The 55,530-nt window shown below is 70.3% G+C and carries 52 protein-coding genes, 1 tRNA gene, 1 other RNA gene, 4 pseudogenes and 1 riboswitch (1 of these 59 only partly in view); of the genes and pseudogenes, 33 read left to right on the top strand and 25 right to left on the bottom strand.

What is annotated here, in order from left to right; genetic code table 11:
- On the top strand, positions 1–845 hold the end of the coding sequence (locus AB0D57_RS27890; RefSeq protein ID WP_362078610.1) for a hypothetical protein. Its footprint begins 1,285 nt before the window's first position; only the last 845 of its 2,130 coding nucleotides appear in the window; its start codon lies beyond the left edge, outside the window; it ends in the stop codon at positions 843–845.
- Between the two features lie 30 nt (positions 846–875).
- Here AB0D57_RS27890 and AB0D57_RS27885 read toward each other — a convergent pair whose 3' ends face one another.
- Together AB0D57_RS27885 and AB0D57_RS27880 are read right to left on the bottom strand one after the other, a co-directional pair.
- Positions 876–1,913 (bottom strand): MBL fold metallo-hydrolase, encoded by a 1,038-nt coding sequence (locus AB0D57_RS27885; protein WP_362078607.1) that lies wholly within the window; start codon positions 1,911–1,913, stop codon positions 876–878.
- A gap of 99 nt (positions 1,914–2,012) precedes the next feature.
- Positions 2,013–2,366, bottom strand: a complete 354-nt coding sequence (locus AB0D57_RS27880; RefSeq protein WP_362078604.1) for a hypothetical protein — start codon at positions 2,364–2,366, stop codon at positions 2,013–2,015.
- A gap of 166 nt (positions 2,367–2,532) precedes the next feature.
- Between AB0D57_RS27880 and AB0D57_RS27875 the strand changes: the two genes are divergently transcribed.
- Both AB0D57_RS27875 and AB0D57_RS27870 read left to right on the top strand, forming a co-directional pair.
- A complete protein-coding gene (locus tag AB0D57_RS27875) occupies positions 2,533–3,990 on the top strand; it encodes an aldehyde dehydrogenase (protein WP_362078601.1) in 1,458 nt (485 codons plus the stop codon).
- 2 nt (positions 3,991–3,992) lie between these two features.
- The gene (locus tag AB0D57_RS27870; protein ID WP_362078598.1) at positions 3,993–4,226 is read left to right on the top strand and encodes a ferredoxin; all 234 of its coding nucleotides are present in this window, start codon (positions 3,993–3,995) and stop codon (positions 4,224–4,226) included.
- Between the two features lie 138 nt (positions 4,227–4,364).
- A riboswitch (TPP riboswitch) is annotated at positions 4,365–4,488 on the top strand.
- An 87-nt stretch (positions 4,489–4,575) separates the two neighbouring features.
- Here AB0D57_RS27870 and AB0D57_RS27865 read toward each other — a convergent pair.
- Positions 4,576–5,244 carry a TetR family transcriptional regulator gene (locus tag AB0D57_RS27865; protein WP_362078595.1) on the bottom strand — a complete coding sequence of 223 codons (669 nt, stop codon included), beginning with the start codon at positions 5,242–5,244 and terminating at the stop codon, positions 4,576–4,578.
- A 208-nt stretch (positions 5,245–5,452) separates the two neighbouring features.
- On the opposite strand from AB0D57_RS27865, the gene AB0D57_RS27860 reads away from it, so the two are divergent.
- From AB0D57_RS27860 to AB0D57_RS27850, 3 genes are read left to right on the top strand one after another with little or no spacing between them, the layout of a single operon-like run.
- The gene (locus AB0D57_RS27860) at positions 5,453–6,919 is read left to right on the top strand and encodes a glycosyltransferase family 4 protein (protein ID WP_362078592.1); all 1,467 of its coding nucleotides are present in this window, start codon (positions 5,453–5,455) and stop codon (positions 6,917–6,919) included.
- A complete protein-coding gene (locus tag AB0D57_RS27855) occupies positions 6,913–7,659 on the top strand; it encodes a methyltransferase domain-containing protein (RefSeq protein WP_362078589.1) in 747 nt (248 codons plus the stop codon). Before AB0D57_RS27860 ends, AB0D57_RS27855 begins: the two co-directional genes overlap by 7 nt.
- Positions 7,656–8,732 carry a prenyltransferase/squalene oxidase repeat-containing protein gene (locus tag AB0D57_RS27850; RefSeq protein WP_362078586.1) on the top strand — a complete coding sequence of 359 codons (1,077 nt, stop codon included), beginning with the start codon at positions 7,656–7,658 and terminating at the stop codon, positions 8,730–8,732. The genes AB0D57_RS27855 and AB0D57_RS27850 overlap by 4 nt, the downstream gene beginning before the upstream one ends.
- A gap of 212 nt (positions 8,733–8,944) precedes the next feature.
- On the opposite strand, the gene AB0D57_RS27845 is transcribed toward AB0D57_RS27850, so the two are convergent.
- Complete coding sequence (locus AB0D57_RS27845; RefSeq protein WP_362078583.1) at positions 8,945–9,238, bottom strand: hypothetical protein; 294 nt, start codon at positions 9,236–9,238, stop codon at positions 8,945–8,947.
- Between the two features lie 171 nt (positions 9,239–9,409).
- Between AB0D57_RS27845 and AB0D57_RS27840 the strand changes: the two genes are divergently transcribed.
- Positions 9,410–9,994 (top strand): hypothetical protein, encoded by a 585-nt coding sequence (locus AB0D57_RS27840; protein WP_362078580.1) that lies wholly within the window; start codon positions 9,410–9,412, stop codon positions 9,992–9,994.
- 101 nt (positions 9,995–10,095) lie between these two features.
- On the opposite strand, the gene AB0D57_RS27835 is transcribed toward AB0D57_RS27840, so the two are convergent.
- The 3 genes from AB0D57_RS27835 to AB0D57_RS27825 form a co-directional block, all read right to left on the bottom strand.
- A complete protein-coding gene (locus tag AB0D57_RS27835; protein WP_362078577.1) occupies positions 10,096–11,106 on the bottom strand; it encodes an LLM class F420-dependent oxidoreductase in 1,011 nt (336 codons plus the stop codon).
- A 98-nt stretch (positions 11,107–11,204) separates the two neighbouring features.
- Positions 11,205–12,029 (bottom strand): hypothetical protein, encoded by an 825-nt coding sequence (locus AB0D57_RS27830; RefSeq protein ID WP_362078574.1) that lies wholly within the window; start codon positions 12,027–12,029, stop codon positions 11,205–11,207.
- 176 nt (positions 12,030–12,205) lie between these two features.
- Positions 12,206–13,186 (bottom strand): N-acetylmuramoyl-L-alanine amidase, encoded by a 981-nt coding sequence (locus AB0D57_RS27825; RefSeq protein WP_362078571.1) that lies wholly within the window; start codon positions 13,184–13,186, stop codon positions 12,206–12,208.
- Positions 13,187–13,379: 193 nt separating this feature from the next.
- On the opposite strand from AB0D57_RS27825, the gene AB0D57_RS27820 reads away from it, so the two are divergent.
- Positions 13,380–13,440, top strand: a tRNA-Ser gene (locus tag AB0D57_RS27820).
- A 138-nt stretch (positions 13,441–13,578) separates the two neighbouring features.
- On the opposite strand, the gene AB0D57_RS27815 is transcribed toward AB0D57_RS27820, so the two are convergent.
- Both AB0D57_RS27815 and AB0D57_RS27810 read right to left on the bottom strand, forming a co-directional pair.
- A complete protein-coding gene (locus AB0D57_RS27815; protein ID WP_362078568.1) occupies positions 13,579–13,749 on the bottom strand; it encodes a hypothetical protein in 171 nt (56 codons plus the stop codon).
- A 119-nt stretch (positions 13,750–13,868) separates the two neighbouring features.
- On the bottom strand, positions 13,869–14,030 hold the full coding sequence (locus AB0D57_RS27810) for a hypothetical protein (protein ID WP_362078565.1): 162 nt from the start codon (positions 14,028–14,030) through the stop codon (positions 13,869–13,871).
- Positions 14,031–14,150: 120 nt separating this feature from the next.
- Between AB0D57_RS27810 and AB0D57_RS27805 the strand changes: the two genes are divergently transcribed.
- Both AB0D57_RS27805 and AB0D57_RS27800 read left to right on the top strand, forming a co-directional pair.
- Entirely contained in the window at positions 14,151–14,384 is a 234-nt protein-coding gene (locus AB0D57_RS27805; RefSeq protein ID WP_362078562.1) for a hypothetical protein, read from the top strand.
- Between the two features lie 356 nt (positions 14,385–14,740).
- On the top strand, positions 14,741–15,388 hold the full coding sequence (locus AB0D57_RS27800; protein ID WP_362078559.1) for a methyltransferase domain-containing protein: 648 nt from the start codon (positions 14,741–14,743) through the stop codon (positions 15,386–15,388).
- 138 nt (positions 15,389–15,526) lie between these two features.
- On the opposite strand, the gene AB0D57_RS27795 is transcribed toward AB0D57_RS27800, so the two are convergent.
- Complete coding sequence (locus AB0D57_RS27795) at positions 15,527–16,876, bottom strand: mucin-1 (RefSeq protein ID WP_362078556.1); 1,350 nt, start codon at positions 16,874–16,876, stop codon at positions 15,527–15,529.
- 180 nt (positions 16,877–17,056) lie between these two features.
- On the opposite strand from AB0D57_RS27795, the gene AB0D57_RS27790 reads away from it, so the two are divergent.
- The 4 genes from AB0D57_RS27790 (at position 17,057) to AB0D57_RS27775 (ending at position 21,427) form a co-directional block, all read left to right on the top strand.
- The gene (locus AB0D57_RS27790; RefSeq protein ID WP_362078553.1) at positions 17,057–18,076 is read left to right on the top strand and encodes a LacI family DNA-binding transcriptional regulator; all 1,020 of its coding nucleotides are present in this window, start codon (positions 17,057–17,059) and stop codon (positions 18,074–18,076) included.
- 94 nt (positions 18,077–18,170) lie between these two features.
- A complete protein-coding gene (locus AB0D57_RS27785; RefSeq protein WP_362078550.1) occupies positions 18,171–19,514 on the top strand; it encodes a sugar ABC transporter substrate-binding protein in 1,344 nt (447 codons plus the stop codon).
- A gap of 65 nt (positions 19,515–19,579) precedes the next feature.
- Positions 19,580–20,575 (top strand): sugar ABC transporter permease, encoded by a 996-nt coding sequence (locus AB0D57_RS27780; RefSeq protein ID WP_362078547.1) that lies wholly within the window; start codon positions 19,580–19,582, stop codon positions 20,573–20,575.
- 15 nt (positions 20,576–20,590) lie between these two features.
- A complete protein-coding gene (locus AB0D57_RS27775; RefSeq protein WP_362078544.1) occupies positions 20,591–21,427 on the top strand; it encodes a carbohydrate ABC transporter permease in 837 nt (278 codons plus the stop codon).
- 16 nt (positions 21,428–21,443) lie between these two features.
- On the opposite strand, the gene AB0D57_RS27770 is transcribed toward AB0D57_RS27775, so the two are convergent.
- Together AB0D57_RS27770 and AB0D57_RS27765 are read right to left on the bottom strand one after the other, a co-directional pair.
- A complete protein-coding gene (locus tag AB0D57_RS27770) occupies positions 21,444–22,094 on the bottom strand; it encodes a class I SAM-dependent methyltransferase (RefSeq protein ID WP_362078541.1) in 651 nt (216 codons plus the stop codon).
- A 113-nt stretch (positions 22,095–22,207) separates the two neighbouring features.
- Positions 22,208–23,950: an MFS transporter gene (locus tag AB0D57_RS27765; RefSeq protein ID WP_362078538.1), complete on the bottom strand. Its 1,743-nt coding sequence runs from the start codon at positions 23,948–23,950 to the stop codon at positions 22,208–22,210.
- Between the two features lie 201 nt (positions 23,951–24,151).
- Between AB0D57_RS27765 and AB0D57_RS27760 the strand changes: the two genes are divergently transcribed.
- Together AB0D57_RS27760 and AB0D57_RS27755 are read left to right on the top strand one after the other, a co-directional pair.
- On the top strand, positions 24,152–25,339 hold the full coding sequence (locus AB0D57_RS27760; protein WP_362078535.1) for a lipid-transfer protein: 1,188 nt from the start codon (positions 24,152–24,154) through the stop codon (positions 25,337–25,339).
- A gap of 64 nt (positions 25,340–25,403) precedes the next feature.
- A complete protein-coding gene (locus tag AB0D57_RS27755) occupies positions 25,404–26,840 on the top strand; it encodes an MFS transporter (RefSeq protein ID WP_362078532.1) in 1,437 nt (478 codons plus the stop codon).
- Between the two features lie 38 nt (positions 26,841–26,878).
- Here AB0D57_RS27755 and AB0D57_RS27750 read toward each other — a convergent pair whose 3' ends face one another.
- The 4 genes from AB0D57_RS27750 to AB0D57_RS27735 form a co-directional block, all read right to left on the bottom strand.
- The gene (locus AB0D57_RS27750; protein WP_362078635.1) at positions 26,879–27,511 is read right to left on the bottom strand and encodes a response regulator transcription factor; all 633 of its coding nucleotides are present in this window, start codon (positions 27,509–27,511) and stop codon (positions 26,879–26,881) included.
- Between the two features lie 211 nt (positions 27,512–27,722).
- The gene (locus tag AB0D57_RS27745; protein ID WP_362078527.1) at positions 27,723–29,015 is read right to left on the bottom strand and encodes a sensor histidine kinase; all 1,293 of its coding nucleotides are present in this window, start codon (positions 29,013–29,015) and stop codon (positions 27,723–27,725) included.
- Positions 29,016–29,042: 27 nt separating this feature from the next.
- Positions 29,043–29,762 carry an ABC transporter permease gene (locus tag AB0D57_RS27740; RefSeq protein ID WP_362078524.1) on the bottom strand — a complete coding sequence of 240 codons (720 nt, stop codon included), beginning with the start codon at positions 29,760–29,762 and terminating at the stop codon, positions 29,043–29,045.
- Positions 29,762–30,781, bottom strand: coding sequence for an ABC transporter ATP-binding protein (locus AB0D57_RS27735; protein WP_362078521.1), 1,020 nt, complete (start codon positions 30,779–30,781; stop codon positions 29,762–29,764). Before AB0D57_RS27735 ends, AB0D57_RS27740 begins: the two co-directional genes overlap by 1 nt.
- A 281-nt stretch (positions 30,782–31,062) precedes the next feature.
- Between AB0D57_RS27735 and AB0D57_RS27730 the strand changes: the two genes are divergently transcribed.
- The 3 genes from AB0D57_RS27730 to AB0D57_RS27720 all read left to right on the top strand — a co-directional run bounded on the left by AB0D57_RS27730 (position 31,063) and on the right by AB0D57_RS27720 (position 34,110).
- Positions 31,063–31,926 (top strand): MaoC/PaaZ C-terminal domain-containing protein, encoded by an 864-nt coding sequence (locus tag AB0D57_RS27730; RefSeq protein WP_362078518.1) that lies wholly within the window; start codon positions 31,063–31,065, stop codon positions 31,924–31,926.
- 106 nt (positions 31,927–32,032) lie between these two features.
- On the top strand, positions 32,033–33,109 hold the full coding sequence (locus AB0D57_RS27725) for a Zn-dependent alcohol dehydrogenase (RefSeq protein WP_362078515.1): 1,077 nt from the start codon (positions 32,033–32,035) through the stop codon (positions 33,107–33,109).
- A gap of 32 nt (positions 33,110–33,141) precedes the next feature.
- Positions 33,142–34,110, top strand: coding sequence for a 3-oxoacyl-ACP reductase (locus tag AB0D57_RS27720; RefSeq protein ID WP_362078512.1), 969 nt, complete (start codon positions 33,142–33,144; stop codon positions 34,108–34,110).
- Positions 34,111–34,188: 78 nt separating this feature from the next.
- On the opposite strand, the gene AB0D57_RS27715 is transcribed toward AB0D57_RS27720, so the two are convergent.
- Both AB0D57_RS27715 and AB0D57_RS27710 read right to left on the bottom strand, forming a co-directional pair.
- On the bottom strand, positions 34,189–34,377 hold the full coding sequence (locus AB0D57_RS27715) for a hypothetical protein (protein ID WP_362078509.1): 189 nt from the start codon (positions 34,375–34,377) through the stop codon (positions 34,189–34,191).
- Positions 34,378–34,654: 277 nt separating this feature from the next.
- Positions 34,655–35,854: pseudogene (locus AB0D57_RS27710) on the bottom strand (hypothetical protein); the annotation flags it as partial.
- Between the two features lie 276 nt (positions 35,855–36,130).
- On the opposite strand from AB0D57_RS27710, the gene AB0D57_RS27705 reads away from it, so the two are divergent.
- From AB0D57_RS27705 to AB0D57_RS27695, 3 genes are read left to right on the top strand one after another with little or no spacing between them, the layout of a single operon-like run.
- A complete protein-coding gene (locus tag AB0D57_RS27705) occupies positions 36,131–36,982 on the top strand; it encodes a Nif3-like dinuclear metal center hexameric protein (protein WP_362078506.1) in 852 nt (283 codons plus the stop codon).
- Positions 36,979–37,722, top strand: a complete 744-nt coding sequence (locus AB0D57_RS27700) for a C4-type zinc ribbon domain-containing protein (RefSeq protein WP_362078631.1) — start codon at positions 36,979–36,981, stop codon at positions 37,720–37,722. The genes AB0D57_RS27705 and AB0D57_RS27700 overlap by 4 nt, the downstream gene beginning before the upstream one ends.
- Before the next feature lie 12 nt (positions 37,723–37,734).
- On the top strand, positions 37,735–39,063 hold the full coding sequence (locus tag AB0D57_RS27695) for a bifunctional RNase H/acid phosphatase (protein WP_362078503.1): 1,329 nt from the start codon (positions 37,735–37,737) through the stop codon (positions 39,061–39,063).
- Positions 39,064–39,113: 50 nt separating this feature from the next.
- Here the strand turns inward: AB0D57_RS27695 and eda are convergent, their stop codons facing one another.
- On the bottom strand, positions 39,114–39,770 hold the full coding sequence (gene eda / locus AB0D57_RS27690) for a bifunctional 4-hydroxy-2-oxoglutarate aldolase/2-dehydro-3-deoxy-phosphogluconate aldolase (RefSeq protein ID WP_362078500.1): 657 nt from the start codon (positions 39,768–39,770) through the stop codon (positions 39,114–39,116).
- Positions 39,771–39,846: 76 nt separating this feature from the next.
- The gene (yaaA, locus tag AB0D57_RS27685; RefSeq protein ID WP_362078497.1) at positions 39,847–40,647 is read right to left on the bottom strand and encodes a peroxide stress protein YaaA; all 801 of its coding nucleotides are present in this window, start codon (positions 40,645–40,647) and stop codon (positions 39,847–39,849) included.
- A 326-nt stretch (positions 40,648–40,973) separates the two neighbouring features.
- On the opposite strand from yaaA, the gene AB0D57_RS27680 reads away from it, so the two are divergent.
- From AB0D57_RS27680 to AB0D57_RS27640, 9 genes and pseudogenes are all read left to right on the top strand, one after another.
- Positions 40,974–42,410, top strand: a complete 1,437-nt coding sequence (locus tag AB0D57_RS27680) for an RNB domain-containing ribonuclease (protein ID WP_362078494.1) — start codon at positions 40,974–40,976, stop codon at positions 42,408–42,410.
- A 129-nt stretch (positions 42,411–42,539) separates the two neighbouring features.
- On the top strand, positions 42,540–43,118 hold the full coding sequence (locus AB0D57_RS27675; protein ID WP_362078491.1) for a Uma2 family endonuclease: 579 nt from the start codon (positions 42,540–42,542) through the stop codon (positions 43,116–43,118).
- 21 nt (positions 43,119–43,139) lie between these two features.
- A pseudogene (locus AB0D57_RS27670) lies at positions 43,140–44,053 on the top strand (AraC family transcriptional regulator).
- Between the two features lie 19 nt (positions 44,054–44,072).
- Positions 44,073–44,900 (top strand): annotated as a pseudogene (locus tag AB0D57_RS27665) (EamA family transporter); the annotation flags it as partial.
- A gap of 64 nt (positions 44,901–44,964) precedes the next feature.
- Positions 44,965–45,374: RNase P RNA component class A (gene rnpB, locus AB0D57_RS27660), an RNA gene on the top strand.
- 957 nt (positions 45,375–46,331) lie between these two features.
- Complete coding sequence (locus AB0D57_RS27655) at positions 46,332–46,601, top strand: hypothetical protein (RefSeq protein ID WP_362078628.1); 270 nt, start codon at positions 46,332–46,334, stop codon at positions 46,599–46,601.
- Positions 46,594–47,217 carry a DUF6879 family protein gene (locus tag AB0D57_RS27650; protein WP_362078488.1) on the top strand — a complete coding sequence of 208 codons (624 nt, stop codon included), beginning with the start codon at positions 46,594–46,596 and terminating at the stop codon, positions 47,215–47,217. Before AB0D57_RS27655 ends, AB0D57_RS27650 begins: the two co-directional genes overlap by 8 nt.
- Before the next feature lie 181 nt (positions 47,218–47,398).
- Positions 47,399–48,469, top strand: a complete 1,071-nt coding sequence (locus tag AB0D57_RS27645) for an NB-ARC domain-containing protein (RefSeq protein WP_362078485.1) — start codon at positions 47,399–47,401, stop codon at positions 48,467–48,469.
- Positions 48,470–48,595: 126 nt separating this feature from the next.
- Complete coding sequence (locus AB0D57_RS27640) at positions 48,596–49,639, top strand: tetratricopeptide repeat protein (RefSeq protein ID WP_362078482.1); 1,044 nt, start codon at positions 48,596–48,598, stop codon at positions 49,637–49,639.
- A 142-nt stretch (positions 49,640–49,781) separates the two neighbouring features.
- Here AB0D57_RS27640 and AB0D57_RS27635 read toward each other — a convergent pair whose 3' ends face one another.
- Entirely contained in the window at positions 49,782–50,279 is a 498-nt protein-coding gene (locus tag AB0D57_RS27635; RefSeq protein WP_362078479.1) for an NUDIX domain-containing protein, read from the bottom strand.
- Between the two features lie 178 nt (positions 50,280–50,457).
- Positions 50,458–51,003, bottom strand: a complete 546-nt coding sequence (locus tag AB0D57_RS27630) for an ATP-binding protein (protein WP_362078476.1) — start codon at positions 51,001–51,003, stop codon at positions 50,458–50,460.
- A gap of 141 nt (positions 51,004–51,144) precedes the next feature.
- Here AB0D57_RS27630 and AB0D57_RS27625 point away from each other — a divergent pair, with 141 nt between their 5' ends.
- Both AB0D57_RS27625 and AB0D57_RS27620 read left to right on the top strand, forming a co-directional pair.
- Positions 51,145–51,999: a helix-turn-helix transcriptional regulator gene (locus AB0D57_RS27625; protein ID WP_362078473.1), complete on the top strand. Its 855-nt coding sequence runs from the start codon at positions 51,145–51,147 to the stop codon at positions 51,997–51,999.
- Positions 51,996–52,193: a DUF397 domain-containing protein gene (locus AB0D57_RS27620; protein ID WP_362078470.1), complete on the top strand. Its 198-nt coding sequence runs from the start codon at positions 51,996–51,998 to the stop codon at positions 52,191–52,193. The genes AB0D57_RS27625 and AB0D57_RS27620 overlap by 4 nt, the downstream gene beginning before the upstream one ends.
- Before the next feature lie 330 nt (positions 52,194–52,523).
- Here AB0D57_RS27620 and AB0D57_RS27615 read toward each other — a convergent pair.
- The 3 genes and pseudogenes from AB0D57_RS27615 to AB0D57_RS27605 form a co-directional block, all read right to left on the bottom strand.
- Positions 52,524–52,886 (bottom strand): annotated as a pseudogene (locus AB0D57_RS27615) (ATP-binding protein); the annotation flags it as partial.
- 200 nt (positions 52,887–53,086) lie between these two features.
- Complete coding sequence (locus AB0D57_RS27610; protein WP_362078467.1) at positions 53,087–53,809, bottom strand: alpha/beta hydrolase; 723 nt, start codon at positions 53,807–53,809, stop codon at positions 53,087–53,089.
- Positions 53,810–54,264: 455 nt separating this feature from the next.
- Positions 54,265–54,726: a hypothetical protein gene (locus AB0D57_RS27605; protein WP_362078464.1), complete on the bottom strand. Its 462-nt coding sequence runs from the start codon at positions 54,724–54,726 to the stop codon at positions 54,265–54,267.
- Between the last annotated feature and the right edge of the window lie 804 nt (positions 54,727–55,530).

Here is a 55,530-nt window from a genome sequence, read left to right as displayed (position 1 = left end):
TCCTGTGGCGGCACTGCGGCTCTCTGCGCGACGCCCAGCACTGCCTCGACCTCGTGCTCGCCACCGACCCCGCGCCCGGGCCCGACCACACTCGCGCGCTGTGGGCGCGCGGCGCGGTGGCGCTGCTCCAGGGCGACCTGGAGGTCGCGGCGGACTGGGCGACGCGGTGCGCGGACGCGGCCGAGGCGCAGGGCGATCCGGTGGCGCTGGTGGCCGCCGCGTACCTCGCGGGCGGTCAACTGGCCCTGAGCGGACGGTTGACCGAGGCGATCGAGGTGCTGTCCGCCACTCCCCGACTCCCCATCCGGGACGACGGGTTCGGGGCCGCCCAGCTCCAGGTTCGGGTGGCGCTCTCCTTCGCGCACATGCTCCGGGGCGACCACGCCCGGGCGCGCACGGTGGCCGACGAGGTGCGCGAGGCCAGCGTGGCGTGCGGGGAGTCGTGGGCGGGCGCCTTCGCCGACGCCATCGTGGCCCAGACGGACCTGGCCCGCGGCGACGTCCGCGCGGCGGTCGGCAACGCCCGCACCGCGCTGGCCGGGCATGCGCTCCTGTACAACACCGTGGGCGCGGCGATGGCGCTGGACATCCTCGCCGCCGCGGTCGTCGCGGACGGTGACGGCCACCGCGCGGCCCGACTCCTCGGCGTCGGCGAGCGCGTCTGGGAACTCACCGGGCGCGCCCGGATGAACTCGCCCGACCTGCTGGCCACCCGCCGCTCCCACGAGCACCGCATCCGCGCCGAGATCGGCGACGCCGCGTACGAGAAGGCGTACGAGGAGGGCCGCGACATGCCGTACGAGGAGGGGCTGGACTATGCGATCGGTGAGGGGGGCGGCCGATGACCGGGCGCGGCCCGCGCCGTCTCCGACGTCTTACAGCGCCACGTACGTCACAGGATCGCTCCCCGTCACCGCCTCCGCCCGGCCCAGCTTCACCAGTCGGCGCACATGGGCCTCGGCCTCCGACAGCGCGATGTTCCTTGAGGGGAAGGGGATCTGGTCCCAGGGGCGGTTCCACTCCATGCGCTCGGCGAGCTGCCAGGCGGTGAGGGGGGTCGAGAGGAGGGTGAGGAGGTCGGTGAGGCGGTCCTCGTGGTGCGCGAGTAACTCCCGTACGCGCCCAGGGGCGTCGGTGAAGGCGTGCTGGTGGGCGGGGAGCACCTCGGCCGGGTCGAGGCGGCCGACGCGTTCGAGGGAGTCGAGGTAGTCACCCAGGGGATCGGCGACGGTGGCGTCGTCCGGATCCTCGTACAGGCCGATGTGCGGAGTGATCCTCGGCAGCAGGTGGTCGCCGGAGAACAGACGGCCGTGGCCCGGGAGTCCGGCCGGGTGGGTCTCCTCCAGGTGGAGGCAGACATGGCCGGGGGTATGTCCGGGGGTCCAGATCGCGCGCAGGCGGCGGCCGGGCAGTTCGAGGAGTTCGCCGGGGACGATCTCGCGGTCGGGGAGGGCGGGGGAGAAGCCGGGCAGGGTGCCGGGGCGCCGCGCCGACCGTGCCTCGCGCAGCAGCGTCATGTGCTCCTCGGGAGCGCCGGAGGCCACCAGCTTGTCCGCCATGTACGCGAACCAGCGGTCCGGCCGGCTTTCCCGCGCCCGCCGTACGATCGCGGTGTCCGCCTCGTGCATCGCGATCCACGCACCGGACGCGTCCCGCACCTTCCCCGACAGACCGTGGTGGTCGGGGTGGTGGTGGGTGATGACCACGCCGTGCACCTCGGCGACGGAGACACCGCAGGCGGTGAGCCCGTCGGCGAGGACGTCCCAGGAGGCCGGGTCGTCCCAGCCCGTGTCGATCAGCACCGGCCCCCGGTCGGTGTCGACGACGTGGACCAGCGTGGTTCCGAGCGGGTTGTCGGGGATGGGGACCCTGATCGACCGTACGCCCCCGCCGTGGTCGGTCATCTGTGCCATGGGCTCCCCTGTCGCCGATTCCCGTCACTGTAACTGGAACTGGTTCCAATGGGAGCCCAAGTCACCTAATGGGTACCGGCCGTGGTGGGTGGGCGGGATCTACCAGCAGTCGGGATCGAATACCGACTTCACGCCCGTGCAGGCGTAGACCACGGGCATCTCGGCCGGTTCGGCGTACTTGAGATACTTGAGGCGGTCGCGCTCCCAGCCCGCCCGGATCTCCTCGATGCTCAGGTCCGAGGTGTCGGGCAGTTCCTTGCCCTGCGCGGCGAGCAGCTTGGTCCAGTTGCGGATCATCTCGTCCCGGGTGGCGGGCGTCGCCGTCTGGACGGCCACCCCGGAACGGTCGGCCTCTCCCTGCGCCGAGACCGCCCACCCCGCACCGCAGACGGTGAGTGCCACGGCCGCCACGGCTACCGGCCAACGGCGGCCCCGCTCACTGCTGTTCGCCATCCCCTTGGCCTCCCCTCGGCTTGATCATCGTAGGGCCGGGAAAGCCCGGAAGGTGTGGCGAAGTGGCGTGAGGGCCGTGGACTACTCGAAGCGGAACTGGTATCTGTCTCCGTGTCAGCTATATCTGATGCATCGTCAGAGAACGTCCCCGGGGAGGCAGTCGGCCATGACCGAGCTCGTGGAACACGGACAGCTGTTCATCGGCGGGGAGTTGACGGACCCCCTGGGCAAGGACGTCATCGAGGTGATCTCGCCGCACACCGAGGAGGTCATCGGACGCGTCCCGCACGCCTCGAACGAGGACGTCGACCGGGCGGTCGCGGCGGCACGCAAGGCCTTCGACGAAGGGCCCTGGCCACGGCTGACCCTCGACGAGCGGATCGAGGTCGTCACCCGGATCAAGGACGCGATCGCGGTGCGTCACGAGGAGATCGCCCGCGTCATCTCCTCCGAGAACGGCTCCCCGTACTCCTGGAGCGTCCTCGCCCAGGCCCTCGGCGCGATGATGGTGTGGGACGCGGCGATCACGGTCGCGCGCGGCTTCACGTACGAGGAGACGCGCGACGGAGTCCTCGGGAAGATCCTCGTCCGGCGCGAGCCGGTGGGCGTGGTCGCGGCCGTGGTGCCGTGGAACGTGCCGCAGTTCGTGGCGGCCGCCAAGCTCGCGCCCGCGCTGCTGACCGGCTGCACCGTCGTGCTGAAGCCGTCGCCGGAGTCACCCCTGGACGCGTACCTGCTGGGGGAGATCGCTCGCGACGCGGGGCTGCCGGAAGGCGTCCTGTCCATCCTCCCGGCGGACCGCGAGGTGAGTGAGTACCTGGTCGGACACCCCGGCGTCGACAAGGTCTCCTTCACGGGCTCGGTCGCGGCGGGCCGACGCGTGATGGAGGTGGCGTCGCGCAACCTCACCCGCGTGACGCTGGAGCTGGGCGGAAAGTCGGCGGCGGTGGTGCTGCCGGACGCGGACATCGCGACGTCCGTCCCCGGGATCGTCTCGGCGGCCTGGATGAACAACGGCCAGGCGTGCGTCGCGCAGACCCGCATCCTGCTGCCACGCTCGCGCTACGACGAGTTCGCGGACGCCTTCGCCGCCGCGGCGAGCGCCCTGGTGGTCGGTGACCCGCTGGACCCGGCGACCCAGGTGGGCCCGCTGGTCGCCAAGCGGCAGCAGCAGCGCAACCTCGACTACATCCGCATCGGCCAGGAGGAGGGTGCCAAGATCCTCACGGGCGGCGGCCGTCCGCACGGGCTGGACCGCGGCTGGTACGTCGAGCCGACCCTCTTCGGCGACGTCGACAACTCGATGCGGATCGCGCGGGAGGAGATCTTCGGCCCGGTGATCTGCCTCCTTCCCTACGGCGACGAGGCCGAGGCCGTGAAGATCGCCAACGACTCCGACTACGGGCTGAGCGGCAGCGTCTGGACGGCCGACGTCGCACACGGCATCGAGGTCGCCCGGCAGGTCCGTACCGGCACGTACTCCGTCAACACCTTCAGCCTCGACATGCTCGGCCCCTTCGGCGGCTACAAGAACTCGGGCCTGGGGCGGGAGTTCGGGCCCGAGGGCTACGGCGAGTTCCTGGAGCACAAGATGATCCACCTGCCCGCCGGCTGGGAGGCGTGAGGATGGGTGACCGCTGGGGTGTCGAGGTCGACCGCTCCGTGTGCATCGGCTCCGCCCAGTGCGTCCACCTGGCCCCGGACGCGTTCCGCCTCGACTCCGCCATGCAGTCCCACCCGGCCGAACCGGAGACCGACGCCAACGAGAAGATCCTCGCGGCGGCGGAGGGCTGTCCCGTGGAAGCCGTCATGATCACGCTGCTGGGCAGTGGGGAGCCGGTGTTTCCGCCGGAAGAATGAGAAATTCCCTCATTGATGTAAAAAAGTTCCGCTTTGGGGTGTTCTCTCCGGTCGTGGGAGTTCTATTCTGGTAGTGGCCTACGAGGCGAGTGAGGGAGTTCGACCGGAGTAGCCGACTCGGGCGAGACGCAGCAGCATCGCATCCGCTGGGGCCGACGTCGACGGTAGGGCTGAGAGGCCGGAAGGCAGCGGTCAGGCCGGACGGCGACCCCCATCACCTGATCCGGGTAATACCGGCGAAGGGAACCCGTCTCGTAGGTTTTTGTGTGCCCGCGCTCGGCCTGGGGGTGTCCCTGTCGGGTCTGGGGGGTGATCCATCGGGCCTGGGGGGTGATCCAAATGGCACCCCCTAGCTGTGATCGTCCGGCTCCGTCACCTCGATCAGTCGGCACACCGTCTCGATGTCGATCTTGACCTGGGCGATGGAGGCGCGGCCGGAGAGCCAGGTGATCAGGGCCGAGTGCCAGGTGTGCTCGATGACGCGGACCGCGGAGAGCTGCGCGGGGGTCGGGTCGTCCAGGCCCATCGCGTCCAGGATGATCGCCGTGGTCTGCCGGGACACCTGGTCGACCTCGGGGCTCACGCTGCGGTCCGCGAAGGTGAGCGCGCGGACCATCGCGTCGGCCAGATGCGGCTCTCGCTGCAGGGCACGGAACGCCCGCATCAGCGTCTCGGCGACCCGCTCCGCCGCCGTGTCACCGGCCGGCGGCTTCTTCTGCAGGGTGCCGTGCATGCGCTCCAACTGGTCCTGCATGGTGGCGACCAGCAGATGGACCTTCGACGGGAAGTAGCGGTAGAGCGTGCCGAGGGCGACCTGTGACGACTCCGCGACCTCACGCATCTGCACCGCGTCGAAACCGCCCCGGCTGGCCAACCGCGCGCTCGCGTGCAGGATCCGCCGGCGGCGTGCCTCCTGCCGCTCGGTGAGCGCGGGCGCGGCGGGGGGTGCGGCCGGGCGGGTGGCGGGGTGCGCGGGGGGTCGCGCGGACTTGGCTTCCACCTTGGCTTCCGCAGGCATGGTTCCCGTTCCGTGGGTGCAGCTGGAGGAGCGACCGGACAGCACGGTGGAACACCTCCGTCGTGGCGCGGATCACCTGATCCACTGCTCACAGGCGGCCTACCTGCCGGTAGATTCAGTGCTCCTCGAACGATCAAGTCTGAAACTTGTTCTAGATTAGCGTCCCAGCGTAACCTCGCGGGAAAGTGCAGGGAGAAGGGGGCCGTAAGTGACCGCTGAGGCCATGGAGGCGGGCCCCGGGGAGGGTGTGGCCGCTGATGGCGGACGACCGCTGCGGATAGCGCTCCTCACCTACAAGGGGAACCCGTTCTGCGGCGGCCAGGGCGTGTATGTACGGCACCTCTCGCGCGAGCTGGCCCGCCTCGGCCACCGCGTCGAGGTCATCGGCTCCCAGCCGTATCCCGTGCTGGACGAAGGCCTCCCCGAGCTGAGCCTCACCGAGCTGTCCAGCCTCGACCTCTACCGTCAGCCGGACCCCTTTCGCACCCCGGGGCGCGACGAGTTCCGCGACTGGATCGACGCGGTCGAGGTCGGCACGATGTGGACCGGGGGCTTCCCCGAACCACTGACCTTCTCGCTGCGCGCGCGGCGCCATCTGCGCGACCGCCGCGGGGACTTCGACGTCGTGCACGACAACCAGACGCTCGGGTACGGACTGCTGGGAGACGTGGGCGCCCCCCTCGTCACCACCATCCACCACCCCATCACCGTCGACCGCCAGTTGGAGCTGGACGCCGCCGAGGGACGACGGCGCCGGATGTCCGTGCGCCGCTGGTACGCCTTCACGCGCATGCAGAAGCGGGTCGCGCGCCGTCTGCCGTCCGTGCTCACCGTCTCCGGCACATCACGCCAGGAGATCGTCGATCACCTGGGCGTACACGACGACCGTATCCACGTCGTGCACATCGGCGCGGACACCGACCTCTTCTCGCCCGACCCCGCCGTGCCGCAGGTGCCGGGCCGGATCGTCACCACCTCCAGCGCGGATGTGCCGCTCAAGGGGCTCGTCTTCCTCGTCGAGGCGCTTGCGAAGCTGCGCACCGAGCACCCGCGCGCGCACCTCGTCGTCGTCGGCAAGCGCGCCGAGGACGGGCCCGTCGCCCAGGCCATAGAGCGGTACGGCCTCGAAGGCGCCGTCGAGTTCGTCAAGGGCATCTCGGACGCGGAGCTCGTCGACCTCGTGCGCTCGGCCGAAGTCGCCTGTGTGCCCTCCCTGTACGAGGGGTTCTCCCTGCCCGCCGCCGAGGCGATGGCCACGGGTACGCCGCTGGTGGCCACCACCGGCGGGGCGATCCCGGAGGTCGCCGGACCCGACGGCGAGACCTGCCTCGCGGTGCCGCCCGGCGACGCGGGTGCGCTGGCCGCCGGACTCAGCCGCCTCCTCGGTGACCCGGAACTCCGGGCGAGACTCGGCTCCGCCGGGCGCGCGCGGGTACTGGAGCGCTTCACCTGGGCCCGAGCAGCCGAAGGCACGGTGGCCCACTACCGCGAGGCGATCGCCGACGCCGCGGGCCAGGATCCCCGCGGCTTCGCGGCTCGCACCAGCAGCACCGCCGGCGTCACCCGCACCAACAGCGCCACCGGTACCGACGCCGTCCCCACGGCAGCCGTCGGTACCTCAGCCGTGGCCGAAGAAGTAGTTGTAGCCAACCGCGAAAGCAGGGCCACGTGCTGACCGTCGACTTCTCCCGGTTCCCGCTCGCCCCGGGCGACCGTGTTCTGGACCTCGGATGCGGTGCCGGCCGGCACGCGTTCGAGTGCTACCGGCGCGGCGCCCAGGTGGTCGCGCTGGACCAGAACGGCGAGGAGATCCGCGAGGTCGCCAAGTGGTTCGCGGCGATGAAGGAGGCGGGGGAGGCCCCGGCCGGCGCCACGGCGACGGCGATGGAGGGCGACGCCCTCGCGCTGCCCTTCCCCGACGCGTCCTTCGACGTCGTGATCATCTCCGAGGTGATGGAGCACATCCCGGACGACAAGGGCGTGCTCGCCGAGATGGTCCGGGTGCTCAAGCCGGGCGGCCGCATAGCGATCACCGTGCCGCGTTACGGACCGGAGAAGGTCTGCTGGACGCTGTCCGACGCGTACCACGAGGTCGAGGGCGGCCACATCCGCATATACAAGGCGGACGAACTGCTGGGCAAGATGAAGGAGGCCGGGCTCAAGCCGTACGGCACCCATCACGCCCACGCCCTGCACAGCCCCTACTGGTGGCTGAAGTGCGCGTTCGGCGTCGACAACGACAAGGCGCTGCCCGTGCGGGCGTACCACAAGCTCCTGGTCTGGGACATCATGAAGAAACCCCTGGCCACCCGGGTCGCCGAGAACGCGCTGAACCCGCTGATCGGCAAGAGCTTCGTGGCGTACGCGACCAAGCCCCACCTGCCCACGGACGCTGCCACGGTGGACGCTTCGTGACCACATCTCGTTCGCCCCGGACGGAACATCTCGTCCTGCCCGGGGTCCTGACCGCCGAGGAGGCGGCCGCCACGGTGGGCGGAATCCTCGCGGTACAGCGGCCCGACGGCGCCATACCGTGGTTCCGCGGTCACCACCTCGACCCGTGGGACCACACCGAGGCGGCCATGGCCCTGGACGCGGCGGGGGAGCACGAGGCGGCCGAGCGGGCGTACGAATGGCTCGCACGCCACCAGAACCAGGACGGTTCCTGGTACGCGGCCTACGCCGACGGGGACGCGCACGACGTCACCGACCGGGGCCGGGAGACCAACTTCTGCGCGTACATCGCCGTCGGAGTCTGGCACCACTACCTGGCCACCGGCGACGACACCTTCCTGGACCGGATGTGGCCCTCGGTCTACGCGGCCGTGGAGTTCGTGCTGCGGCTGCAGCAGCCGGGCGGGCAGATCGGCTGGAAGCGTGAGGACGACGGGACGGCGACCGACGAGGCGCTGCTGACCGGGAGTTCGTCCATCCACCACGCGCTGCGTTGTGCGCTGGCCATCGCCGAGCAGCGGGAAGAGCCGCAGCCCGACTGGGAGTTGGCGGTCGGCGCGCTGCGGCACGCGATCCGCAAGCACCCCGAGCGGTTCCTCGACAAGGACCGCTACTCGATGGACTGGTACTACCCGGTGCTCGGCGGCGCGTTGACGGGCGCCGAGGCCAAGTCCCGGATAGCGGAAGGCTGGGACCGCTTCGTGGTACCCGGACTCGGCGTTCGCTGCGTCGTCCCCAACCCGTGGGTGACCGGCGGCGAGTCGGCCGAACTCGCCCTGGCGCTCTGGATCGTGGGCGAATCCGACCGGGCCCTGGAGATCCTCCAGTCCATCCAGCACCTGCGCGATCCGGAGACCGGCCTGTACTGGACGGGTTATGTCTTCGACGACCGGACGATCTGGCCCGAGGAACTCACCAGCTGGACGGCCGGCTCCGTCCTCCTCGCCGTGGCCGCACTTGGCGGCGACGAGCCGACCTGCGCGGTCTTCGGCGGCGAACGCCTGCCGCTGGGGCTCGACGCGGAGTGCTGTTAGGACCGCTGGGACCCGCTAGGACCTGTCCGGCCGATCAAGTCGCAGGAGAGCGGCGGTGTCTGCGAAGTGCCGGTGAGCGGGGTGTGGTGCGTGTAGCTGCAAGGCGGAGGAGGGAGTCGACGCGGAGCGTCGGCGAGTGACGACAACGCGGCAGATGCGCGTGCCACACCCCGCGTCTGCGGCATGATCGGCCGGACAGGTCCTAGCACCGCTCAATGCCGGTGCATGCGGTTGGCGATGGCGTGGCCGACGAAGAGGTAGACGACGGCGGCGAGACCGTAGCCCGCGATCACGCGCGCCCAGGCCCGGTCGAAGGTGAACAGGTCACGGGACCAGCCGGCCAGCCAGCTCGCCGCGTCGTGGATGAACTGGACCAGATCGTTGGTCCGGTTCGCGTCCAGCAGGTACATGAGGATCCACAGGCCCAGGATGAAGGCCATGACGTCGGCGACGATCGCGATGAGCGTCCCCGCCTGGTTGGAACCGTTGCGATTTCGAGTGGACATGCCCTGCGGGTAGCCCGAGCGACCCGGCTGAAACCCGAAGGGGTTCGCCGCGGCCTGGGCGAAACCCGAATGGTTCGCTCAAGTGGCGCAGGGTGCGGAGCCGGGTGAGGCTGCCGGAAGTGCCGTGACTCCCGGAAACCGGGAGAACCGTTCCCTTCCCCGGAGGACCCCGTGCCCGTACCGATACGGCGCCTCACCGTGGCGCTCACCCTCTGCTGCGCCCTGCTGGCCGGTGCCACCGCGTGTGGCAGTGGCGGCGCCGAACAAGTGACCGCCGCCAGCGCCAGCGCCACCACTTCCGCCGCCGCGGCGGCCGTCACCCCGACCAGCACCAGCAGCGCAGAGAAGCAGAAGCTCGCCAAGACCCGCTTCGTGGCGAACGCCGGCCTCGGGGCCGGAGCCACCTATCAGTGGATCGTGAAGCCCTGGAAGGCCGGAAAGTTCAAGAAGGGCGCGAAGGGCCGCAAACTCGCCCTGATCAAGGCGGGTATCGCGGGCGCGTTCGCCTACAACCGGCTCCAGGCCGCGGTCAAGAACGCCAAGGGCGACCCCACGCTCTCGAAGGCGGTCGCCCCGCTCACCGCGGGCATCGAGGCACTCAAGGGAATGCCGGCCAAGCTCCGCAAGGGCGAGTCGACCGACGCGGTCGTGAACTCCTTCGACGACATCATCAATCAGGTGAAGGCAGCCGGAAAGAGCGCGGGTGCCGAGGTCCAGAACAAGGTGCCGTCGACTTCTCAGCTCAGCGGCGGATGACAGCGGACAACGCTGGTTGACCGAGCGTACGGCGGTCCGGTCGCGGGCCGCCGTACGCGCCTGGTTCAGGCCGCCGTTCACGCCTGGGTTTCCGAGCGTCGTCAGGTGTTGAGATCCGCCAGCACCCGCAGCGTGTGCGGGTCCGGCGCGAGCACCAGCAGGTCCGTCACCGGACCCTTGCGCCACAACTCCAGTCGCTCCGCGATGCGTTCGCGCGGTCCGACGAGCGAGATCTCGTCCGCGAAGGCATCGGGAACGGCGAGTACGGCTTCCTCCCGCCGCCCTTCGAGAAAGAGCCGCTGAACCCTCCGCGCCTCCTCCTCGAAGCCCATCCGCGCCATCAGATCGGCATGGAAGTTGCGCGCCGCGTGCCCCATCCCGCCGATGTAGAAGCCGAGCATGGCTTTGACCGGCAGCAGTCCTTCGGCGAGGTCGTCGCAGACGTGGGCGCGGGCCATGGGAGCGACGAGGAAGCCGCTGGGCAGATCCTTGAGCGAGGCCTCGTACGCCTGAGGGCGGGTCGGCGACCAGTACAGCGGCAGCCAGCCGTCCGCGATCCGGGTCGTCTGCGCGATGTTCTTCGGCCCCTCGGCGCCGAGCAGGAGCGGCAGTTCGGCGCGCAGGGGGTGTGTGATCGACTTGAGGGCCTTGCCGAGGCCGGTGCCGTCGTCGCCCCGGTACGGAAGAGGGTGGAAGCGCCCGTCCAGCTCAACGTGGGCCTCGCGCCGGAGGACTTGGCGTACGACATCCACGTACTCCCGGGTCGCGGTCAGCGGCGACTTCGGGAACGGCCGCCCGTACCAGCCCTCCACGACCTGCGGCCCCGACAGCCCGAGGCCGAGCATCATGCGCCCGCCCGAGAGATGGTCGAGCGTGAGCGCGTGCATCGCGGTGGTGGTGGGGGAGCGGGCCGCCATCTGGGCGACGGCCGTGCCCAGTTGGATACGGGTCGTCCGCGCGGCGATCCAGGTGAGCGGGGTGAAGGCGTCGGAGCCCCAGGACTCGGCGGTCCACACGGAGTGGTAGCCGAGCCGTTCCGCCTCCTGGGCGAGGGGGACATGGTCGGCGGACGGGCCGCGTCCCCAGTATCCGAGCGCGAGACCGAGCCGCATGTCACCCTCCTGACGTTGTGTCAGATTCCGGGGTGACTGTACGGGAACGGCCCCCACTCGGAAAGAGTGGGGGCCGTGAGAGGTCCGGGGGCGGCGGGTCAGCCGCGCTGGATCCCCGACGTGTCCTGCAGCACGCCGCGACGGCCGTCCTGCGTCTGCGCCACCAGGACCGCGCCGCGCTGCTCGACGGCCAGGTACCAGGTGCCCGGCGCGAGCTCGGCGATCGGCGTCGGCGAACCGTCCTCCGCGAACAGCGGACGCGGCACCGGCACGGCGAACCAGAACGGCGAGAAGTCCCCGGCGGGCTGCTGCGCCTGCGGGGCGGCAGCCTGCGGCTGGCTGGGCTGACCGAACGGCCCCGGCTGCGCACCGTAGGGCTGACCGGGCTGGCCCGGCTGCGGGGCGCCGGGGTAGCCGTACCCGCCGGGGGGCTGGGCGCCGTAGGGCTGGGGGGTGACGGGCTTGGGGGCCGGGAGGAGGGCACCCTTGAGGGCCGGGACGAGGGGGGTGGCGATGGCGGCGCCGGCCAGGATCAGGGTGGCTACCAGGCCGAGGATGGCGCCGGTACCGGCGTCGGGGCCGGCGGCTCCATCTCCCACATTGTTGTAGCCGCCCGCCGGGTCGACGATGTTCCCGAGCGCGCTCCACGCGGCGAACACCGTGAATGCGACGCCGAACTGGCCGAGGTCAAGGCCGACGACCTTGGGAACCTGCGGCAGACCGTGGGCGACGACGATGAGTGCGGCGCCGATGATGCCCGCCAGGAAGACGCTCATCAGGAGCGGCGCGCTTCCCCAGGCGTTCGGGAGGTCGACGCCTTCGGCACCGTCGACGGAGTAGATGCCGAGGAACGACGCGATGAACAGCAATACCGCTGCTCCGATCACCACGCCGTCGCCTCGAGTGAGGGAGCGGATATTCACTTCAGGTCCTTCGTCAGTCGTCTCGTCATCGGTGGAGGCGTTGCTGTCACCACGTTGCCATCAGGCCGTATGCCGCCATCAGGTCGCGGTGTGAAGCGCGGGGGTGACCCCTCATCGTAGGGACGACACTATCGCCCGTCCCGACAGGGTGTCCGCCGGGTGCAAGCCGTTGATCGTCACCCGTGCAGGAAACTCACGATTCCCTCAGAGATCCCACGCGCCGCCTTCTGTCGCCACGCGCTGTTGGTCAGCAACGCGGCGTCCTTGGTATCGCGCATGTTGCCGCACTCGATGAACACCTTGGGAACCGTTGACAGATTGAGACCGCCGAGATCCTTTCGGACCACGAGTCCGGTGCCTTCGCCGATGTAGTTGGAGGGCGCGCTGCCGGTCTCGCGGACGAAGTTGCCCGCGATGCGCTCACCCAACTCCTGGGACGGGGCGACGATCGCGCGGGTGTCCGCACCGCCCGCGTTGACGGACCCGGGCAGGATCACATGGAAGCCACGGTTGCCGACCGCCGAGCCGTCCGCGTGGATCGAGATCGCGGCGTCGGCGCGGGCCGTGTTGCCGATCCGGGCCCGCTCGTCGACGCACGGGCCCCAGGCGCGGTCACCGTCCTGGGTCAATTTCACCGTGGCGCCCTGCTGTTCGAGGATCGTCCGCAGCCGACGCGAGACGTCGAGCGTGAACCGGGCCTCCGCGTAACCCGCGTTGGTCGCCGTCCCCGTCGTGTCGCACTCCTTGCTGTTCGTGCCGATGTCCACCTTGCGGTTGATGTCGGCCGTGTGCTGGAAGTTGCCGGGGTTGTGCCCGGGGTCGATGACGACGACCTTGCCTTTGAGGGGGCCGGAGGCGGCGGGCTGGGACGAGGTGCCGGAGGAGGCGGAAGGGCTGGGGCTCGGCTTCTCGCCCGTACTCGACCCGCCGGCTGTCGGTGTCCGCGCTCCGGGGGGCGAGGGCGAGGACGCGGGCCCGGTGGCGGAAGGCGCCGCCGCCTTGTCGGACGTACCGCCGTCCCCCGAGTCCCCCACCGCCTGCCACACCAGCCATCCCACCAGCGCCCCCGGCACCAGCGCGGCGACCGCCACGGTCATCGGCCCGCGCCGGGAGCGGCGCGGGCGGGGAGGTTCGAAGTCAGGGCCTACGTATGACACGGCTGCCACCCTACTGGGCGTCCCCTGTGACCATGAGGTCCATGGCGGGCGAGTGAACGGCAGGCTGGAGGTCGTGAGGTCGGCGCTCGCCGCCGGGTCCGTGAGGCAGGTGTGAGGCGCCGGCCGATCCGGCGCCGCGTAAATCACGTGCTTGGCCAGGGCGGCCGCACTACGGTGGTCATCGTTCAGGTGCGCCGGTTGCGGCTACTTCTCCTGTCAAGAGAGCGACGCGGGTTCGAATCCCGCCGCCGGCCCCGGCCGGTGTCGTCCAGCGGCCCAGGACGCTACGTCGCCGCCGCCGATTTTGATCTCTGAACGCCGAGACGCGAGCCGCCCACCACGGGGGATCCAGGTGGGCGGCTCGGTCATGTCCGGTGAAATAGGGCAAAGCGTCAGAAGCTGCCGATGATCAACCAGGCGGCGATCCCGAGCACCGTCAGATATCCACCGATGGACAGCGTCTTCCCGAGCCCCTCACGGCCGGCGTTCTCGATCCACTGACCGATGATGCCGACCAGCGGCGCGCCGAAGACGATCAGGAGTATGCCGATCAAGAAGTCCATGGTCCGCCGCCCCTGGTTGAGATCGCTCCCCAGCGATCGAGGGGCCTGATCGTAGATCTCGGGCTCATCCCGGGGAAGCCCCTCGGCCTGCCTGTACGAGCCGAGCGGCGACCACTCCGTCACCGCAGGTCCGACACCATGGCGCACGGCCTCCTACGGCGCCGCCGACCGCGACTGCTCGAAGGGGTGATCACGTCGGCGTAGGCCGCGCGCAGGGCGGCGCCGGCGGCGTGGTCGACCGTAGCCGCCGCCGTCACGTAGCTCTGGACTGGCGGTGTCACAAGATCGGCTCCTGAGTGGTCTCAGCAGGTAAATCGGGACGCCGGCTGGTGAGTGCCGGCCTGTCCCGCTCAAAACGACGCCTGCGTCCGTCGCAGACGGAGCGGAGGGAGAAGGACTTCGTGAAGTTCCGTAGGAAAATCGCCGCGGTTACTGCCACTACCGTCATCGCAGGAGCCCTTGCCATCGGCGCCGCTGGGACCGCTTCTGCGGCTTCGGGGACGCTTGCCAAGTACAAGACGTTGCAGGAATGCCAGGAGATGAGGGCCCAGGCGGCGGCCGCATACCAGACCCTCGACTGGTGGTGCGAGGCAGTGGTGCCTGCCGCGTGGGCCCTGAAGTGGGAGACCAAGTAAGTTTGTACAGGCTAGCCCTGTTCCGGGCTCCTGGTTACTTTTTGCGTACTTTCTCTGGTTGTCGATGTTGCGCGCCATACCGGTAGTAGCAGGAAAGTGACCTTGCCCGCGGATGCTCCGGAATTCGTTCGATCAGGCAGCGCTTGAGTGGCGAAGTCGGCGTTCAGTTCCACAAGCAGGCGAACCGGCTCCTCGTGGATCTACGTCTGGAGATCCACGAGGGTGTGCCGTGTTCGGCGGAGGACCGGGAAACGGATGCAGGCCTCTCTGAACCAGCGATAGCCCGGGCGAGCGGGCGGGAGGGAAGATCGTGATTCTCCCGGCTCGCCTCGGGGCCAGGAACTACTGTCGCGAGCATGGTCGAACACGATGCCCTCGGCGCCACCCGCGAGGCTTACGACGCTGCTGCCCCCACCTATGTGCAGTTGTTCCGCGACACGCTGCGTGACAGGCCGCTGGACCGTGCGATCTTGGGTGCCTTCGCCGAGGTCGTCCGTGCGAGTGGGGACGGCCGGGTCGCGGACCTGGGGTGCGGTCCTGGCCATATCACTGCTTATCTTGATGAGTTGGGGCTGGCGGCGTTTGGTGTCGATGCCTCTCCTGCGATGATCGAGTTGGCTCGAGAGGCCTATCCGGGCCTGCGGTTCGACGTGGGCTCGATGGCCGCGTTGAACATCGCTGACGGCGAGCTGGGCGGCGTACTCTCCCGTTGGTCCATCATTCACACTCCGCCGCAGGAACTCCCCGTCATCCTGGCGGAGTTCCATCGTGTGCTGGCACCTGGCGGCCACCTTCTGGTCGGCTTTTCGGCAAGCGATGATCCGACTCATCCGACGCAGGTCTTCGATCACACAGTCGCGCCGGCCTATCGGTGGTGGCCTGATCACCTCGCCGCGATGCTGCGTAAGTCCGGGTTGGCCGAGGTGGCCCGGATGGTTCGCGAGCCTCAGCCCACCGACCGAAGGCAGTTCCAGGAGATTCAACTGCTCGCCCGCAAAGCGTAGGCAGGGGCTGCCCGATCGAATGGATCGCAGAGCCGCGAACAGCTCGTTCCATCGCTCGTCCGGCATCTGCCGGGGACGGCGAATCACCCGCAGCCACCCACCCCCCGACGCAGCAGGCGAATCGCCTGGATGCTCGGGTCAGTGCGAGGTGGGGCCGGGCCAGACGGCCGAGGCGTCGTCGCGGTGGGGGTCGGGCAGCCGAACGGGGCGGACGGGGACGGTACGTTCGCGGCCTTCGGTGACGGCCGTCCACCGGGCGGGATGGCCGGAGTAGCACAGGGTGGTCAGGGCGAAGACGCCGTCGGCGTAGACCTCGACGTACTCGCCGATGGTGAGGATGCGCAGGGCGGCGGCGGGTTCGGTCAGGGTGGTCTCGCCGAGCCGGGTCCCGTCGGGGCCGGTGACCCAGAGGTTCTTGCCGTCGCAGCCCACGGCGAGGGCGGGGCGGTCGCCGCCCGGGCCGTCGGTGCGCAGGGTGATCTCGACGGGTCCGGATATGTCGAGGTCGCCGACCGCGTGCAGGGTGGGGTGGTCCGTCTCCTCGCCGAGCCAGCGGTCCAGGCCGGGCCACCATTCGAGGCGGGGGGCCGAATCGGCGGGCGTGACAAGGGACTTGGGCTGGGCGAGCATGCCGCGGCAGCGGTCGCCGGTGTCGGTGAGGTCGACCTGGCGGGGGGTGGTGTGCAGGACGACGCGGGAGCCGTCGGGTGCGGCGATGACGCGCGGGGCGTAGGAGCCGGTCGGGCCGAGGGGGCCGCGCCGGGTCCAGGGGCCCCGCAGGCTCGGGGCGGTCCATGACTCGAAGCCGCGGGTGGCGCCGATGGAGCCGAGCAGCAGCCAGGTCCCGTCGTCGAGGCGTTCGAGGACCGGGCACTCCAACTCGTCGACGTCGCCGGGTGAGATGAGCGGCGGGTGGACCGTCCAGTGCTCCAGGTCGTCGGAGGTGGCCAGCGCCACGCAGCCGCTGACCTCCACCGGGAGGGAGGCGTCGCTGGCGCAGACGACCATGACCCAGCCGTCCGACTCGTCGTCCGGTACGACGAAGGGATCGCGCCAGCCCATGTGCTCGCCGGTGCGGTACCAGCGCGGGTCGGCTTCGACGACCGGCCCGGTGCCGTGGCGTCGCCAGCCCGTGCCGTCGGTGCGCTCCGAGTGGGCGAGGCCGACGGATTGGAGCGGCCAGCCGCCCGGTGTGAGGCCGGACACACCGGTGTAGAACATCGCCATTCCGTCGCCGTGCCGGAGGGGGTGCATGGTCCACACCGCCTGCTGGTCGAAGCGGCCGGGCAGGCCGTTGCCGAAGGCGGTGCCCTGGGGCTGCCAGTGGACCAGGTCGGTGGAGGTGGCCCGGCCGTAGGAGGTCTCCATCCGCAGATGGTCGAACTCCGGTGTCCAGGGGCCCTGCAGGTGCAGCACCGCGTAAGTGTCGTCCTCGTCACGCAGGAGGGCGAAGTCGTTCACGCAGAGGCCGGGCGGGGCGTATCGCATGCACAGTTCCTGTCGGCTCACAGCGCCCAAACGCGTGCGCTGATCATTGATTACAGCAAGCTCTGTTGAGAATCGGCCCAAGTAAATATGAACGCAAACGCTTGCGCAACAGCGGGCGCCGGTTTACGGTCACGTCACCCACAGATCACACCGATGTGAAACCGACGGGAGAAATGTGCTGTGACGGTCAGCATCACCGATGTCGCCCGCGCCGCCGGAGTCTCGGCATCCACCGTGTCCCGCGCACTGCGTGGCCGGCCGGGCGTGTCCGACGAGGTGCGCACACAGATCACGGCCGTCGCCGCCGAGCTGGGCTACACCGCGTCACGTTCGGCCTCCAGCCTGGCCAGCGGCCGCACCTTCACCATCGGGGTCGTCGTCCCGTACGTCGGCCGCTGGTTCTTCGGCACGGTGCTGGACGCCGCCGAGAAGGAGTTCAGCGCCGCCGGGTACGACGTCCTGCTGTACAACCTGGGATCGCCGGAGACACGCAAGCGCTTCTTCACCAAACTGCCCGTCCGCAAGCGGGTGGACGCCGTGCTGTCGCTGCTGATCCCCGACGGAGAGGAGTCCGCCGCGCTGCGCTCGCTGGGGGTTCCGCTGGCCAGCACCGTCGGCGGTGCCCGGCCCGGTTTCACCGTGGTCGGCATCGACGACCGGGTCGGCGCGGAAAGTGCCGTACGGCACCTGGTCAACCTCGGCCACCGACGGATCGGGATGATCAGCGGGACCAGCGGGCCACTGCACTGGACCACTCCGCTCGAGCGGCGTCAGGCGTACCTGGACGTCCTGGCCGAGGCCGGGATAGAGCACGACTCGGCCCTGGAGGCGGACGGCGACTACACCGTCGAGGGCGGTGAGCGGGCCATGACCGAGCTGCTGGCCGCCGCGCGCCCGCCGACCGCGGTGTTCGCGCAGTCCGACGAGATGGCGATGGGCGCGCTGCGCGCCCTGCGCCGCCACCGGCTGAGGGTGCCCGACGACGTGTCCGTCATCGGTTTCGACGACCACGAACTCGCCGATGTGGTCGGGCTGACCACCGTCGCCCAGCCGGTCGCCGGTCAGGGCGCCGAGGCCGCCCGGCTGCTGCTGCGGCAGCTGGACGAGCCGGACGCCGAACCGCGCGGACATGTGCGGATGCCCATCCGCGTCGTCCTGCGTGAGACCACCGCCCCGCCGCGCCCGCGCGGCCCGCAGTAACCCCAACCCCTTGAACCCCACACCCCCACGCCGTCCCAGTACGTCCGCACTTCACACCCTCGTCACAGCAATGAACGCACGGAGGCACAGACCGATGAGCTCGAGAAACAGCAGGTTCCGCCGCACCTCTTGTACGGGCCTCGCCCTCGCTCTGCCCCTGGCGGCGTTGGCCGCCTGTGGCGGGGGCGGCAGCACGAACTCCTCCGCGGAGGCCGGCAGCGGCAAGGGCACCATCAGTGTCTGGGCGCACCAGGGTCAGAAGAGCGAGGCCGCCGCGCTGCAGGCCGCGGTGAAGTCGTTCAACTCCTCTCAGAGCAAGGTCAAGGCCGAGCTGAAGCTGATTCCCGAGAGCGACTACACCAAGACCATCACCACCACGGACGCCTCCCAGCTGCCGGACGTGATGGAGTTCGACGGCCCGACGATGGCGAACTTCGTCTACAACAAGAAGCTCGCCGCGATCGACTCCTACGTCTCCGTCAAGACCCTCGCCAACGCCACCGCCGCAAGCAAGGCACAGGGCGAGATCGGCGGCAAGCACTACGGCCTGGGCATGTTCGACTCCGGGCTCGGCATGTACGGCAACAAGAAGCTGCTGGACGAGGCCGGGGTGAAGTACCCGAAGAGCCTGTCCGACGGCTGGACGGCGGACCAGTTCACCGCCGCGCTCAAGGCGCTCAAGGCCAAGGACTCCGACGGCAAGACCCTCGACCTCCAGGAAAGCGTCGGCTACGCCAAGGAATGGGGCACCTACGGCTTCGCCCCGATCGTCTGGTCGGCCGGCGGCTCGCTCATCAAGGGCGGCAAGGCGGAGGGTGCCCTCGACACCCCCGCTGTGGTCTCCGCCATGAAGACCTTCCAGTCCTGGAAGACGTACGTCGACCCCAACACCGACGGCAACGCCTTCGCCAAGGGCCGCGTCGCCCTGAGCTGGGTCGGCCACTGGATGTACCCCACCTACAGCGAGGCCCTCGGCGACGACCTCGTCGTGCTGCCGCTGCCCGACTTCGGCAACGGCCCCAAGACCGGTCAGGGCTCATGGGCCTGGGGCATCGGCGCCGACACGAAGAACGCCAAGGCGGCGGGCGCGTTCATGGACTACCTCCTCGACGACACCAACGTCACCGCCATGACGACGGCCAACGGCGCCGTGCCCGCCACCGAGACCGCCCTGGCCAAGAGCCCCCTGTACAAGCAGGGCGGCCCGCTCCAGCTCTTCGCCGACCAGCTGGCCCAGCCCTGCGGCGACAGCGACATCGCCAAGTCCTGCGTCGCCGTCACCCGCCCGGTGACCGCCGGATACCCCGTCATCACCTCGAAGTTCAGCGAAGCCCTCAGCGGCATCTATGGCGGCGCCGACCCGAAGAGCGCCCTGGAGAAGGCCGCCCGCGCCATCGACCAGGACTTCTCCGACAACGCCGGCTACGAGATCCCGTAGGACCCATCGGCAGGGGCGGGCTCGCGCGAGCGGCGCCCGCCCCCGGCCGGGAACAGGACCCACCCGTGAAATCCGTCGAAACCGCGCACGCCGCGCCCCCCGACCCGGAACAGGCCCCGCCCGTGACACATATGAAGCCCGCGAGGCCGGCGCGAACGGTGCGAAAGAACCGCGACTGGGTGCACGGACTGCTGATGTCCACCCCGGCCGTCGTTGGACTCATCGCCTTCGTCGGCATCCCGTTCGGCTATGCAGTCGTCCTCTCCTTCTACAACGTGCGTCTCGGCTCCCCGCTGGAGCCGTCCTTCTTCGGCCTGGAGCAGTACCGGCGCCTGTTCACCGACCCGGACCTGTCCGGCCCGTTCCTGCGGGCCCTGCTCAACAACCTGACCTTCGCCGTGGTCGTCGTACCCCTGCAGACCGGCCTCGCGCTCGGGCTGGCGATCCTGCTCAACCGCAAGCTCAAGGCCATCGGCCTGTTCCGGTCCTTCTTCTTCATGCCGGTCGTCTTCCCCATGGCGCTGGTCGCCGTGATCTGGCGGCTCATCCTCAGCCGCAGCGACCAGGGCATGCTCAACTCGGCCCTGAACGCGGTGAGCTTCGGCAACTGGGGCGCCTTCGACTGGCTCGGCGACGGTGTCACCGCCATGGCCTCGATCATCGTGCTGTCCGTCTGGCAGGGCGTCGGCTTCCAGATGGTCATCCTGCTGGCCGGCCTCCAGGGGATCTCCGGTGAGCTCTACGAAGCCGCCGAACTCGACCGCGCCTCCCGCTGGCAGCAGTTCCGCCACGTCACCCTGCCCGGCATCCGCGACACCCTCGTCTTCGTCGTGATGCTCACCTCGGTGCTCTCCTTCCGGGTCTTCGACCAGGTCTACGTCCTCATCCGCGGCGGTGGACTCGACGAGGACGCCACCCGCACCGTGATGTACCAGGCCGTCACCACCGCCTTCGACCAGAACAACATCGGCCAGGCATCCGCGATCACCGTCGTCTTCTTCCTGATCGTCGTCGCCCTGACCCTCATCCAGCGCCGCGTCGTCCGGCCCGAGAACACCTGAAACGGGGCCTGACACATGACCCGCACCCCGCTGCGCCGCTTCCTCGACTACGCCGTACTCAGCGTCCTGGCATTCATCTTCGTGCTGCCCGTCCTCTATCTGCTCATGGGCAGCCTCAAGCCCTCCGACGAAGTCCTCAACGGCCTCTCCGGCTTCCTCCCCACCCACCTGTCCTTCGACAACTACTCCGCCGTCCTGGACAGTCTCAACTCCGACAGCACCGGCTACTTCTGGCGCTTCATGGGCGTCTCGATTCTGCTGGCCGTCGTGGTCGTCACGGGTGGCCTGTTCGTCAACTCCATGGCGGCGTACGGCCTGTCACGGCTGAAGTGGCGCGGCAGGGAGGCGGTCTTCACCCTCGTCCTGCTCCTGATGCTGGTCCCGTTCGAGTCCGTGGCCGTCCCGCTCTTCTACATGTTCAACGGCCAGCGCAACACGCTCTTCATCCAGGCGATCCCCTTCATCGCCAACGCCTTCTCGGTCTACCAGTTCCACACGTTCTTCCGCTCGATCCCGCCCAGCATCGAGGAAGCCGCCCGGATCGACGGCGCCGGACCGTGGCGCACCTTCTTCGCCATCATCGTCCCGATGAGCAAGCCCGCGTTCGCCTCCGTCGCGATCCTCACCTTCCTCACCCAGTGGGGCTCGTTCCTGTGGCCGGTGCTGATGGTCTCCGACCCGGCGGTACGTCCGCTGCCGCTGGAAATGAGCGTCTTCCAGGGCCAACTGCCCCCCGACTGGGGTCAGATCCTCGCCTTCGGTGTACTCCTCGTCCTGCCCGTCCTCGTGGTCTTCGCGTTCTTCCAGCGCTGGTTCGTCCAGGGAGTAGCCAGCTCCGCCGTCAAGGGCTGAGCAGCCGCTCGGTCCCTCAGCCCCCCGGCCCCGTCCGCCGCAGCACCCGCAGCGAGTCCGTCGCCGAGATCTCCGTGAACGCGCCGGAGGCCAGCGCGCGGAGGTAGACGCGGTACGGGGCCTGGCCGGTGAATTCGTCGGCGGGGTTCGGGAAGACGTCGTGGATCACGAGGAGGCCGCCTTCGGCGACGTGGGGCGCCCAGCCCTCGTAGTCGCCGTTCGCGTGCTCGTCGGTGTGGCCGCCGTCGATGAAGACGAAACCGAGGGGGCTCTGCCAGAAGGCGGCGATCTGCGGGGAGCGGCCGACGACCGCGACCACGTGGTCCTCCAGGCCTGCCCGGTGGAGGGTGCGGCGGAAGGTGGGGAGGGTGTCCATGCGGCCGAGTTCGGGGTCGACGGTGGACGGGTCGTGGTAGTCCCAGCCGGGCTGCTGCTCCTCGCTGCCCCGGTGGTGGTCGACCGTGATCGCGGTCACCCCGGCCGCGCGCGCCGCGTCCGCGAGCAGGATCGTGGAGCGGCCGCAGTACGTGCCGACCTCCAGGAGGGGCAGTCCGAGTCGGCCCGCGTCGACCGCCGCCTCGTACAGCGCGAGTCCCTCGCCGAGCGGCATGAACCCCTTGGCGGCCTCGAAGGCGGCGAGGATCTCCGGCTTGGGTGTCGCGGGCATGGGTCCTCCAGGTCGTGCGGGTGACAGTTCGTACAGGCGAGGGGGGCGCCCCATGATGCACGACACCCCCGGCGCGGGGGCGACGGGGGTGTGCTGCGCGAGAGAGGGGGCTGTTACGCCCGTACGGTCTCGCTCGGCAGCGGCAGGTCCACGTCCACCGGACGGTCGTCGCCGGTGTGTGTCGCCGAGGAGGCGAGCGGGTCGTGGCCGGTGGCCTTGGCGGCGAGGACGTACGCGCCCTCGGCGGGGACGGCGAGCGCGTAGCTGCCGTCCGTCGCGGAGAGGGTGGCGCCGGCCTGGCGGCCGCGTCGGTCGATCAGGGTGACCTTGGCGCGGGCGACCGGGTCGCCGTCGGCGTCCAGGACCCGGCCGCGGAAACCTCCGCCGAGGATCTCGTGGGCGCGCTCCAGGGCGGCGTCCTCCTCGCTGCTGGCGCGCAGCTGCGGCTTGGCCGCCCGGCGGCGGCCCGGCAGGAGCAGGGCGAAGAGCAGGCCGACCAGGACCGCGCCGGCGGCGATCAGGAAGGAGACCCGGAAGCCGTGCATGGTCGGGATCGCGACGCCGCCGACGTCATTGGCCGTGTTGGCGAGCACCATGCCGATGACCGCGCTCGACACCGACGTACCGATGGAACGCATCAGGCTGTTGAGGCCGTTGGCCGCGCCCGTCTCCGACGCGGGGACGGAGCCGACGATCAGGGCGGGGAGCGAGGAGTACGCGAGGCCGATACCCGCGCCCAGGACGACCGCGATCACGATGGTCTGCCAGGCGGCGTTCATCAGGCCGAGGCCGGCGCCGTAGCCGATCGCGATGATCAGCATGCCGATGATCAGCGTGACCTTGGGGCCGTACTTGGCGGAGATGCGGGCGTAGATCGGGGCGGTGAACATCATCGTCAGGCCGAGCGGCGCCACGCACAGGCCCGCGACCACCATCGACTGGCCGAGGCCGTAGCCGGTGGCCGTCGGCAGCTGGAGCAGCTGGGGCAGGACGAGCGAGACGGCGTAGAAGGCGACACCGACCATGATCGAGGCGAGGTTGGTGAAGAGCACCGAGCGGCGGGCCGTGGTGCGCAGGTCCACCAGCGGGGCCTTGACGCGCAGCTCCATCACGCCCCACAGGACGAGGACGGCGAGCGCCGCTCCGAACAGGCCGAGCGTGGTGCCCGAGGTCCAGCCCCAGTCGCTGCCCTTGGTGATCGGCAGCAAAAAGAGGACGAGGCCCGCGGAGAGGCCTATCGCGCCCAGGACGTCGAAGGTGCCCTCGGCGCGCATCGGGGATTCCGGTACGGCGACCAGGGTCAGGACGATCGAGGCGACGCCGAGTCCGGCGGCGAGGAAGAACAGGGCGTGCCAGTCGGCGTGCTGCGCGACCAGGGCCGCGACGGGCAGCGCAAGTCCGCCGCCGACGCCGATCGAGGAGCTCATCAGGGCCATCGCCGAGGGGAGCTTCTCGCGGGGCAGCATGTCGCGCATCAGGCCGATGCCGAGCGGGATGGCGCCCATGGCGAAGCCCTGCAGGGCACGGCCGCCGATCATCACGAGCAGTTCACTCGTGAATCCGGCGATCAGCGAGCCGACGACCATGACGGACAGGCTCAGCAGCAGCATGCGCCGCTTGCCGTAGAGGTCGCCGAGGCGGCCCATGATCGGTGTCGCCACGGCTCCCGCGAGCAGTGTCGAGGTCATCACCCAGGTGGCGTTGCTGGGCGCGGTGCCCAGCAGCTCCGGCAGGTCCTTGATGACAGGGACGAGCAGGGTCTGCATCACCGCGACAACGATGCCCGCGAAGGCCAGCACCGGCACGATCGCGCCGCTGGGCCTCCGGATGGGCTGGTCGTTCGTCGTGTGCGTCATTGAGTAAGGCCTCCAGGCCGGACGAAGAAGAGGGAGAAGGGTGATCCGTGCGGGATACGTGTAATCAGAACCCGGTGCGCCTGGGCAACTATTCCGATGCTTCGGCGAACTAACAAAAACTTGACCCTCCCATGGGTATCTGACCTACCGTCAAAGTAGAACGTGTTCTAATCTGCCGTCATCCGAGGCCGGGAGGACACGATGAAGGCGTACGTCGTCGGGGTCGGCATGACGAAGTTCGAGAAGCCGGAGACCCGGGAGTGGCAGTACTGGGACATGGCGAAGGAGGCGGGCGCGGGCGCCCTCGCCGACGCCGGGATCGGGTACGAGCGCGTGCAGCAGGTGCCCGTCGGCTACTGCTTCCAGGCCTCCACCGCCGGCCAGCGCGCCGCCTACGAACTGGGCCTGACCGGCGTGCCCGTCTACAACGTGAACAACAACTGCGCGACCGGCGCGAGTGCCCTGATGCTGGCGCGGCAGTTCGTCGAGGGCGGGGGATCGGACTGCGTCCTGGCCCTGGGCTTCGAGAAGATGAAGAAGGGGGCGCTGGGCGGCGGAGCCGACGGCGGGGACTTCGCGACATCCCCGGTGGCCCGCCATTACGCCGTCATGGCCGCGCGGCACGGCTTCGAGATGTCCCCGCCCACCGCGCAGATCTTCGGCGCCGCGGCGCGCGAGCACATGGAGAAGTACGGGACCACCGAGGCGCAGCTCGCCGCCGTCGGCGCCAAGAACCACCGGCACTCGGCGAACAACCCGTACGCCCAGTTCCAGGACGTGTACGAGGTCGACGACATTCTCGCCGCCCGGGTCGTGCACCGGCCGCTGACGAAACTCCAGTGCTCACCCACCTCGGACGGGGCCGCCGCCGCGGTCGTCGTGTCCGAACGGTTCGTCGAACGGCACGGGCTGGGGGAGCGGGCCGTGGAGATCGTCGCGCAGGCGATGACCACGGACACGGAGGAGTCGTTCGCGTCCGGCTCGTGCATCGACGTCGTCGGCCGGCCGATGTCGCGCGAGGCCGCGCGCCAGGTGTACGAGCGGTCCGGACTCGGCATCGACGACGTGGACGTCGTAGAACTGCACGACTGCTTCTCCATCAACGAGCTGCTGACCTACGAGGCCCTCGGGATGTGCGAGGAGGGCGGGTCCGGCGAGCTCGTCGAGTCGGGGGCCACGACGTACGGCGGACGGTGGGTGGTGAACCCGTCCGGCGGGCTGATCTCCAAGGGGCATCCACTGGGGGCGACCGGGATCGCCCAAGTGGCCGAGCTGGTATGGCAGTTGAGGGGAGAGGCGGGCGGCCGGCAAGTGGCGGGTGCGCGGGTCGGGCTGGCCCACAACATCGGGCTGGGCGGGGCGGCGGTGGTGACGATGGTGCGGGTGTAGGTCTTCCGGCGCAGGGCGGAATGCGGCGAAATCCTGATGCCAGGACCGTAGAGCGGTTGAGAGCATGACATCCATGCTGCGAGCCGCTGAAGACACCCGGACATCAGGTCGTACGGCGCCGCCCATGTGGGTGGTGGTCGCCCTCGCGTGCGCCGGACAGTTCCTCGTCGTGCTCGACGTCTCCGTCGTCAACGTGGCGTTGCCGTCCATGCGGACCGACCTGGGGCTGAGCACGGCCGGCCTGCAGTGGGTGGTGAACGCGTACGCGATCGCCTTCGCCGGGTTCATGCTGCTCGGCGGGCGGGCCGGTGATCTGTACGGGCGCAAGCGGATGTTCCTGGTCGGGCTCGCGCTGTTCACGCTGGCCTCGGTGGGCGGCGGGCTCGCCCAGGAGGGCCCGCAGCTGCTGGTCGCGCGGGCCGTGCAGGGGTTGGGGGCCGCGGTGCTCGCCCCCTCGACGCTGACGATTCTCACCTCGGCCGTCCCGGAGGGCGCCGCACGGGCGCGGGCCATCGCGACCTGGACCGCGGTCGGCGCCGGGGGCGGCGCGGCGGGCGGGCTGGTCGGCGGACTGCTGGTGGACGGGCTGTCCTGGCGGTGGGTCCTGCTGATCAACGTGCCGATCGGCGCGGTGGTGCTGGCCGGCGCCGCACGATGGCTCGCGGAGAGCCGGGCGGGGAACGGGCGGCGGCTCGATCTGCCGGGCGCGCTGCTGGTGACGGCGGGGCTCGCGATCCTCGCGTACGGGATCGTGCAGACCGAGGCGGAGGGGTGGGCGGCGGCCGCGACCCTCGTACCGCTGTGCGCCGGGCTCGCGCTGATCGGCCTCTTCCTCCTCGTCGAGGCCCGCACCAAGGCGCCGCTGATGCCGTTGAAACTGTTCGGTGTGCGGGCGGTGTCCTCGGCCAACGCGGCCATGTTCCTCTGCGGCTCAGCGATGTTCTGCATGTGGTACTTCATGACGCTGTACGCGCAGAACGTGCTCGACTACTCGCCGCTCGGCGCCGGGGTCGCGCTGGTGCCGAGCGCGCTGGCCGTGGTCCTCGGATCGAAGCTCGCGCCGCGGCTCATGCGGGTGGCCGGGGCGCGCACCGTCGCGGTCGTCGGGACGCTGGTCGCCGCGGCGGGCTTCGGCTGGCAGTCGACGATGACGGCCGACGGGACGTATCTCAACGCCATTATGTTCCCGGGCGTCCTGATGATGCTGGGCGCGGGCCTCGCCGCGACCCCACTCGCCGCGCTCGCCACCTCGGGCGCCGCTCCGGAGGACGCCGGCCTGGTGTCGGGCCTGGTCAACACCTCCCGCACGATGGGCGGTTCACTCGGACTCGCCGTCATGTCGACCATCGCGGCGGCCCGTACGGGGAGCGGCTCGTCGGGGGAGGCACTGACGGCGGGGTACGCGCTGGCCTTCCGCACGGGAGGGGTCGTACTGCTCGTCGGGACGGTGCTGATGCTGCTGTGGCTGCCGGGACGGACGTCCGCGTCGGCGACGAAGTGACGCGGGAGGGGGCGGGGGCGCGGGGCCCGGCTCCGAGGCTAAAGCCACCCCTGCCGGCGGGCCTCCCGCATCGCCTCCATGCGGTTGCGGGTGCCTGTCTTGCCGATCGCGGAGGAGAGGTAGTTGCGGACGGTGGACTCGGAGAGGTGGAGCTTCGCGGCGATGTCGGCGACGGTGGCGCCGTCCACCGAGGCTTTCAGTACGTCGCATTCACGGGTGGTGAGCGGATTGGGTCCGGCGCTCAGCGCGGCCGCGGCGAGCGCCGGATCGATCACGGTCTCGCCGGTCAGCACCCGCCGGATCGCCTCGGCCAGTTCCTCCACGGGCCCGTCCTTCACCAGGAACCCCGCGGCGCCCGCCTCCATGGCGCGCCGCAGATACCCGGGCCGTCCGAAGGTGGTGAGGATCAACACCCGGCAGTCGGGCGCCTGTTCGCGCAGTTCGGCGGCGGCGTCCAGTCCGCTCATGCCGGGGAGTTCGATGTCCAGCAGGGCCACGTCCGGCCGGTGCGTCAGCGCGGCGTCCACGATGGCGTCGCCCGCCGCCACCTGGGCGACGACCTCGATGTCCGGTTCCAGCCCCAGCAGCAGGGCGAGCGCGCCCCGCATCATGCGCTGATCCTCGGCGAGCAGGACGCGCACGGACTTCGCGGGGCGGTGGTCCTGCGGCATCTCGTTCACCGGGCAAGCGTATGCCGCGGGGGTGCGTTCTCCCGGCGTGCGTGCGTGGGGTGGGGCGGGCGCGGAGCGCACCGGTCTGCTTCGCGGCGGGCGGCCCGGTCTGCTTCGGCCTGGGGACGGCCCGGTCTGCTTCGGCCCGGGGGCGAGCCTCCGGTGCCGTGCTGCCTCCCGGCGCCGGTCACGCCGCTCACGCCGCTCACGCTCACGCCCGTTGTCCGGAGGTTCCTCTCGGCTCCGCCAGGTCCGTCAACTCGCTGTCTTCCACGGGAAGCTCAGCCATGACCGTGAAGCCGCCACGGGTACCCGGTCCCGCCTCCAGGGAGCCGCCCGCCGTGGCGAGGCGTTCGGTGAGGCCCTTCAAGCCGGTACCGGCGGTACCGCCGACGCCGTCGATGCAGTCCACGGGGCGCTGGATGGAGACGCCGGTGCCGTTGTCGGTGATGGTCAGGCGGACGCGTTCGGGGGTGCCGGCGAGGGTGATCTCGCAGTGGGTCGCGCCGCTGTGCCGGACGACGTTGGTGACCGCCTCGCGGAGCACCCAGCCGAGGAGGGCCTCGGTCTGGGGGGCGAGGGGCGGGCCGGACTGCCGTACCACCGGGTCGACCCCCACCGCGGACAGCGCGGAGCGGGCGCGGTCCAGTTCCGTGGCGAGGCTGCCCTCGCGGTAGCCGGTGACCGCCTCGCGGATCTCGGTCAGGGCCTGGCGGCCGACCGACTCGATGTCCGTGACTTGGACGAGGGCCGCCTCCAGGTCCCGGTGGGCGAGCCGCCGGGCCGCCTCCGACTTCACCACGATCACCGACAGGGTGTGGCCGAGCAGGTCGTGCAGATCGCGGGAGAAACGCAGGCGTTCCTGCTCGACGGCACGCCGGGCCAGCTCCTCGCGGGCCGCGCGCAGTTCCCGTACCGCTTCGGCGAGGGAGAGGATCGCGGCTGTCACCATGGTGGACAGGAAGGTGCCGTACGCGATGTTGACCGCGTCCCAGCCGTCCCGGACGGCGGAGACGACACCCGCCAGCGCGCTCAGGCCGAGACCGGCCCTGCCGAGCCACGGGCCGCGCAGGATCGCCCCCGTCGCCAGGCCCAGCAGGGGGAAGAACAGCAGCCAGCTGCCGCCGTAGCCGATGGCGAGAACGCAGGTCACCGCGGCCATCAGGGCGAGCGCCAGGCGGGTGGAGCGGGCCTCGCGGGCCTCCTTCACGAAGGCGCGGAACACGACGTAGATGTAGAGGGAGTTGAAGGCGAGCAGGCCCAGGCCGCCGATCCAGGGGTTGGGGGTCTTGCCCTGGAAGAGGTTGGAGAAGGCGCCCATGCCCATCAGAAGCCAGGGCAGCAGGGTGAAGCCGGTGGGCGGCGGGCCCGGGTTCTCGGGCCGCTTCCCGGTCCTGCTCGCGGTCAGCTGGTCATCCTTGAACCTCTTCCTGTCACCCTTCCACTGCCGCCGTGCCTCCCCCCACGCGTCCATCCGGCAAGTCGCGCCGCGTATCCATGACATCTCTGCGCTCCAGTCTCCGCTCCCGGTTCAGACGGACCGCGCGGCCCTGCGGTACGAGACCACAGCGTACGAACCGAAGGCCAGCAGCCAGCCGGTGAGGACCGTGACCGCGGCGAGCGTCGGCGCGCCACCGTCGGCGACGGACGTGCCGAGCTCGGCGAACCGGTTCGTGGGGGTGTAGGCGGACAGGGACCGCAGCCAGCCGGGGAAGAGGTCGAGCGGGAACCACAGGCCGCCCACCACCGAGAGCCCCAGGTTGCACACCATGTTCGCGACCCCGGTCGCCTGCGCGGTCAGCCGGTAGCCGTTGCCGAGGCCGAGCAGCGTGAAGGGGACCGAACCGAGCCACAGCAGCACCGCGATCGCGGCCCACTGCCAGACGTCCAGCCGTACGCCGTTGACCAGACCGCCCGCCGCCAGCACCGCGGCGATCGCGGGCAGCACGGTCACCGAGCCGGTCAGCGCCCGCCCCAGCACCACCTCGCGCGGTGTCATCGGTGTCACCCGTAGCTGCCGCAGCCAGCCGATGACCTTGTCCTCGGCGACCCCGCCCCCGGTGTTCAGGGCCGAGCCCACCGCGCCGTACGCGGCCATGCCGACCATGGACGCGGTCTTCCAGCCGCCGTCGTCACCGCCACCGAGGTTGGTGAAGAGGAGGTACATCATCACCGGCATCGCGATGCCGCCGATCACGAAGCCGGTGTCGCGCAGCGTCCGGCGCACTTCGAGCCGCAGATAGTCCAGCATCACACCGTCTCCGAAACGCTTGAAAGACCGCTTGAGGGATCACTTGAGGGAACGCTTGAGGGAACGCTTGAGGGAACGCTTGAGGGAACGCTTGAGGGAACGCTTGAGGGAACGCTTGAGGGATCACGCGAAGTGAGTGCCAGGAACGCTTCGTCCAGCGACGCGGGTGCGACCTCCAGGCCGCGTATCGCCCCCAGTCCGGCCAGCGCGATCACCGTCGCGTCCGAGTCGTCCGTCCGCAGCCGGGCCCGGTCCCCGCGCACCTCCACGCAGACCACGCCGGGCAGCAGCGCCAGGCCCTCCGTGCCGCGTCCCGCGAGGTCGAAGGAGACCAGATTGCCGCCCACCGCCCGCTTGAGCCGCTCCCCGGTGCCGTCGGCGACGATCCGGCCGCGATCGATGACGACGATCCGGTCGGCGTGCGCGTCGGCCTCCTCCAGGTAGTGCGTGGAGAACAGGACGGTGTGGCCGCGGCGGGCGTACGCCCGCATCGAGTCCCAGAACGCGTGCCGTGCCTCCACGTCCAGCGCGGCGGTCGGCTCGTCGAGCACGATCAGCTCGGGGTTCCCGGCGAGTGCCACCGCGAACCGCACGCGCTGTGCCTGCCCGCCGGACAGCCGGTCGACGCGTCGCCCCGCCAGCTCCTCGATGCCCGCCAGCCGCAGCGCGTCGGCGACCGGCAGCGGCGCCGGATAGCGGCCCGCGACGAACGAGACCAGCTCCCGGACGGTGACGCGGGGCACCGGCCGCGCCTCCTGCAACATCGCGCCGACCCGCCCGGCGCGCACCGCCTCCTCCGGGCGCCCGCCGAACAGCGCGACCGATCCCTCGTCGGGCTCGTCCAGGCCGAGCAGCAACGAGATCGTCGTCGACTTGCCCGCGCCGTTGCGCCCGAGCAGCGCGACCGTCTCACCCCGCGCCATGTCGAGGTCCACTCCATCGACGGCGCGCACCGCGCCGAACGTCTTGACCGCCCCCGTGAAGGACACCGCCGGCGGCCTCCCAGTTGTCTTCGTCATGGGTACGACGTTAGGGATCGGGGGCCGGGGTCCGGCAGATGCGCTTGTACGGGATCGGGCGGGACAAATGTCATGGGCGCACACCCGGAGCCGCACGGGATCTGACATGCCGTCAGGAGTCTTCACAAGTACTGGGCGCTGGGCTATACAGGGGGTCGCCGGACTGGAACGCGTTCTAGAGGACTGTCAGGGGCGGGTTCCGTGGCCCAGTGTCGACCTCGGTGCGGCCGACGGTGCGGACGGTCGCGCCGAGGTCTCTCGCGCTAGTGATCAGGAGCCCCATGCCCATTGACGCCGCCAAGGCCGTCGCCGCCGAGCCCCGCAGCGGCGAGATCACCTGGGATCGCAAGGACGTCCAGCTCTATCACCTGGGCCTCGGCGCGGGCGTCCCCGCGACCGACCCCGACGAGCTGCGCTACACCCTCGAATCCAGGCTGCACGTCCTGCCGAGCTTCGCGACCGTCGCGGGCGCGGGCTCACCGGGCGTGATCAGCGGCCTGTCCATGCCCGGAGTCGATGTCGACCTCGCCCGCGTCCTGCACGGCGGCCAGCGCGTCGAACTGCACCGCCCGATCCCGGTCGAGGGCAAGGCCGTGGCCACAGGGCGCATCGCCGCCGTGTACGACAAGGGCAAGGCCGCGGTCCTGGTCATGCGCACCGAGGTCGCCGACGCCGAGGGTCCGTTGTGGACGAACGACGCCCAGATCTTCGTACGGGGAGAAGGGGGGTGGGGCGGCGACAGGGGTCCGTCCACGCGCCTCGAACCGCCGACGGGCGAGCCCGACCGGACCGTCGAGCGGCCGATCCGCGAGGACCAGGCCCTCCTCTACCGGCTCTCCGGTGACCTCAACCCGCTGCACGCCGACCCCGAGTTCGCCAAGCTCGCCGGGTTCGACCGGCCGATCCTGCACGGGCTGTGCACCTACGGGATGACGCTCAAGGCGGTCGTCGACACGCTGCTCGGCGGGGACGTGACGCGCGTCCGCTCGTACACCACGCGTTTCGCCGGTGTCGTCTTCCCCGGCGAGACCCTGCGCATCCGGATGTGGCAGGGCGGTGGCAGTGGCGGGGTCCGGGTGGCGGTGAGCGCGGTCGAACGGGGCGACGCGCCGGTGCTGGCCGACACGATCGTCGAACACTCCTGAGCCCAGCACGAGCACGAGCAGTACGAGTACTACGAGTACTACGAGTACTACGAGTACTACGAGTACTACGAGTACGTCCGAGGGGATTTCCGAGGGGAGCCGCACCATGCGCGCAGCCGTACAGCACGAGATAGGTCAGGACAAGCTCGACGTCGTCGACGACATCGAGGCGGTGGGCTTCGGGCCGGGCAGGGTGCGGATCCGGGTACGGGCCACGGGGCTGTGCCACTCGGACCTGTCCGCGATGAGTGGCGTGCTGCCGCAGCCCGCGCCGTTCGTGCCCGGTCACGAGGGCGCGGGCGAGATCCTCGAGGTCGGCGAAGGCGTCACCCACCTCAAGCCCGGTGACCGGGTCGTCGTCTGCTGGCTGCCGGCCTGCGGCTCCTGTCCGGCCTGCAAGCGCGGCCAGAGCCAGCTGTGCCTGGCCGGGTTCATGAACGCCGGCACACCCAACTTCAAGCGGCCCGCCGGAGATGTCTTCGGCTTCGCCGGGACCGGAACCTTCACGGAAGAGGTGGTGGTCGACGCGGCCTCCGCCGTACCGATCCCGGACGACGTGCCCTTCGACATCGCGGCCCTCATCGGCTGCGGGGTCACCACCGGACTCGGCGCCGCGCTCAACACCGCGGACGTGGAAGCCGGTTCGTCGGTCGCCGTGATCGGCTGCGGCGGCGTCGGCATCTCCGCGATCCAGGGCGCGCGGCTCAAGGGCGCCGCCGAGATCGTCGCCGTCGACCCGGTCGACTCGCGCCGCGAGGCCGCGCTCAAGTTCGGTGCCACGAAGGCGGTTTCGCCGGACGAGCTGCCCGACGCCAAGCAGCAGATCACCGGCGGCGAGGGCTTCGACTACGTCTTCGAGGTCGTCGGCCGCTCCGCCACCGCCCGCACCGCCTACGAGAACACCCGCCGTGGCGGCACCCTGGTCATCGTCGGCGTGGGCGCCATGGACGACTTTCTCCAGCTCAACATGTTCGAGCTGTTCTTCGACGAGAAGCGGATCCTGCCCTCGATGTACGGCGGCGGCGACGTCCTGCGTTCGTACGAGCGGACCGTCGCCCTGTGGCGCGCGGGCCGCATCGACCTGGAGAGCCTGATCACCCACCGGGTGCCGCTGGCCGGGATCAACGAGGCCCTCGACCAGATGCGGACGGGTGTCGCGCTGCGTACGTGCATCGAGATGTGATCCGCCAACTCTCCTGACCGGAAGGGTCCTTGATGTCACTGCCACTTGAGGGGCTCACCGCGATCGTCACCGGCGCGGGCCGCGGACTCGGCCGGGCCGAGGCACTGGAACTGGGCCGGCTCGGCGCGGCCGTCGTCGTCAACGACTACGGGCAGCCCGGGCGGGACGGCTCCGGCGAGGCGTCCGCCACGCCCGCCGAGCAGGCCGCCGCCGAGATCCGTGCCGCGGGCGGCCGCGCCGTCGCCCATACCGGGGACGTCTCCGACCACGAACAGGCCCGCGCACTCGTCCAGTTGGCGGTGGACGAGTTCGGGAAACTCGACATCCTGGTCAACAACGCGGGCATCCTGCGCGACCGGATGATCTTCTCGATGTCCGAGGGCGAGTGGGACTCGGTCATCAAGGTCCATCTGAAAGGCCACTTCAACACGACCCACTTCGCCTCCGCGCACTGGCGGGCGCGGTCCAAGGCGGCGGACGGGCCGGTGTACGGGCGGATCGTGAACACCTCGTCGGAGGCGTACCTCGCGGGCTCGGCGGGACAGCCCAACTACGCCGCGGCGAAAGGCGGGATCGTCGGCCTGACGACCTCGACCGCCCTCGCCCTCGCGAAGTACGGCGTGACGGCGAACGTCATCTGCCCACGCGCCCGGACCCGGATGACGGAGGATGTGTTCGCCGGTTTCGCGGAGCCCGACGGGGGGCTCGACGAGGGACTGGATCCGCTCGCGCCCGAGCATGTCGCCCCGCTCGTCGGCTACTTGGCCTCACCCGCGGCCGCGCACGTCAACGGACAGCTGCTCGTCGTACACGGCGGTATGGTCGCGATCGTCGAACGGCCACGGGTGGCCGCCAAGTTCGACACCAAGCAGGACGCCTTCACCTACGACGAACTCGACGGGCTGCTCACCCCGCACTACGCGCAGCGCCCGCGCGGCGAGACGTTCGCGGCAGCGGAGGTGCTGGCACTCAAGCACGCTCGGGAGGGCTCTCCCGGCTGAGGACGCGTCTACAGAGAACGGCCCCGCTCGCCTTCTTGGGGGAGTGGGGCCGTATCGCTGGTGCGGTCGGACGTACTGTCAGGCCGACGTGTCCGGCTGGCCGGAGGGCTGGCCGGACGGCTTGCGGTGACGGCCATGAGGGGTCGCCTCGTAGTCCTGACCGGAGACCGGGTTGTCCTGACCGGAGACCGGCCCCCGGTGCTTGCCGTGACCCGCGGCCTCCTGGGTGTCGGCGACCGGCGGTTCCATGGTGCTGGCGCTGTTCATGTGAATGTCTTCACCCCGTTTAACAAGATCCTAACTTTGCAGCCGGGGGAGTCTAACCGGTGGTCACGACAGGGCTGCGGGCGGGCGGCTTCTCCTCGCCCCCGCCGCCCTCGCTGCCCCTGCCCGGTCCCGTCCCCTGGAGGACCCGCTCCCAGCCCCCTCGATCGGCCTGGGGGACCCGCACCCAAACCCCCGGATTGGTCTGAGGGACCCGCTCCCAGCCCCCCGGATTGCCCGGGACGGCCCCGTCCTCGATGGCCCGACGGGCCGGAGGCAGGAGCCGTCCCTTCAAAGGCGCCTGTTGGAGCGGTACGGGGCGAGCGGCGACCGGTTCCGGGCGAGCGGCGACCAGTTCCCGGCGCGCGGCGACCAGCTCGGGGCGAGCGGTGACCTGCTCCGGGGGACGCGGATCGCCGAGGTCCGCGTCCCCCGTCACGGCCCCCGTCGCCGCCCCCGCGGGCGCCTCCACCCTCGCCAGGCCGCACGGCACCGCCCCCGTCGCGTACGGCAGATGGAGCGCCCCCTCCCTGGTCCACAGGCCGGTGCCCGCCAACCACCCCTCGGGCGCCGGGAGATGGTGGACGTGGCGCTCGGCGGGCCGCCACACGCCCACCCAGGTGCCGGCCGGGCCGTCGATGCGCAGGGCCACCGCGCAGCTCTCCGGCGTCAGCACCTGCCCCGGCTGGATCGCGAACGGCGTCACCACACAGTCCGTCGCGTGCAGGCACTCCGGGAAACGGACCGGCAGCGTGCTCCCCAGCACGCCCCAGCCCACCCGCTCGTGCCCCGGTGACGGCGCGTCCGAGCGGATCAGCAGCAGCCCGCTGTCGGCGTCCGCGAGCAGCAGCCGGTCGTTGCTGTCCTCGGAGATCTGCAGCAGCGGCGACATCTCGCCGCCGCGCTCCAGGTCGACGACCACCGTCTTGGTCCGGCCGCCCTGACAGCGGTCCAGGGCCAGCAGGCGTCCGGTGCCGTCCAGCCATACGCCGCCCGTGCAGCGGCCCGGCAGCTCGGCCAGGTGCTCGGGACCGAAGGCGCCGCCCGCCACCAGCCACACCGCCGTGGATGCCTGGCCCACGGCGAGGGCGTACGCGCTCTCGCCGTCCGGCGCGGGCGGCAGCAGCCGCAGTTCGGTGCCCTCGTCCGGGCACTCCACCGCGCCGAGCGGCAGTTCGCCGGTGCCCGGCCCGGTCGGGTACAGCAGCGAGAAGGCGTGCCTGGTGCCCGCCAGGCGGTGGATCAGCACCCGCCCGTCGGCCATCGGGAGCACCTCGGTACCGGGCTCCTCCGGCTGGTGGGACGGCAGCGGCACGGCGTACGGCTCGGGGCCGTCCAGCGTCCAACGCTCCGGGAACCAGGACAAGCCGTCGAGCGCGAGGCGTGCCGCGTAGGCTCCGTCCGCGGTGATCACGCACGCGGGGCGGGCGGCCCGCTCCCGCTCGTGATCCGCCGCGCGCTGGGTCGCACAGGCCGTCATCGTTCGGTCACCTCCGGCCACGAAGCTAGTTTTCGCACGCACAGACGTGGGACCGACGGGCTGCGGCGTCACACATAAGGGTGGCCAAATCGCGATTCGCCTGAGGGAACGGGGGCGGATGTGCTGGGCGGGGCGGAGAGCAGCCGACGGCGGACGGTTCCGATTCCTCCACGAAGATCACCGCAACCATCAATTGAGCAACCACGACGGCGGCCGACCACATCCGCGAGAGCGGCGGCGGTTTAGCCGCAAAGCACAGCCAGGTAGCCTTTGCTCGTGCCCCGTCTGTCTGAAGTCATCGCCGCGCTCGACGCCCTCTGGCCCCCCGAGAGGGCCGAGGGATGGGACGCGGTCGGCACGGTCTGCGGCGACCCGGACCAGGAGGTCACGCGCGTCCTGTTCGCCGTCGACCCGGTCCAGGACATCGTCGAAGAGGCGATGAAGCTGGGCGCCGACCTGCTGGTCACCCACCACCCGCTCTATCTGCGCGGCACGACGACGGTCGCGGCCGACACCTTCAAGGGCCGGGTCGTCCACACCCTGATCAAGAACGACATCGCGCTGCACGTCGCGCACACCAACGCCGACCGCGCCGATCCGGGAGTCTCGGACGCCCTCGCGGGCGCGCTCGACCTGCGCGTCGTACGCCCCCTGGTGCCGGACCCGACCGACCCGGACGGCCGCCGCGGCCTCGGCCGCGTCTGTGAGCTGGACCACCCGCTGACCGTCCGTGAACTCGCCGCGCGCGCCGCCGAGCGGCTGCCGGCGACCGCGCAGGGCATCCGCGTCGCGGGCGACCCCGACGCGCTGGTGCGGACCGTGGCCGTCAGCGGCGGCTCCGGCGACGGCCTCTTCGACGACGTGCGCGCCGCGGGCGTCGACGCCTTCCTCACCGCGGACCTGCGCCACCACCCGGCATCCGAGGCCCGCGCCCACAGTCCTCTCGCGCTGCTCGACGCGGCGCACTGGGCCACCGAATGGCCCTGGTGCGAGCTGGCCGCCGCCCAGCTCGACGAGATTTCCGACCGCCAGCGATGGGACCTCAGGGTCCACGTCTCGAAGGCGGTCACCGACCCCTGGACCGCCCACGCGGCCTCCACCATCACACCTGCAGGAGCCCCCAACTGAACGCCGCGCCCGCTGACCAGATCCGTCTTCTCGACGTCCAGGACCTCGACGTACGCCTGCAGCAGCTCGCGCACAAGCGGAGGTCGCTTCCCGAGCACGCCGAGATCGAGTCGCTGAACAAGGACCTCACGCAGCTGCGTGACCTGCTCGTCGCCGCGACGACCGAGGAGAGCGACTGCGCCCGCGAGCAGATCAAGGCGGAGCAGGACGTCGACCAGGTGCGCCAGCGCGCCGCCCGCGACCAGAAGCGCCTCGACTCGGGTGCCGTGTCGTCCCCCAAGGACCTGGAGAACCTCCAGCGCGAGATCACCTCCCTCGCCAAGCGGCAGGGCGACCTGGAGGACGTCGTCCTCGAGGTCATGGAGCGCCGCGAGTCCGCGCAGGAGCGGGTCGCCGAGCTGACCGAGCGGGTCTCCTCCGTACAGTCGAAGATCGACGACGCCACGGGCCGGCGGGATGCCGCGTTCGAGTCCCTCGACGGCGAGACGGCGTCCGTGACCAAGGAGCGCGAGGTCATCGCGGCCACCGTCCCCGCCGACCTGCTGAAGCTCTACGACAAGCTGCGCCAGCAGCAGGGCGGCGTCGGTGCGGCCAAGCTCTACCAGCGCCGCTGCGAGGGCTGCCGCCTGGAGCTCAACATCACCGAGGTCAACGAGGTGAAGGCGGCCTCCCCGGACACGGTGCTGCGCTGCGAGAACTGCCGCCGCATCCTGGTGCGCACGTCCGAGTCCGGCCTGTAAGGGGCTTGTCGCGTGCGGGAGTTCATCGTCGAGGCCGACGGCGGTTCCCGGGGCAACCCGGGGCCCGCGGGGTACGGCTCCGTGGTCATCGACGCGGCCACGGGGGAGACGCTGGCGGAGGCCGCCGAGTACATCGGCATCGCCACCAACAATGTCGCCGAGTACCGGGGCCTGGTGGCCGGCCTTCGCGCGGCCCACGAACTGGACCCGACCGCCAGGGTCCGGGTCCGGATGGACTCCAAGCTCGTCGTCGAGCAGATGTCGGGCCGCTGGAAGATCAAACACCCCGACATGAAGCCGCTCGCGGCGGAGGCCTCCCGCGTCTACCCGCCCACCCAGGTCACCTACGAGTGGATCCCACGCGAGCAGAACAAGCACGCGGACCGGCTGGCCAACGAGGCGATGGACGCCGGTAAGCGCGGCGAGCAGTGGTCGCTGTCGGGGTCGACGGCGGAGCTGGACACCGAGCCGAGACGTGTGCCCGGGGACGCGGCGGCAGGCGCGGCAAAGGCGCGGGCGGCGCTGAAGGCGCCGGGTCCTGGAGAGCCCCGCGAGGGGCGCGGGGCTGTGACATCTGCGGCTCCGCCGCGTGGGCGCGACCAGCCCCCACGGACCCGCAGCCTGACGGCTTCCGAAAACGACGTAGCCGATGCACGGGCCGCGCAGAACGTGGCCACGACCACACCGACCGTGGGCTGGGGCGCACCCCCCGACCTCGGCGCCCCCACCACCTTCGTACTGCTGCGCCACGGCGAGACCCCCCTCACCCCCCAGAAGCGCTTCTCGGGCAGCGGCGGAAGCGATCCGTCGCTGTCGGACGTAGGCCGGCAACAGGCCGAGCGGGTCGCCACGGCACTGGCCGCGCGCGGGACGATCCAGGCGATCGTGTCGTCGCCGCTGACCCGGACCAGGGAGACCGCGGGGGCCGTCGCCGCCCGCCTCGGGCTCGACGTGGTCGTCGAGGACGGGCTGCGCGAGACGGACTTCGGCGCCTGGGAGGGGCTGACGTTCGGCGAGGCGCGGGAGCGCTACCCGGACGATCTGAACGCCTGGCTCGCCTCCCCGAAGGCGGAGCCGACCGGCGGCGGCGAGAGCTTCGCGGCGACCGCCCGCCGTATCGCCACCACCCGCGACAAGCTCATCGCCGCGTACGCGGGCCGCACCGTCCTCCTCGTCACCCACGTCGGCCCGATCAAGTCGCTCGTACGCCTCGCGATCGGCGCCCCGCCGGAGTCCCTGTTCCGCATGGAGCTCTCCGCTGCGTCCCTGTCGGCGGTGGCGTACTACGCGGACGGCAACGCGAGCCTGCGCCTCTTCAACGACACATCCCACCTGCGCTGAGCCCAGCCGCCCAGCCGCCCAGCCGCCCGGGCGGCCGGTCGCCCGGGCGCTCAGTTGCGCAGCGCCGCCGCCGCTCGCGCCAGGGCCTCGATCCGCCCCCAGTCCCGCGCGGCGATGGCGTCGTCGGGGAGCATCCAACTCCCGCCCACGCACCCGACGTTGGGCAGGGCCAGATACTCCGGCGCGCAGGTGGGGCTGATGCCCCCCGTCGGGCAGAACCGTGCCTGCGGAAGCGGTCCGGCCAGCGACCTGAGATACGCCGTCCCGCCCGCCGCCTGAGCCGGGAAGAACTTCATCTCCCGTACCCCGCGCTCCAGCAGTGCCACCACCTCCGACGTCGTGGACACCCCCGGCAGGAACGGCACCCCGGACGCCTTCATGGCGGTGAGCAGTACGTCCGTCCAGCCCGGGCTGACCAGAAAACGGGCCCCGGCGGCCACACACTGGTCCACCTGCTCCGGCGACAGGACGGTGCCCGCGCCGACCACCGCGTCCGGCACCTCCGCCGCGATCGCCCGGATCGCGTCCAGCGCGGCGCCCGTACGCAGGGTCACCTCGATGGCGGGCAGCCCGCCCGCGACCAGCGCCCGTGCCAGCGGCACGGCATCCGCGGCGTCCGTGAGCACGGCGACCGGCATGACGGGCGCGAGATCCAGCACGGAGGCGGACGGGGACATGGGTGTGGACGTGGGCAGCGGCGAAGTCATGCTCCGCATCCTGCCCGGGGTGTGCAGCATGCGCAAAGGGCGTTGCGCATGCTGCAACGCATGCCGCCTCAAGAGGTCAGTGGACCTCCGTCACCACCACATCCAGCGCCCACGGCCTGCCCGCCTTGCCCGGAGCCTGCGCCTCCACCACGTACCCGAGGTCCCGCAGCGCCTCCAGGAGCCCGGCCGGATCCTTCGGCGCCGCGCCCGCGGTGAGCAGACTGCGCACGATCTTCCCCTTCGTCGCCTTGTTGAAGTGGCTGACGACGGACCGCTTCTCGACCCCGTTCACGAACTGCGAGTGCAGCACCCGCACCGTCGCCGTCCGCCCGGCGATCTCACCCTGGGGCTTCCACGCGGCCCCGTACGCCGAGGACCGCAGATCGAGCACCAGCCCGTCACCGGCCGCCTCGGGGATAGCGGTGGCCATCGGCGTACGCCAGTGCGCGCCCAGCGCCCCGAGCCCGGGCAGCTTGACGCCCATCGAGCAGCGGTACGACGGGATACGGTCCGTCACCCGGACCGCCCCCCACAGCCCCGAGAACACCAGCAGCGAACGGCCCGCGCGCCGTTTGGCGGCCGCGTCCAGCGAGGCGAGGTCCAGGGCGTCGTACAGGACCCCCGTGTAGATCTCCCCGGCCGGGCGCGCGCCCGCGGTCCGCAGCTCCGTGTTCTTGGCGATCTCGCCGCGCAGCCCCTCGCTCAGCCCGAGCACCTCACGGGCCTTCTCCTCGTCGCCGGCGCACAGCTCGACCAGCTCGTCGAGGACCGCATGACGTGCCTCGGCGAGCCCGGGCAGGGACAGCGACTCCGGCTTCAGCGCGGTTCCGCGGCCGGAGGGGGCCTTGCCCTCGGAGGGAGGCAGCAGCACGAGCACGGTGTGGTTCTCCTAACGGTGGTGTGGCCCTGCGCCAGCCTAAGGGGTGCCCACTCGACCCGAAGGCGCTGGCCGCCCGGGCCGAGGGGCGGACGGCGGGGCCGAGAGCGCTGCCCGCGCCCTCGGGTGAGAGCGCTGCCCGCCCCGGCCCGAGGGGCTGACGCCCGGTCCGAGAGTGCTCCCCGCCCGGCCCGAGGAGCTGACGCCCGGTCCGAGAGTGCTCCCCGCCCGGCCCGAGGAGCTGACGCCCGGGCCCGAGAGCGCTGCCCGCCCGGCCTCAAGGCGCTCAGGGTGCCGCCCCGAGGAGCGCGACCTACGCTCGGCCTATGCCCCGCCGCCACATGCGCGTCACCGGCGCCCCGGAGGCTCCCCTGCGGGCCGCCCTGCGCGCACTGCGAACCGAGCTCGGTGTGCCCGAGAGCTTCCCGCCCGACGTACTCGCCGAGGCCGCCCGGCCACCCCGCCTGCCCGCCTACGACGCGACGGACATCCCCTTCTTCACCATCGACCCGCCGACGTCCAACGACCTCGACCAGGCGATGCACCTCTCCCGGCACGCCCGGAACGGCGGCTACCGCGTCCGGTACGCCATCGCCGACGTCGCCGCCTTCGTGGCACCCGGCGGCGCGCTGGACGCCGAGGCCCACCGCCGCGTGACCACCCTCTACTTCCCCGACGGGAAGATCCCCCTCCACCCGACCCGGCTCTCCGAAGGCAGCGCCAGCCTCCTCCCCGACCAGACCTGCCCGGCCGTCCTGTGGACGATCGACCTCGACGAGCACGGTCGCGCGGTCGCCACCGACGTACGCCGGGCCCTCGTACGCAGCCGCGCCAAGCTCGACTACCGGCACGCGCAGAAGCAGATCGACGAAGGGACGGCGGAGGCGCCGCTCGCCCTCCTCAAGGACATCGGGGAGCTGCGGGAGCAGCTGGAGGTGGAGCGCGGCGGCATCTCGCTCGACGTCCCCGAGCAGGAGATCGTCGAGCGCGAGGACACCTACGAACTCGTCTACCGCGCCCCGCTCCCCGCCGACGCCTGGAACGCGCAGATCTCCCTGCTCACCGGGATGGCGGCGGCCGAGCTGATGCTCGCCCACGGCACCGGCGTACTGCGCACCCTGCCCGCCGCCCCGGACGGCGCGGTGGGCCGACTGCGCCGAACCGCGAAGGCCCTGCGCATCGACTGGCCCCACCACGTCTCGTACGCGCAACTCGTCCGCGCCCTCGACCCCCATGTGCCGCACTACGCGGCCTTCCTCCAGGAGTGCACGACGCTGCTGCGCGGCGCGGGCTACACGGTCTTCCGCGACGGCCTGCTCCCGGAGGTCACCTCGCACGCGGCGGTCGCCGCGCCCTACGCCCACTGCACTGCCCCGCTGCGCCGCCTCGCCGACCGCTACGCCTCGGAGATCTGCCTCGCCGCCGCCGCGGACCAGGCGCCCCCCGACTGGGTCCTCACCGCCCTCGACGCGCTGCCCAAGGAGATGGCCGACGGCAGCCGGCGCGCGGGCACCGTCGAGCGCGAGTGCGTCGACATCATCGAGGCCGCGCTGCTCAAGGACCGGGTCGGCGACCTCTTCGAGGGGTGCGTGGTGGACGTACACGAGCGTGAACCCACCGTCGGGACGGTGCAGTTGGAGTCACCGGCGGTGTTCGCGCGGATCGCGGGCGGCACGGCCCCGCTGCCGCTGGGGGAACGGCTGCGGGTACGGCTCACGCAGGCCGATCCGGGAACGGCGAAGGTGCAGTTCGCGCCGGCGTGAGTGCCCGGCGGGCCGACCCTGACGGCACCCTTGATCGTGGTGCCACGATCGAGGGAACAGTTCCCGATCTCATGGACGGGTGATCCCCCGATGTCCCAGTCTGGCGATCGACCGAAGGAGGGGCGTGACATGACTGCCATGGCACCCGAGCCGCTCACGCAGGCGGAGGTCCTGCTGGAGGGCTTTCTCGCCCTGGGCACCCCGGAGGGTTTCCGGGCGGAACTGATCGAGGGGGAGATCGTCGTGACGCCGCCGCCGGACGGGGACCACGAGGACCACATCAATCTGATCGTGAAGCAGGTGATCAGGCGGTCCCGGACCGACATGGACGTCTCCGGGAACAAGGGGCTGACGTTGAAGAGCGGAGGCGCCTGCCCGAAGAACCATGCGATCCCGGACGCGACCTTCGCACCCACGCACCTGCGCCTCTTCCGGAGCGCCGACGCCTGGATGCCCTGCGAGGGCGTCGCCATGGTCGTCGAAGTCACGTTCACCAAGCCAGAGGCCGACCGAGAGGTCAAGCGCCACAGCTACGCGCGCGGCGGCATCCCGCTCTACCTGCTCATCGACCGCGACGCCTCCTCACTGACGCTCTTCAGTGACCCCGAGAAGGACGACTACCGGCAGCTCTGCACGCTTCCCTTCGGCAAGTCACTCGCTCTCCCGGAGCCGTTTGCCTTCGACCTGGACACGACAGACTTCTTGTAGCAGCCCGGACCCGGCGGCGGTATGGAAGCGGGGGCCTCAGGTGTTGCACCCCTGAGAGCTTCGAGGGAGGCGCCCGTGCCCGTACGCGAAGAGGCCCGCTGGACCCGGGCCACCCTTGGACGTGACGGCCGTCCCGTCGACCTGCTGACCGCCCGCTTCGACCAGCACCGCTACGCGCCGCACGCCCACGAGGAGTTCACCATCGGCGTCTCCGTCGGCGGCTCCGAGCTCATCGACTACCGGGGCGGCCGCATCCGCACCGGTTTCGGCTCGATCGTCGTACTGGCCCCCGGCGAAATGCACACCGGTGGCCCGGCCACCTGCGACGGCTTCTCCTACCGGGCCCTGTACGCCGAGCCGTCCCTGCTCACCGAGGGCATCCTCGGCGGCGTCCCGTACTTCCGCGACGCCCTCCTCGACGACCCGGACCTGGCCGCCGCCCTGCGCGCCGCGCACACCCAACTCAGCGCCTGCCCCGACCCTCCCCCAGTGCCTTAAGGGCCTGGGAGGTGCCCCCAGAAGCCGAGTCCCGCCTCCCTTGGCTGCTCACCGCCCTCGCCCGCCGCCACTCCACGGCCCGCCCGGCGTGCGACACGGTCCCGGGAGGGGCGCAGATCGCCCACGCCGTACGCGACCGCCTCGCCGACGAACTCCAGGCACCCCCGTCCCTCGCCTCCCTCGCCACCGACTTCGGCCTGTCCCGCTACCAGCTCCTGCGCGCCTTCCGTACGACGATGGGGATACCGCCGTACGCCTGGCTCGCCCAGCACCGGGTGAACCAGGCCCGCGGACTGCTGGAGTCCGGGCTGCGACCGGCGGAGGTGGCCGGGCTGGTGGGCTTCGCGGACCAGGCGCATCTGACGCGCTGGTTCCGCCGGGTGCTGGGGGTGACCCCGGCGGCGTACCGCAACAGCGTTCAAGACGCCCACCGTTGAGGCGTCCGAAACTGCCCGCATGACTGCACGCGGCTGGTTCCTGTTCTCCCTGATGGGAGTGGTCTGGGGCATCCCCTACCTGATGATCAAAGTGGCGGTGGACGGAGTGTCCCCGTCGACGGTGGTGTTCACGCGCTGCGCGCTGGGCGCCGCACTCCTGCTCCCCTTCGCGATCCGCCAAGGGGGCCTGACCCGAACCGTACGAACCCACTGGCGCCCCATGCTGGCCTTCGCGGTCATCGAGATCGTGGTCCCCTGGTGGACCCTGACGGACGCCGAGCGTCACCTCTCCAGCTCCACGGCGGGCCTCCTGATCGCGGGCGTGCCGATCGTCGGCGTCGTCGCCGCCCGCCTCCTCGGCGACACGGAACGGCTCGGCGCCCGCCGCATGACGGGCCTCGCGCTGGGCCTGTCCGGCGTCGCGGTCCTCACCGTCCCGCACCTGACCGGCGGCGACGCCCGCTCACTCGCCGAGGTGCTGCTGACGGTCGTCGGCTACGCGACGGCACCGGTGATAGTGGCGCGCCATCTGAAGGACGTCCCCTCACTCCACCTCACAGCCGCCTGCCTGACCCTGGCGGCGCTGGTCTACGCCCCCGCGGCCGCGGCCACCCGCCCCTCCGAGCTCCCCTCCCCACAGATCCTGGCCTCCCTCGCCGGCCTGGGCGTCATCTGCACCGCCGTCGCCTTCGTGGCCTTCCTGGAACTGATCAAGGAGGCGGGCCCGACGCGGGCGACGGTCATCACGTACGTCAACCCGGCCGTAGCGGTGGCCGCGGGAGCCCTCTTCCTGAACGAACGCCTGACCCCCGCCGTCCTCGCCGCCTTCACCCTGATCCTGGCCGGCTCGGTACTGGCGACAGCCGGCCCGAGGAGCACCAAGCGCCCGGTACCATGGTCCACACGGCAGACGAGCCGGGCGGACGGCCGCGTGGAGGCCCTTGTGGACCTCCCCGAGGAACGTCCGGGCTCCACAGGGCAGGGTGATGGCTAACGGCCACCCGGGGTGACCCGCGGGACAGTGCCACAGAAAACAGACCGCCGGGGACCGTATCCGTACGGACCTCGGTAAGGGTGAAACGGTGGTGTAAGAGACCACCAGCGCCTGAGGCGACTCAGGCGGCTAGGTAAACCCCACCCGGAGCAAGGTCAAAAGGAAGTACCTCGGTGCTTCTGCGCGGACGTTCGAGGGCTGCCCGCCCGAGTCCGCGGGTAGACCGCACGAGGCCGGCGGCAACGCCGGCCCTAGATGGATGGCCGTCTCCCCGGCCGCCGCGAGGCGACCGGGCGACAGAACCCGGCGTACAGCCCGACTCGTCTGCCGCTACCTGCGGATTTTCGTTGGAAAGGGCCTCTGACCTGCGCCGGAGGCCCTTTCCGATCTTTCGGGGGCTTGCCGTGTCAGGCGGTGAAAAGTCCCTCGGAAGTCCCTCGGACAGCGCTGAAAGTCCCTGCGCGGCATCGTCTCGGGCGCGGTACGGTCTGCTGCCCCGGACAGCGGAGGGTGGTCTGACCCGGCTCATTTGAGCGGCGTCTGGAGAGGGTCAGAGATTCGGGCTGCGGTGAGGATGGTTGCGCCTCTACCGTGGGTCGGTCGAAATGAGACCGGGAACGTGTAGTCGAGGAGAGGCCTTGGATCCGGTATCGGTGGCAGTGTTGGCGGCGCTGGCAGGCGGGGCCGGGGGCGAGCTGGGTCGGCAGGCATGGGCGACGCTGAGTGAGTTGGTGCGGAGACCGTTCGGCAGCCAGGCGGGAGCCCCGGCACCCGGGGAGGCCGAGTTGGTGGCGCTGAGCGAGGCGCCAGGCGAACCGGCACGGGCAGAAACGTTGAGTGGTGCCCTTGCCGCGCGGGCGGCCGCTGACCCGGAGTTCGCTGCCGCGCTGGACTCGTGGCGTGGCCAGGTTCCAGCGTTGGTTGAGGGCTCGGTGACCAACACAGTCAGTGGCGGTACCCAGTATGGTCCGGTGATCCAGGGTCGGGACTTCTCTGGCATCACGTTCAACAGTCCTACAGCTCCGCCTGCGCAGGAGAGTTGAAGGCTTCGGTTGACCCTTGCGACGTCCCGGGCGGCCCCGGTTCGGATGTCGTCGACGCAGGGGGTTGCGTCCCATCATCCGTATGACTCGGCACCCGTGCGGTATTGAGCGGTGGCTCAGGACGTCCGCGCGTCCGCTGGGGAGTGCTGCGTGGACTGGCGGGTTTCCTGATGTACGCATCCAGGTGTGCCCGGTATCGTTGAGGCCACTGTCAGTGATGACGTGGATACTGGAGGCAGTCGTGGCCCGCGCTTGGGAAGCCGATCCGTCTGCGTTATTCGTCAAGCGCCTCGGTAAGTCGGCAGCGGAGCTGGGCAACTCCAAGGACGACGACGAGTGCCCGGACATCTGGCAGCTGAGCAACGGTGACGTTGCCGTGATCGGCCGCGATCTCACCGCGCACTACCGGTCGTGCCTGCCGGACGAGGTGAACCTGGGACCGGACGAGCGGCTGGTCGTCATCCCGGGCAACATGCTGAGTGCGGCGAAGGCGGACATTCCCGATGCTTGATCTCCTCGCTCCTGGCCTCCCGGACGAGCTGGGTGAGCGGCTCACACGCGAGGACTACAAGCGGGACTTCCGGGAGCGGCGCGTGGCGATCCGCGATGGGGAGTCCTGGAAACTGGAGCGGTTGCAGCACTTCGAGGAGACGAACGACGACAGCCGGGAGGCGCTGCGTCAGGGGGACTGGCCGGCAGCGTTGCGGCTGTTCGAGGCCGAGCGTGACGCCTTGGTTCGAAAGGCCCGGGATGAGGCGGCGCGCGGGGCGGTCTTTCATCGTATTCGTGTGGTTGAGGAGCCGCTGACGCCGTATGTGCAGTGGGAGCTGCACTGGCTACGACTGAACGCGGAATGCGGGCAATCCATTCGCGTTCTGCCTGCTTCCGCGGTCGCCGCCGCGGAGGGCGGTGCGCTGCTGCCGGAGTTGAACCTTCTGGACAGTCGGGTTCTCTACCGTGTGCTGTACACCAATGCCGGTCAACCGGACGGGGCGATTCGCTTCACCGATCCCAGCACCGTGAAGAACTGGGCGGAGTATCTGCAGGAACTGCACGCGGCTGCGGAGGACATCCAGGCGTACTTCGACCGTGCCGTGGCCGACCTGCCTCCGCCGCCCGCGGCCTGACCAGGGCGCATCGATCGACGTGCCTACAGAGGGCAACAGGCGACCCGGAGACTCGCAGAACGATCTCTCCGGTTCGTCTCGCGATGTCGTACAGGCCGGGAACGTCACTGGTGACATCCACTTCCACCAGGTCGCCGCCTCGGGGCCGTCGGGGCCCGTCCCACGCCAGCTCCCAGCCGACGTGAACACCTTCGTCAACCGCTCCGACGAACTGGGACAGCTGAACGCGGTGCTCGCCGACCGAAACGGCGGGCGCGTCGTCGTCTCCGTTCACGTGGTGGCCGGCACGGCGGGCGCGGGCAAAACCTCGCTGGTCCTGCACTGGGCGCACCAGGTCAAGGACCAGTTCCCCGACGGCCAGCTCTTCGTCAACCTCCGCGGGTACGATCCCGGAGAACCGGTCACAGCCGCGCAGGCACTTCAGCGCTTCCTGCGAGCCCTGGGCGTGGCCCCGGCCGAGGTTCCCCAAGACGTCGACGACGCAGCAGCGATGTACCGCTCACTGATCGCCGACCGCCGGGTCCTGATCCTCCTGGACAATGCGGCCACGGTCAGCCAAGTCCGGCCGCTGCTCCCCGGCGGAGGAGACAGCCTCGTTGTGGTCACCAGTCGCAGCCGCCTGGCGGGTCTCTCGGTGCGTGACGGCGCGCACAGGATCACCCTTGGCACGCTTCCGGAGCCGGAGGCAGTCGCTCTGCTGCGCGCGGTCACGAAGGGCTATCGACCCGAGGACGACGGCGACAAACTCGCAGAACTGGCGCACCTGTGCGCCCGTCTGCCGCTTGCCCTGCGGATCGCCGCCGAACGGGCCGCCAGCCGCCCGCACATGCGACTCGACGATCTCATCAGCGATCTGCGTGACGAGTCCGCCCTCTGGGACGCCCTCAGCACCGGCATCGATGATGAGGCCGAAGCCATCCGTTCGGTCTTCACCTGGTCCTACCGCGCTCTACCCACGCACTCGGCCCGCCTCTTCCGCCTCCTTGGCCTGCACCCTGGAGCGGCGTTCAGCCTCCCCGTTGCCGCCGCCCTCGGCGAAGTCACACTCAGCCGAACACGCCAGCTACTCGACGATCTGGTCGGGGCCCACCTGTTGGAGCAGACCGCTCCGGACCGGTTCCAGTTCCACGACCTCTTACGCGCGTACGCCACCGACCTTGCGCAGGCAGAGGAGTCGTCCGACCAAAGGCAAGCTGCGCGACGACGCGTCCTGAGCTGGTACGTCCACGCCGCCGACGCCGCCCAGACGTGACTCTATCCGTCAGAGGACCACCTGCCACTGCCTGGACCCCTGCCGGAAGTCACGCCCCTCGTCTTCACCGACTACAACGCCGCCGTCGACTGGTCCGAACGGGAACAGGGCAACTTCCTCCCCGTCGTGCGCGACGCCGCCCGAAACGGAATGGACGAGACGGCTTGGCAGTTGGCCACCATCCTGTGGTTCGCACGTCCCGCCTCCTCGTCGGAGCGGGACTGGCTGGAACTCGGTCGAATTGGACTGGAGGCAGCGACAAGACGAGAGGACCAGAGAGCGCAGACACGGCTGCTCATCAACACGGGCATCGCCCACAGGGCTCTGAACAATTTCTCCGAGGGCCTGGACGCTCTGGAGCGAGCCGTCACGTTGGCTCGCAGCTCACAGAGCTGGTTCGACGAGGCCCAGGCCCTCAACCTCATGGGCCTGATTCATCTACGACAGCGCGAACTCGACTTGGCGGACGCGCATTTCGGGCAGGCCATGTCCGTCTTCCGAGACCTGGGAAATGTTCAACGAACCGCCACCGCACTGTCCAACATCGCCAGCACTCGCCTGAGCGCCGGCCACCTGCCCGAGGCCGCCTCGGTCATCGACGAGGCGCTTGCCGCGCACCGGGCCCTGGCCAATCGTGGCGGAGAAGGCAACCTCCTTCGGATCACAGCCGCCCTGCGACTTGAAGAGGGCGACACGGATGCCGCCCGGCGATCCATCGACGAGGCGCTCGACATCGCGCTCGCCCTCCGCGACCACACCCGGGAAGGCTTCTGGCTCCTCACCCTCGGCGACATCCAGCGCACCGCCGCCCAGCACGGCGACGCCCTGACCTCCTACCAGCGCTCCGCCATGCTCCACCGACGCCTCGGCGACCGCAGCCGCGAAGCCCTGGCCTGGCGCGGCACGGGCCAGACGTATGCCGCGATGGACCGCCACGGCGAGGCCACCACCTTCCACCGCCAGGCCGCGGCCGTTCACCGCGACCTGGGGGACACCTGGCAGCTCGCCCTGGAACTCGACCACCTGGCCGCAGCCGTTCACCCGGAGGACCCCGAGACTGCCCGTGGCCACTGGATCGAGGCCCTGACCCACCTGACCCCCTATACCGACCCCCGGGCCACGTCCATCCGCTCCCGCATAGAAGCGTTGCTGACCCGAGCTGCCGGTTGACGCCGTCGCTGATGAGGCCAACGACGCCACCAAACCCCGGTGATCGCGCGTCATCCGTTCGGCGTCCCGCCCCGGGCTTGCGCCGCCCTCGGACCACTTGGAACCCGCCACTGACATCGACGGATTGCCGGGGAGACGCTCTTCAGTTGCCGGACCCAGGCTCCAGATATCGGCGCAGAGCTTCCCGTCCTCCTGGAACGAAAAGCCACCGATCGATGACCTTGCACAATTCGGCCATGGTCAGCCAGCCCTGCCAGGCGAGCTCGCCCGGGTCCGGGACCAGGGGTTCCGTCACGACAGCCTCATGCACCCCAATCCATATGGGGCTGATCCCCTCCCGGCAGAGGAACTTGAACATAAAGCGCACCGGCACACGAACGTCCAGCTCTTCGGACAGCTCCCGGGCCGCTGCTTCCTCATACGACTCGCCCACGTCCACGGCGCCGCCGACCATCACGTCGTAGTAGCCCGGGAACCGGGACAGCGTCTCGGCCCGTCGCAGCACCAAGGTTCGCCCCTCGCGGTCACGGCAGATCGTTGCTGCAATGCGATGCGGCCAGTTCTCGCGCACCGCCTCGTCTCGCTCGACGACCCCCAACACGCGGTCATGCTCATCGACATGCTCAACCAGTTCGCGCACGGAGGCACGATCTCAGCCCCCACTGACAGCACGGCCCCACGAGCACCAGCAGCGACTGATCCGCATCACAGGGAAACTCGCGGAACGCAACACGATCGACGATCTACGTCGCGCCCTGAGCGGGGCAGAACGCGGCGTATGGGCCCGCCTCGTCTGCCTTCTAGGCTCTGAACAGGTCTTATGGCCTGCTCGGGGCCTTTTCCCGTACGTGCGCGGTTGCCGCTTCTGCCTGGGAGTCCCCGGGAGTTCCGTGAACGTGTCCGCGAGAGGGCTGAGCACCGGATGCGGAAGCAGCGAGTACAGGGTGCGGCAGACCGATCTCCGCCCACACGACCTTGCCGGACGGCGGCCATGGCTCAGTGCCCCACCGGGCCGTCAGCGCGTCGACGAGGAGGAGCCCGCGCCCCGTCTCGTCGGTGGGGCTCGCGGTACGAAGGGCCAGGGGCCGGCGATCCCCTCGTGGGTCGGCCACTTCGATACGGAGCGTGTCCGAGGCCCCGACGGTGAGCGTGAGCCGGAACCCGCGTCCCTTCACGCGTCCGTGCGCGACCGCGTTCGCCGCCAACTCGGCGACGACCAGCGCGGCGGACTCACTCACCTCGCAGCTGGGCGGCCAGTCCCACTCGGTGAGCTGTTGCACAGCCAGCAGCCGAGCAAGGCGGGCCCCACGAGGAGTGGCGCTGAGGAGTTGGCTGAAGTGCCGGGTGGAGATTTCTGACTTCATGTCACTGAGCGTGGCCGCCTCGCTCTACCCTGACCAGGGAATCCTTCGGTACGCAGGGTGCGTGTACCGGTACGGACGGTGTCCTGTACGGGGTGTCGGCCGTGACCTGGTGGGGTGCGGGACGGCAAGGCGGGTGTTGGGATGACGGTGACGGAGTCGCAGGAGACGTACGACGACGGCGAGCAGGCCAGCGACCTGAACCGTGCGATCGGCAAGCAGGTCAAGGTACTTCGGGAGCGGGCCGGGCTCACGCAGAAGGAGCTGGGGGACCGGCTCGGATACAGCGAGGATCTGGTCTCCTCGCTGGAGCGGGGGAGACGGACTCCGCAGCGGGAGTTCCTGGAGACGGCGGATGAACTGCTGGATGCCGGTGGGCTGTTGAAGGCCACGATCGAGGACGTGGAGAAGGCCAAGGCGAAGGCGAGGGTGAGGCATCCGGCTTGGTTCAGAGATTACGCGCGGCTGGAGCGGGACACGGTTGAGATCAACTTCTACAACAACCATGATGTTCCCGGCCTGTTGCAGACCCAGCGGCGGACCCGCGCCCTCTACGAGATGCGTAAGCCGCTTCTGAGCGAGGACATCATCGAGCAGCGGGTGGCCTCCCGGATGGACCGGCAAGAGATCCTGACGCGTTGGCCTCTTCCCATGGTGACGGCAGTCATCGAGGAAGTGGTACTGCGACGGCCCATCGGCGGTCCGGATGTCCACAAGGAGCAGTTGGAGCGGCTGATCAAGTTCGGTCGACTGCGCAATGTGGAACTTCAGGTGATGCCGACGGACCGGGTGGAGCACGCTGGAATGGGTGGTGCCTTCGTCCTCCTCATCCCGAAGGGGAGGGCGCAGGTGGGATACACGGAGGCGCAGAACAGCAGCCGACTGATCACGGACGTCGAGGAAGTACGTATCCTGGCCGCACGGTACGGCAGCATCAGGGCCCAGGCGCTCACGCCAAGGGAGTCCTTGGACCTGATGGAGGATTTGCTGGGGGAATGATGAACACCGCAGAATGCGCGCGCCTCGCCTGGTTCAAGAGCAGCTACAGCGGTAACGAGGGCGGCGAATGCCTGGAGGTCGCCGCAACGCCCGGCACCATCCACGTCCGCGACTCCAAGGATCCCGCCCGCGACCCCCTCGCCTTCCGGAGCTCGGAGTGGGCCGCGTTCGTGGACTTCGCGGCAGGGCTCTGACGCAACAACGAGGGGCTACGAGCGAGCGGTTCGAAGCTCCTCTATATGTCGGCAGGTCAGCCGATTACCAGCAGTTGGGGCGCACCGTGACTGCCCGTCGCGCGAACGCGGTCACCGCCTCCGGAGCCGCGTGCGCAGGTCCACGCCAACCAGACCAACGTTGCGCTCGCAGAGTGAACCGCTCCGGGATCGGTGGAAGCGTTTGGACTGTCCCCGTTTCTTCGAAGCCCTGCTCCTCCTGAAGCGGTTTGCCGCGGTGTTGGTCATCTGCCCCACCTCAACCAGCCTGCGCGGTGTAGACACAGCCGACCTGGCCGAAACCGGCTCCGGGTAGGCCGTGCTCCACTGCTTCAGCTCCACGACGACGTACGACGGTTCACCCGTCGTCGGGTGCACGCCGGCGAGTATGGCGTCCGCGCGCTTGCTGGTGAGGGGCAGGCTGTACTCGACCAGGACTTCGACGTCGTCGAGACCGGCCTCGATGAGGGCGTTGACGAGCGCGGGGAGGCTGCGCTCCCAGGAACGTATCTCCGCCTGCGTGGGCCTCCGGCCATGCTGGTGACGGAAGTTCTCGGTCAGATGCAGCGCCAGCGACCCTTCGAGGATGCGGGCGGCCACGGACGCCGCGGACTCACGGAACAGCAAGGAAAAGCCCCCAGGCAGCACGAAGAAGACTCGTGCGGGTGGGGGCATGTCCTCCGGTGTCCGCCGCGCAGGCGGATCAGGAAGCCCGTCGGGCCGCTGAGATGGTGCTCGCCATCCTAGGTCAGCAGGTGGATCACGAGGAGGGGATGGGCGGGGTTTGGCTCGGCTCGGCTGAGGGCGTCTGTCCTCGATGAGCGGCATCCCGGCCGGCACCGCCTACCGTCTGCTGTCGGCCTGACGGCCCGGTCTCACTTCAGGTGCCGGCCGAAGAACCGGTTCCCGTCGTCCGCCTCGAACCACGGGGTGCCGGTGTGCCCGCCCAGATTGGCGTGCAGCGTCTTCTCCTTGGTGCCGAAGGCGTCGAACAGGTCCAGGGCGCGCTGCCGGGGGTTCCCTTCGTCGTCCCACTGCAGCAGGAGCAGCAGCGGAATGGTGACCTGCCGGGCCTCCTCGCGCTGGGCGCGGGGCACGTAACCCCCGGCGAAGAAACCGGCGGCCGCGATGCGCGGCTCGGCCACCGCCAGCCGGATGCCGACGGCGGTCCACCCCGAGTACCCGACCGGGCCGCCGATCTCGGGCAGCGAAAGGAGGGCGTCCAGGGTGGTCCGCCAATCCGGGACCGCCTTTTCGACCAGCGGGCCGATGAAGGACTCGAAGATGTCGTCGACCGGCTCGCCGGCCTGCATCGCCCGGCGGAGGTCGGCGCGGGCCTGCTCGTCGGCGGCGGAACGGGGCCGGTCACCGCACCCGGCGGCGTCGATCGTGGCCACCGCGTAGCCGTGCGCCGCGGAGTGCCGGGCCCGGGCCACCAGCCGGGGTTCCCTCTTGGGCAGGCCGTTGTTGTGGGCCATCAGGATCAGCGGGGCCGGTGTGGCGGGTTCAGGCGTCCACAGGGTGCCGGGGATCTCGCCGAGGGTGAATTCGCGTTCGAGGACGCCGTCGTCGAGGCGCTGTTCGGAAGTGAAGTGCATGGTCGTGCCTTTCGGGAGTGCGCTTGAACGGCGCTCCCGGACGACCTATCGCCCGACCGTGACCCCGGAGGGGAGCACCCATGTCGATACTGCGTTCACGGGTACCACCTCCTCGTTCTCTCGCACGGCCTCCGGAAAGCTAGCAGTGGTCGCCGTGGTCCGCCAACGGGTTTTGCGGAGCCTCCACGCACGCCCCGGCGCCGCTCCGGCCCGGCAGGCCGAGTCCGCGTACTCCGTCCTCATGGGGCTCGAGGACACCAGCTGATCAGGCCCCCTCCGCCTGTCGGTCCCTATGAACCCGGGGAGGCAACGGCGTCACGCTGCCGACCCGGTTCACGGCGCCCAGGAACGCCCTGCGACGTGCGGCTGCAGGTTCGGGTTCGGGTTCGGGAGGCTTTCGCGCAACTCGAACGCCGTGACCTCGGAAGCGGTACCCCTCGATCCTTCCCGCTCCGCTACTGGCTTTTCGCCCCGGGCAAAACATCGCTCGTGCCGGAGCGCGAGCCTGCCTTCCCGGTGGGCGACGGCGCCAGCAGTGCGGCGGAGACCAGCGTCAATGAAGAAAGCAGGCTCACAAGCGCGATGCGTTCACCCGAGGTGAACATGCTCAGGTGCTGCAGGTGGTAGAGCAGATGGAAGACGCAGAAGACAAGCCAACCCGCGCCGACCGTGATGACGTACCGGTCGCTGTCGGCAAAACGCCAGGCCGCGGCTGTCACCACCAAAAGGGCCATGTACAACGCGGCCATGTCCGTGACCAGATGCTCGTTGTACGGGCCGAGGAGAGGCTGCCAAGGCCGACCAATGTGAGGAAATGTCTCATACCAAAGCTCGGGCGCGAAGTAGGCCCACACATGACCCAGGCATGCGAGAACCAGAAAACCGAGAAGTACCCGTCGTGTCACAATCTTTCCCATGGCCATAGGACCGTGACCTACCCTCACATGTGACACGCGATTAGGTGTGACCGTCACCACACTGTTGCCTACACCTCAGGAACACGGCAAAGGACCTTGACGTGGCCGCGCGGTCCCTCGGCGGCTCCCTGTCCATGGCCGACCGACGACGGCGGGACAGCGAAAGACGCCGCGCTCCACTCACCGGTCCTCTCGACGCGTTTGCGATGGCGAAGGACGTCGCGATCGCGACAGCCGAGCGAGCCCGCGACCGCACCAGACAACACCTGTCGGAGCAGCGCGCCGCCGAGCTCCGGGCTGCCGTACCGGCTGCGCCCGACGCCGGCCGTCCGGGGTGCTGCCGGTGGCTGGAGGTGCGACGCTGCGGCCTCATCTTCCACCGGACGTGGCAATGGACCGAAGCCCGCCGCTCCATGGGCCGCGAACTCCTCGCCACGACCCGTCTCCACCCCATCGAGGCCAAGGCCGTGTGGTTAAGGGCTTCGAGCCTGTGTGGTCACGGTGTAATACAGGCCGGGACGTAGGAAGCGGAGCCCTGCCAGGGACGGTTTGGCCCGGACCTGGTACAGCTGCGACGATGCCGCCGCCATGAGCCTCCGTGGTGGGCCGGGTACGCCCCGGGCTCCCGTTCACCACGCACCTCCGCCACCATCCTTTGACATCGAAGTAAGTCCACCCAGGTCAGCTGATTGCGGCGGACTGAGTTGATTGTCAAAGGAGTGCGCCACGAAGCGCTATGCAATCGAGTGGAGGTGAAAGACCTTCTCCGCCGGGCCGTCGCAGCGGTCTGGTGAAGCTGGGGGC

Origin of the sequence: Streptomyces sp. NPDC048275 (genome assembly GCF_040652275.1) — a bacterium.
Classification (GTDB): Bacteria; Actinomycetota; Actinomycetes; order Streptomycetales; family Streptomycetaceae; genus Streptomyces.
The sequence above is the reverse complement of the archived record's forward strand: the minus strand, read 5'-3'. Positions and strand labels throughout refer to the sequence as shown.

What these genes read in the sequence shown, in the direction of transcription:
- AB0D57_RS27885 (WP_362078607.1), bottom strand. Translation starts at nt 1,913, where the DNA reads ATGGCACAGATGACCGACCACGGCGGGGGCGTACGGTCGATCAGGGTC.
- AB0D57_RS27880 (WP_362078604.1), bottom strand. Translation starts at nt 2,366, where the DNA reads ATGGCGAACAGCAGTGAGCGGGGCCGCCGTTGGCCGGTAGCCGTGGCG.
- AB0D57_RS27875 (WP_362078601.1), top strand. Translation starts at nt 2,533, where the DNA reads ATGACCGAGCTCGTGGAACACGGACAGCTGTTCATCGGCGGGGAGTTG.
- AB0D57_RS27870 (WP_362078598.1), top strand. Translation starts at nt 3,993, where the DNA reads ATGGGTGACCGCTGGGGTGTCGAGGTCGACCGCTCCGTGTGCATCGGC.
- AB0D57_RS27865 (WP_362078595.1), bottom strand. Translation starts at nt 5,244, where the DNA reads ATGCCTGCGGAAGCCAAGGTGGAAGCCAAGTCCGCGCGACCCCCCGCG.
- AB0D57_RS27845 (WP_362078583.1), bottom strand. Translation starts at nt 9,238, where the DNA reads ATGTCCACTCGAAATCGCAACGGTTCCAACCAGGCGGGGACGCTCATC.
- AB0D57_RS27835 (WP_362078577.1), bottom strand. Translation starts at nt 11,106, where the DNA reads ATGCGGCTCGGTCTCGCGCTCGGATACTGGGGACGCGGCCCGTCCGCC.
- AB0D57_RS27815 (WP_362078568.1), bottom strand. Translation starts at nt 13,749, where the DNA reads ATGGACTTCTTGATCGGCATACTCCTGATCGTCTTCGGCGCGCCGCTG.
- AB0D57_RS27800 (WP_362078559.1), top strand. Translation starts at nt 14,741, where the DNA reads ATGGTCGAACACGATGCCCTCGGCGCCACCCGCGAGGCTTACGACGCT.
- AB0D57_RS27795 (WP_362078556.1), bottom strand. Translation starts at nt 16,876, where the DNA reads ATGCGATACGCCCCGCCCGGCCTCTGCGTGAACGACTTCGCCCTCCTG.
- AB0D57_RS27785 (WP_362078550.1), top strand. Translation starts at nt 18,171, where the DNA reads ATGAGCTCGAGAAACAGCAGGTTCCGCCGCACCTCTTGTACGGGCCTC.
- AB0D57_RS27775 (WP_362078544.1), top strand. Translation starts at nt 20,591, where the DNA reads ATGACCCGCACCCCGCTGCGCCGCTTCCTCGACTACGCCGTACTCAGC.
- AB0D57_RS27770 (WP_362078541.1), bottom strand. Translation starts at nt 22,094, where the DNA reads ATGCCCGCGACACCCAAGCCGGAGATCCTCGCCGCCTTCGAGGCCGCC.
- AB0D57_RS27765 (WP_362078538.1), bottom strand. Translation starts at nt 23,950, where the DNA reads ATGACGCACACGACGAACGACCAGCCCATCCGGAGGCCCAGCGGCGCG.
- AB0D57_RS27760 (WP_362078535.1), top strand. Translation starts at nt 24,152, where the DNA reads ATGAAGGCGTACGTCGTCGGGGTCGGCATGACGAAGTTCGAGAAGCCG.
- AB0D57_RS27755 (WP_362078532.1), top strand. Translation starts at nt 25,404, where the DNA reads ATGACATCCATGCTGCGAGCCGCTGAAGACACCCGGACATCAGGTCGT.
- AB0D57_RS27750 (WP_362078635.1), bottom strand. Translation starts at nt 27,511, where the DNA reads ATGCCGCAGGACCACCGCCCCGCGAAGTCCGTGCGCGTCCTGCTCGCC.
- AB0D57_RS27745 (WP_362078527.1), bottom strand. Translation starts at nt 29,015, where the DNA reads ATGTCATGGATACGCGGCGCGACTTGCCGGATGGACGCGTGGGGGGAG.
- AB0D57_RS27740 (WP_362078524.1), bottom strand. Translation starts at nt 29,762, where the DNA reads ATGCTGGACTATCTGCGGCTCGAAGTGCGCCGGACGCTGCGCGACACC.
- AB0D57_RS27735 (WP_362078521.1), bottom strand. Translation starts at nt 30,781, where the DNA reads ATGACGAAGACAACTGGGAGGCCGCCGGCGGTGTCCTTCACGGGGGCG.
- AB0D57_RS27730 (WP_362078518.1), top strand. Translation starts at nt 31,063, where the DNA reads ATGCCCATTGACGCCGCCAAGGCCGTCGCCGCCGAGCCCCGCAGCGGC.
- AB0D57_RS27725 (WP_362078515.1), top strand. Translation starts at nt 32,033, where the DNA reads ATGCGCGCAGCCGTACAGCACGAGATAGGTCAGGACAAGCTCGACGTC.
- AB0D57_RS27720 (WP_362078512.1), top strand. Translation starts at nt 33,142, where the DNA reads ATGTCACTGCCACTTGAGGGGCTCACCGCGATCGTCACCGGCGCGGGC.
- AB0D57_RS27715 (WP_362078509.1), bottom strand. Translation starts at nt 34,377, where the DNA reads ATGAACAGCGCCAGCACCATGGAACCGCCGGTCGCCGACACCCAGGAG.
- eda (WP_362078500.1), bottom strand. Translation starts at nt 39,770, where the DNA reads ATGACTTCGCCGCTGCCCACGTCCACACCCATGTCCCCGTCCGCCTCC.
- AB0D57_RS27680 (WP_362078494.1), top strand. Translation starts at nt 40,974, where the DNA reads ATGCCCCGCCGCCACATGCGCGTCACCGGCGCCCCGGAGGCTCCCCTG.
- AB0D57_RS27675 (WP_362078491.1), top strand. Translation starts at nt 42,540, where the DNA reads ATGACTGCCATGGCACCCGAGCCGCTCACGCAGGCGGAGGTCCTGCTG.
- AB0D57_RS27650 (WP_362078488.1), top strand. Translation starts at nt 46,594, where the DNA reads ATGCTTGATCTCCTCGCTCCTGGCCTCCCGGACGAGCTGGGTGAGCGG.
- AB0D57_RS27630 (WP_362078476.1), bottom strand. Translation starts at nt 51,003, where the DNA reads ATGAAGTCAGAAATCTCCACCCGGCACTTCAGCCAACTCCTCAGCGCC.
- AB0D57_RS27625 (WP_362078473.1), top strand. Translation starts at nt 51,145, where the DNA reads ATGACGGTGACGGAGTCGCAGGAGACGTACGACGACGGCGAGCAGGCC.
- AB0D57_RS27620 (WP_362078470.1), top strand. Translation starts at nt 51,996, where the DNA reads ATGATGAACACCGCAGAATGCGCGCGCCTCGCCTGGTTCAAGAGCAGC.
- AB0D57_RS27610 (WP_362078467.1), bottom strand. Translation starts at nt 53,809, where the DNA reads ATGCACTTCACTTCCGAACAGCGCCTCGACGACGGCGTCCTCGAACGC.
- AB0D57_RS27605 (WP_362078464.1), bottom strand. Translation starts at nt 54,726, where the DNA reads ATGGGAAAGATTGTGACACGACGGGTACTTCTCGGTTTTCTGGTTCTC.